The sequence below is a fragment of the Streptomyces olivochromogenes genome, from assembly GCF_021538895.1.
In the GTDB taxonomy this organism is placed as follows: Bacteria; Actinomycetota; Actinomycetes; order Streptomycetales; family Streptomycetaceae; genus Streptomyces; species Streptomyces olivochromogenes_A.
In genome coordinates, this window is sequence record NZ_JADDRL010000058.1 from 1 (window position 1) to 57,114 (window position 57,114).

47 protein-coding genes and 1 riboswitch (1 of these 48 only partly in view) are annotated in these 57,114 nt (G+C 72.8%); of the genes, 19 read left to right on the plus strand and 28 right to left on the minus strand.

Going from position 1 to position 57,114, the window contains the following annotated elements; translation table 11 throughout:
* Positions 1-7 precede the first annotated feature (7 nt).
* Both IPZ69_RS26775 and IPZ69_RS26780 read right to left on the minus strand, forming a co-directional pair.
* Positions 8-1,528, minus strand: coding sequence for an aldehyde dehydrogenase family protein (locus IPZ69_RS26775; RefSeq protein WP_235457069.1), 1,521 nt, complete (start codon positions 1,526-1,528; stop codon positions 8-10).
* Positions 1,529-1,701: 173 nt separating this feature from the next.
* A complete protein-coding gene (locus tag IPZ69_RS26780; protein WP_235457070.1) occupies positions 1,702-2,277 on the minus strand; it encodes a mycothiol transferase in 576 nt (191 codons plus the stop codon).
* 58 nt (positions 2,278-2,335) lie between these two features.
* Between IPZ69_RS26780 and IPZ69_RS26785 the strand changes: the two genes are divergently transcribed.
* Together IPZ69_RS26785 and IPZ69_RS26790 are read left to right on the plus strand one after the other, a co-directional pair.
* Positions 2,336-3,325, plus strand: coding sequence for a helix-turn-helix transcriptional regulator (locus tag IPZ69_RS26785; RefSeq protein ID WP_235457071.1), 990 nt, complete (start codon positions 2,336-2,338; stop codon positions 3,323-3,325).
* A 12-nt stretch (positions 3,326-3,337) separates the two neighbouring features.
* Positions 3,338-4,273, plus strand: a complete 936-nt coding sequence (locus tag IPZ69_RS26790; RefSeq protein ID WP_235457072.1) for a bifunctional helix-turn-helix transcriptional regulator/GNAT family N-acetyltransferase — start codon at positions 3,338-3,340, stop codon at positions 4,271-4,273.
* Here IPZ69_RS26790 and IPZ69_RS26795 read toward each other — a convergent pair.
* Entirely contained in the window at positions 4,270-5,214 is a 945-nt protein-coding gene (locus tag IPZ69_RS26795) for a LysR family transcriptional regulator (protein ID WP_235457073.1), read from the minus strand. The genes IPZ69_RS26790 and IPZ69_RS26795 overlap by 4 nt on opposite strands.
* A gap of 96 nt (positions 5,215-5,310) precedes the next feature.
* Here IPZ69_RS26795 and IPZ69_RS26800 point away from each other — a divergent pair, with 96 nt between their 5' ends.
* Positions 5,311-6,723, plus strand: a complete 1,413-nt coding sequence (locus IPZ69_RS26800) for an MFS transporter (RefSeq protein WP_235457074.1) — start codon at positions 5,311-5,313, stop codon at positions 6,721-6,723.
* Positions 6,724-6,736: 13 nt separating this feature from the next.
* Here IPZ69_RS26800 and IPZ69_RS26805 read toward each other — a convergent pair whose 3' ends face one another.
* The 6 genes from IPZ69_RS26805 to IPZ69_RS26830 all read right to left on the minus strand — a co-directional run bounded on the left by IPZ69_RS26805 (position 6,737) and on the right by IPZ69_RS26830 (position 13,221).
* The gene (locus tag IPZ69_RS26805) at positions 6,737-7,843 is read right to left on the minus strand and encodes a hypothetical protein (protein WP_235457075.1); all 1,107 of its coding nucleotides are present in this window, start codon (positions 7,841-7,843) and stop codon (positions 6,737-6,739) included.
* A gap of 144 nt (positions 7,844-7,987) precedes the next feature.
* Complete coding sequence (locus tag IPZ69_RS26810; protein WP_235457076.1) at positions 7,988-8,977, minus strand: malate dehydrogenase; 990 nt, start codon at positions 8,975-8,977, stop codon at positions 7,988-7,990.
* A gap of 372 nt (positions 8,978-9,349) precedes the next feature.
* Positions 9,350-10,639 (minus strand): helix-turn-helix domain-containing protein, encoded by a 1,290-nt coding sequence (locus tag IPZ69_RS26815; RefSeq protein ID WP_235457077.1) that lies wholly within the window; start codon positions 10,637-10,639, stop codon positions 9,350-9,352.
* Positions 10,640-10,992: 353 nt separating this feature from the next.
* Positions 10,993-11,463, minus strand: coding sequence for a helix-turn-helix domain-containing protein (locus tag IPZ69_RS26820; RefSeq protein ID WP_235457078.1), 471 nt, complete (start codon positions 11,461-11,463; stop codon positions 10,993-10,995).
* 278 nt (positions 11,464-11,741) lie between these two features.
* The gene (locus tag IPZ69_RS26825) at positions 11,742-12,179 is read right to left on the minus strand and encodes a DUF3017 domain-containing protein (RefSeq protein ID WP_308407546.1); all 438 of its coding nucleotides are present in this window, start codon (positions 12,177-12,179) and stop codon (positions 11,742-11,744) included.
* 187 nt (positions 12,180-12,366) lie between these two features.
* Positions 12,367-13,221, minus strand: coding sequence for a bifunctional methylenetetrahydrofolate dehydrogenase/methenyltetrahydrofolate cyclohydrolase (locus IPZ69_RS26830; RefSeq protein ID WP_235457080.1), 855 nt, complete (start codon positions 13,219-13,221; stop codon positions 12,367-12,369).
* 269 nt (positions 13,222-13,490) lie between these two features.
* On the opposite strand from IPZ69_RS26830, the gene IPZ69_RS26835 reads away from it, so the two are divergent.
* Positions 13,491-14,099: a hypothetical protein gene (locus IPZ69_RS26835; protein WP_235457081.1), complete on the plus strand. Its 609-nt coding sequence runs from the start codon at positions 13,491-13,493 to the stop codon at positions 14,097-14,099.
* Between the two features lie 109 nt (positions 14,100-14,208).
* Here the strand turns inward: IPZ69_RS26835 and purH are convergent, their stop codons facing one another.
* Together purH and purN are read right to left on the minus strand one after the other, a co-directional pair.
* Complete coding sequence (gene purH / locus IPZ69_RS26840; RefSeq protein ID WP_235457082.1) at positions 14,209-15,780, minus strand: bifunctional phosphoribosylaminoimidazolecarboxamide formyltransferase/IMP cyclohydrolase; 1,572 nt, start codon at positions 15,778-15,780, stop codon at positions 14,209-14,211.
* On the minus strand, positions 15,777-16,406 hold the full coding sequence (gene purN / locus IPZ69_RS26845; protein WP_235457083.1) for a phosphoribosylglycinamide formyltransferase: 630 nt from the start codon (positions 16,404-16,406) through the stop codon (positions 15,777-15,779). The genes purH and purN overlap by 4 nt, the downstream gene beginning before the upstream one ends.
* 293 nt (positions 16,407-16,699) lie before the next feature.
* On the opposite strand from purN, the gene IPZ69_RS26850 reads away from it, so the two are divergent.
* Positions 16,700-17,533, plus strand: a complete 834-nt coding sequence (locus tag IPZ69_RS26850; RefSeq protein WP_235457084.1) for a hypothetical protein — start codon at positions 16,700-16,702, stop codon at positions 17,531-17,533.
* Positions 17,534-17,586: 53 nt separating this feature from the next.
* On the opposite strand, the gene IPZ69_RS26855 is transcribed toward IPZ69_RS26850, so the two are convergent.
* The gene (locus IPZ69_RS26855; protein WP_235457086.1) at positions 17,587-19,338 is read right to left on the minus strand and encodes a cell division protein PerM; all 1,752 of its coding nucleotides are present in this window, start codon (positions 19,336-19,338) and stop codon (positions 17,587-17,589) included.
* 45 nt (positions 19,339-19,383) lie between these two features.
* Between IPZ69_RS26855 and IPZ69_RS26860 the strand changes: the two genes are divergently transcribed.
* Complete coding sequence (locus IPZ69_RS26860) at positions 19,384-20,262, plus strand: sigma factor-like helix-turn-helix DNA-binding protein (RefSeq protein ID WP_235457087.1); 879 nt, start codon at positions 19,384-19,386, stop codon at positions 20,260-20,262.
* A 70-nt stretch (positions 20,263-20,332) separates the two neighbouring features.
* On the opposite strand, the gene sucD is transcribed toward IPZ69_RS26860, so the two are convergent.
* From sucD to IPZ69_RS26895, 7 genes are all read right to left on the minus strand, one after another.
* Positions 20,333-21,217, minus strand: a complete 885-nt coding sequence (gene sucD, locus IPZ69_RS26865; RefSeq protein ID WP_235457088.1) for a succinate--CoA ligase subunit alpha — start codon at positions 21,215-21,217, stop codon at positions 20,333-20,335.
* A gap of 27 nt (positions 21,218-21,244) precedes the next feature.
* On the minus strand, positions 21,245-22,423 hold the full coding sequence (gene sucC, locus IPZ69_RS26870) for an ADP-forming succinate--CoA ligase subunit beta (RefSeq protein WP_235457089.1): 1,179 nt from the start codon (positions 22,421-22,423) through the stop codon (positions 21,245-21,247).
* A 417-nt stretch (positions 22,424-22,840) separates the two neighbouring features.
* On the minus strand, positions 22,841-24,643 hold the full coding sequence (locus IPZ69_RS26875) for a hypothetical protein (RefSeq protein WP_235457090.1): 1,803 nt from the start codon (positions 24,641-24,643) through the stop codon (positions 22,841-22,843).
* A gap of 193 nt (positions 24,644-24,836) precedes the next feature.
* Entirely contained in the window at positions 24,837-25,760 is a 924-nt protein-coding gene (locus IPZ69_RS26880; protein ID WP_235457091.1) for a hypothetical protein, read from the minus strand.
* Positions 25,761-25,900: 140 nt separating this feature from the next.
* A complete protein-coding gene (locus IPZ69_RS26885) occupies positions 25,901-27,094 on the minus strand; it encodes a VWA domain-containing protein (protein ID WP_235457092.1) in 1,194 nt (397 codons plus the stop codon).
* Positions 27,091-29,586 (minus strand): DUF5682 family protein, encoded by a 2,496-nt coding sequence (locus IPZ69_RS26890; RefSeq protein ID WP_235457093.1) that lies wholly within the window; start codon positions 29,584-29,586, stop codon positions 27,091-27,093. The genes IPZ69_RS26885 and IPZ69_RS26890 overlap by 4 nt, the downstream gene beginning before the upstream one ends.
* A complete protein-coding gene (locus tag IPZ69_RS26895; RefSeq protein WP_235457094.1) occupies positions 29,583-30,752 on the minus strand; it encodes an ATP-binding protein in 1,170 nt (389 codons plus the stop codon). Before IPZ69_RS26895 ends, IPZ69_RS26890 begins: the two co-directional genes overlap by 4 nt.
* A gap of 132 nt (positions 30,753-30,884) precedes the next feature.
* On the opposite strand from IPZ69_RS26895, the gene IPZ69_RS26900 reads away from it, so the two are divergent.
* On the plus strand, positions 30,885-32,240 hold the full coding sequence (locus IPZ69_RS26900; protein WP_235457095.1) for an SWIM zinc finger family protein: 1,356 nt from the start codon (positions 30,885-30,887) through the stop codon (positions 32,238-32,240).
* Positions 32,241-32,373: 133 nt separating this feature from the next.
* Positions 32,374-34,056, plus strand: coding sequence for a DUF5691 domain-containing protein (locus IPZ69_RS26905; RefSeq protein WP_235457096.1), 1,683 nt, complete (start codon positions 32,374-32,376; stop codon positions 34,054-34,056).
* A gap of 68 nt (positions 34,057-34,124) precedes the next feature.
* Here the strand turns inward: IPZ69_RS26905 and IPZ69_RS26910 are convergent, their stop codons facing one another.
* Complete coding sequence (locus tag IPZ69_RS26910) at positions 34,125-34,541, minus strand: cobalamin B12-binding domain-containing protein (RefSeq protein ID WP_235457097.1); 417 nt, start codon at positions 34,539-34,541, stop codon at positions 34,125-34,127.
* Between the two features lie 302 nt (positions 34,542-34,843).
* Here IPZ69_RS26910 and IPZ69_RS26915 point away from each other — a divergent pair, with 302 nt between their 5' ends.
* Both IPZ69_RS26915 and IPZ69_RS26920 read left to right on the plus strand, forming a co-directional pair.
* The gene (locus IPZ69_RS26915; protein ID WP_235457098.1) at positions 34,844-35,710 is read left to right on the plus strand and encodes an esterase/lipase family protein; all 867 of its coding nucleotides are present in this window, start codon (positions 34,844-34,846) and stop codon (positions 35,708-35,710) included.
* A 317-nt stretch (positions 35,711-36,027) separates the two neighbouring features.
* Positions 36,028-37,557, plus strand: coding sequence for a M23 family metallopeptidase (locus IPZ69_RS26920; RefSeq protein ID WP_235457099.1), 1,530 nt, complete (start codon positions 36,028-36,030; stop codon positions 37,555-37,557).
* Positions 37,558-37,610: 53 nt separating this feature from the next.
* Here IPZ69_RS26920 and pcrA read toward each other — a convergent pair whose 3' ends face one another.
* Positions 37,611-40,118: a DNA helicase PcrA gene (pcrA, locus tag IPZ69_RS26925; RefSeq protein WP_235457100.1), complete on the minus strand. Its 2,508-nt coding sequence runs from the start codon at positions 40,116-40,118 to the stop codon at positions 37,611-37,613.
* Between the two features lie 381 nt (positions 40,119-40,499).
* A riboswitch (cyclic di-AMP (ydaO/yuaA leader) is annotated at positions 40,500-40,669 on the plus strand.
* Positions 40,670-40,677: 8 nt separating this feature from the next.
* On the opposite strand from pcrA, the gene IPZ69_RS26930 reads away from it, so the two are divergent.
* Both IPZ69_RS26930 and IPZ69_RS26935 read left to right on the plus strand, forming a co-directional pair.
* Positions 40,678-41,910 carry a C40 family peptidase gene (locus IPZ69_RS26930; protein ID WP_235457101.1) on the plus strand — a complete coding sequence of 411 codons (1,233 nt, stop codon included), beginning with the start codon at positions 40,678-40,680 and terminating at the stop codon, positions 41,908-41,910.
* A 175-nt stretch (positions 41,911-42,085) separates the two neighbouring features.
* A complete protein-coding gene (locus tag IPZ69_RS26935) occupies positions 42,086-43,054 on the plus strand; it encodes a tellurite resistance/C4-dicarboxylate transporter family protein (protein WP_235457102.1) in 969 nt (322 codons plus the stop codon).
* Between the two features lie 27 nt (positions 43,055-43,081).
* Here IPZ69_RS26935 and IPZ69_RS26940 read toward each other — a convergent pair whose 3' ends face one another.
* Positions 43,082-43,444: a hypothetical protein gene (locus IPZ69_RS26940; protein WP_235457103.1), complete on the minus strand. Its 363-nt coding sequence runs from the start codon at positions 43,442-43,444 to the stop codon at positions 43,082-43,084.
* Between the two features lie 397 nt (positions 43,445-43,841).
* On the opposite strand from IPZ69_RS26940, the gene IPZ69_RS26945 reads away from it, so the two are divergent.
* Positions 43,842-44,933: a C40 family peptidase gene (locus tag IPZ69_RS26945; protein ID WP_235457104.1), complete on the plus strand. Its 1,092-nt coding sequence runs from the start codon at positions 43,842-43,844 to the stop codon at positions 44,931-44,933.
* A gap of 16 nt (positions 44,934-44,949) precedes the next feature.
* On the opposite strand, the gene IPZ69_RS26950 is transcribed toward IPZ69_RS26945, so the two are convergent.
* A complete protein-coding gene (locus IPZ69_RS26950; RefSeq protein WP_235457105.1) occupies positions 44,950-45,681 on the minus strand; it encodes a LuxR C-terminal-related transcriptional regulator in 732 nt (243 codons plus the stop codon).
* On the minus strand, positions 45,678-47,006 hold the full coding sequence (locus IPZ69_RS26955; protein ID WP_235457107.1) for an ATP-binding protein: 1,329 nt from the start codon (positions 47,004-47,006) through the stop codon (positions 45,678-45,680). The genes IPZ69_RS26950 and IPZ69_RS26955 overlap by 4 nt, the downstream gene beginning before the upstream one ends.
* Positions 47,007-47,149: 143 nt before the next feature.
* On the opposite strand from IPZ69_RS26955, the gene IPZ69_RS26960 reads away from it, so the two are divergent.
* Positions 47,150-48,556 carry a PspC domain-containing protein gene (locus tag IPZ69_RS26960; protein WP_235457111.1) on the plus strand — a complete coding sequence of 469 codons (1,407 nt, stop codon included), beginning with the start codon at positions 47,150-47,152 and terminating at the stop codon, positions 48,554-48,556.
* Positions 48,543-48,788, plus strand: coding sequence for a hypothetical protein (locus tag IPZ69_RS26965; RefSeq protein WP_235457112.1), 246 nt, complete (start codon positions 48,543-48,545; stop codon positions 48,786-48,788). Before IPZ69_RS26960 ends, IPZ69_RS26965 begins: the two co-directional genes overlap by 14 nt.
* Positions 48,789-48,814: 26 nt before the next feature.
* Here the strand turns inward: IPZ69_RS26965 and IPZ69_RS26970 are convergent, their stop codons facing one another.
* Both IPZ69_RS26970 and IPZ69_RS26975 read right to left on the minus strand, forming a co-directional pair.
* Positions 48,815-49,345: a DoxX family protein gene (locus IPZ69_RS26970; RefSeq protein WP_235457113.1), complete on the minus strand. Its 531-nt coding sequence runs from the start codon at positions 49,343-49,345 to the stop codon at positions 48,815-48,817.
* Positions 49,346-49,853: 508 nt separating this feature from the next.
* Positions 49,854-51,143, minus strand: coding sequence for a hypothetical protein (locus IPZ69_RS26975; protein WP_235457114.1), 1,290 nt, complete (start codon positions 51,141-51,143; stop codon positions 49,854-49,856).
* Positions 51,144-51,339: 196 nt separating this feature from the next.
* Between IPZ69_RS26975 and IPZ69_RS26980 the strand changes: the two genes are divergently transcribed.
* On the plus strand, positions 51,340-52,224 hold the full coding sequence (locus tag IPZ69_RS26980) for a DUF4429 domain-containing protein (protein WP_235457115.1): 885 nt from the start codon (positions 51,340-51,342) through the stop codon (positions 52,222-52,224).
* Positions 52,225-52,243: 19 nt separating this feature from the next.
* On the opposite strand, the gene IPZ69_RS26985 is transcribed toward IPZ69_RS26980, so the two are convergent.
* Complete coding sequence (locus IPZ69_RS26985; protein ID WP_235457116.1) at positions 52,244-53,038, minus strand: class II aldolase/adducin family protein; 795 nt, start codon at positions 53,036-53,038, stop codon at positions 52,244-52,246.
* A 164-nt stretch (positions 53,039-53,202) separates the two neighbouring features.
* On the opposite strand from IPZ69_RS26985, the gene IPZ69_RS26990 reads away from it, so the two are divergent.
* The gene (locus IPZ69_RS26990; protein WP_235457118.1) at positions 53,203-53,670 is read left to right on the plus strand and encodes a pyridoxamine 5'-phosphate oxidase family protein; all 468 of its coding nucleotides are present in this window, start codon (positions 53,203-53,205) and stop codon (positions 53,668-53,670) included.
* 18 nt (positions 53,671-53,688) lie between these two features.
* Here the strand turns inward: IPZ69_RS26990 and guaA are convergent, their stop codons facing one another.
* Entirely contained in the window at positions 53,689-55,269 is a 1,581-nt protein-coding gene (gene guaA, locus IPZ69_RS26995) for a glutamine-hydrolyzing GMP synthase (RefSeq protein WP_235457120.1), read from the minus strand.
* Between the two features lie 345 nt (positions 55,270-55,614).
* On the opposite strand from guaA, the gene IPZ69_RS27000 reads away from it, so the two are divergent.
* A complete protein-coding gene (locus IPZ69_RS27000) occupies positions 55,615-55,902 on the plus strand; it encodes a chorismate mutase (protein WP_235457122.1) in 288 nt (95 codons plus the stop codon).
* A 690-nt stretch (positions 55,903-56,592) separates the two neighbouring features.
* Positions 56,593-57,114 carry the 5' portion of an LAETG motif-containing sortase-dependent surface protein gene (locus IPZ69_RS27005; protein WP_235457123.1) on the plus strand. The gene runs 507 nt beyond the window's last position, so only the first 522 of its 1,029 coding nucleotides appear in the window; the start codon lies at positions 56,593-56,595; the stop codon falls past the right edge of the window.

The window sequence follows — 57,114 nt, forward strand, 5'->3', positions numbered from 1 at the left end:
GGCGGTCTCAGCCCGCGAACCAGCGCACCGGCCTGGGCGCCAGGTTCTGGTAGACGTGCTTGGTCTCGCGGTACTCGGCGAGCCCGGTGGGTCCCAGCTCGCGGCCGACGCCGCTCTTGCCGAAGCCGCCCCACTCCGCCTGCGGAAGGTAGGGGTGGAAGTCGTTGATCCAGACGGTGCCGTGCCGCAGCCGTCCCGCGACGCGCCGGGCGCGGCCCGCGTCGGTGGTCCAGACGGCGCCGGCGAGGCCGTACTCCGTGTCGTTGGCGAGGAAGACCGCCTCGTCCTCGGTGCGGAAGGTCTCGACGGTGAGGACCGGCCCGAAGACCTCCTCCCGGACGACCTTCATCTCCCGGTGGCAGTGGTCGAGGACGGTCGGCTCGTAGAAGTAGCCGGTGGCGGGCCGCTCGGCGGACGGCTCGGGACGCTTGCCGCCGCTGCGCAGCACGGCGCCCTCGGCGAGGGCCGAGGCGACGTACGCCTCGACCTTGGCGCGCTGCTGCTCGGAGACGAGCGGGCCGCACTCCACGCCCTGCTCGGTGCCCCGGCCGAGGCGGATGCGCTGGGCCCGGCGGGCGAGTTCGGCGACGAAGCGGTCCCGGACGGACTCCTCGACGATGAGACGGCCGCCCGCCGAGCAGACCTGGCCGCTGTGGATGAAGGCGGCGTTGAGGGCCTGGTCGACGGCGGTGTCGAAGCCCTCGTCGGTGGCGCAGGCGTCGGCGAAGACGACGTTGGGGTTCTTGCCGCCGAGTTCGAGGGCGACCTTCTTGACGCTCGGGGCGGCGGCCTGGGCGACCTTGACGCCGCTGACCAGGCCTCCGGTGAAGGAGACCAGGTCGACGTCGGGGTGCTCGGCGAGCCGGGCGCCGACCGAGTGGCCGGGCCCGGTGACGAGGTTCGCGGCCCCGGCGGGCAGCCCGGCCTCGGCGAGCAGGTCGATCAGGGCGATCGTGGTCAGCGGGGTGATCTCGCTGGGCTTGATCACGAAGGTGTTCCCGGCGGCGAGCGCGGGCGCGATCTTCCAACTGGCCTGGAGGAGCGGGTAGTTCCAGGGGGTGATCAGCGCGCAGACGCCGACCGGCTCGTGGACGACCACGCTGTGGATGTCGGCCGAGCCCGCGTCGACGACCCGGCCCGGGGCCTCGGCGGCGACGAGGTCGGCGAAGTAGCGGAAGGCGTCGGCGACGCAGTCGATGTCGACGCGGCCCTCTTCGAGGGTCTTGCCCGCGTCCCGGCTCTCCAGCAGCCCGAGTTCCTCGCGGTCGCGCACCAACAGGTCGGCCACCTTGCGCAGCAGCGCGGCCCGTGCGGCGACGGGCGTGCGCGGCCACTCGCCGGCGTCGAAGGCGCGGCGGGCGGCGGCCACCGCGAGCTCCGCGTCCTTCTCGTCGCCCTCGGCGACCACGGCGAACGGCCGGGCGTCCGCGGGGTCGAGGATCTCGCGCGTCGCGCCGGAGACCGCTTCCTGCCACACCCCTCCCGCGTGAATGGTCGCCCCGGCCTGTCGTTCCGCTCTGTCCGCCATGATCGGTATTGCCTTCCGTTCCTGTTCAGTGCCCCTGTGTCACACACGTGTCACTCTCGGGGACCGCCACCGCCTGCCCCGGACCTCGGATTGCATGCGCAATCGGTGGGGGAAAGTGCGCGGCGTCACTGAGGATTCGAACACAGTTCGGACATGGAGGGACAAAAACCGTCTCAGAAGTCGGTCGGCGGGTCCTCTCCCACCCGGCCGTCGATCGACTCCCGGATCAGGTCGGCGTGGCCGGTGTGGCGGCCGTACTCCTCGATGAGGTCGATCAGCAGCAGGCGCAGCCTGGGGTTTCGGCCGTCGCGGGTGGTGAAGGCCGCGCGGAAGTCGGCCCCGGCCCGCGCGGCCGCCTGCCGCACCTGGGCCCGGGAGCGGGCCACGGCCTCGTGCCACAGGCCGTACAGCCGCTCGGGGCTGTCGGAGGCGGCCGAGCGCCACTCCCAGTCGGGCTCGGCGTCCCAGTCCACCGCGTCCCACGGCGGCGGCAGCGTCCGCCCGGTGAGCCGTCGGGTGAGGTACTCGTCCTCCACCAGCGCCAGATGCTTCAGCAGCCCGCCCAGGGTGAGCGCGGAGGACGGGATCCGGTGGGCGAGGCCGGCCGCGTCCAGGCCCTCGCACTTCCAGGCGAACGTCCGGCGCTGCCGTTCCAGGGAGCCGATCAGGGTGTCGATCTCGCTTCCCTCGACGGGCGGCTCGCGCAGGACGGATTCCGTGCTCTCGGTCATGCCGGGGTGCTCGCTCATGACGGGCACGCTACGGTCCGTTCCGGACGATCGGCTGCCGGAATGTACGGGGACTTCGATGACGCACGACGAGAGCCCCACCGCCCGCGCCCTGCTGCTCCTGGAGCTGCTGCAGAACAGCCCCGGGATCACCGCCGAGCGGCTGTCCGGCCGGCTCGGCGTCTCCGAGCGGGCCGTGCGCCGGTACGTGGGGATCCTGCGCGAGGCCGGGATCCCGGTGGAGTCGACGCGCGGTCCGTACGGCGGCTACCGGGTGGGCCGGGGGCTGCGGCTGCCGCCGCTGACGTTCACGGCGGCGGAGGCCCTCGGGCTGGTGATGGCGGTCCTGGACGGCCATCACGACGCGGCCGACCCGGCGGGACCGGTGGGCGCCGCGCTCGGCAAGATCCTGCGGGTGCTCCCGGAGCCGGTGGCGCGCCCGGCCGCGGCCGTCCGCGCGGTCAGCACGCGCGGCGGCGACCCGTACGCCACGACACCCGACGCCGCCACCACGGCCGACCTCGTCCAGTCCTGCGCCGAGGGCCGCCGGCTGCGCGTCGGCTACCGGCTCGGGGCGAAGGGCGTACGGGAGATGGAGGTCGACCCGTGGGCCGTCGTCGTCCACCACGGCCGCTGGTACCTGCTGTGCTGGTCGCACACCCGGGACGCCCGGCGGGTCCTCAGGGTGGACCGGATCACCGGGGTCGCACCGCTCGACGCGACCTTCACCCCGCCCGAGGACCTCGACCCGCTGGCCACCGTGGAGGAGCACCTCTCCGAGGGCTGGACGCACGAGGTCGAGGTCCTGATCGACGCGCCCGCCGAGCGGGTCGCGCGGTGGCTGCCGCGCAGCCTGGGCCGCCCCGAGCCGGTCGACGAGCACACCACCCGGCTGCGGGCCACCACCGACGAGCCCGACTGGTACGTCCGGCAGCTCGCCGAGCTCCGGGTCCCGTTCCGGATCGTCCGGCCCGAGGAGCTGCGGGCGGCCGCCCGTGACCTGGGACGGCGGCTCCTGGCCGCGGCGGAGGAGGACTCGGACCTGGACCCCTCGGACTTCTTTGACTAAGGTCAAAGATTCATGGAGACGGAATCGGAGCAGGCCCCCGAGCCGGTGTCGACGGAGCACGTCGCCGCCTTCCGCCGGTTCAACCGCTACTTCACACGCCGCATCGGCGCCCTCGACGACCACTACCTCGGCCAGGACCGCCCGCTCGGCGAGGCCCGTCTGCTGTTCGAGATCGGCGACGGGGCCTCCCTGCGCGACCTGCGCGGCCGGCTCGGCCTGGATGCCGGGTACCTCAGCCGGATGGCGCGGGCGCTTCAGGCGCAGGGCCTGGTCCGCGTCCGCGTCCCGGCGCACGACAACCGGCTCAGGATCCTCGAACCGACCCCGGCCGGACGCACCGAGCTCAAGGAGCAGAACCGGCGCGCCGAGGCGCTGGCGGCCGGACTGCTGTCGGGCCTCACCGCCGGTCAGCGCGCCGAGCTGACCGGGGCCATGGCCACCACCCGGCGCCTGCTGCGCCTCGCGGGCATCGCCGTCGAACTGGTCGACGGCGCCTCAGTGGACGCCCGGGCCTGCCTGGCCGCGTACGCCGCCGACATCGACGCGCGGTTCCCGGAGGGCTTCGAGGCGACCGACCTGGTGCGGCCCGAGGAGGTGTCCGGGGACGCCGGTGCCGTCCTGGTCGCGTACGAGGAGGGGCGGCCGGTGGGCTGCGGGGCGCTGCGGCGACTGGCGGACGGCGTGGGCGAGATCCGGCACGTGTGGGTGCACGCGGACGCGCGCCGGCTGGGCCTCGCCCGACGGCTCCTCGACGGGCTGGAGCGGGAGGCACGGACCCGGGGGCTCCAGGTCGTACGACTGGACACGCACGCGGTGCTCACGGAGGCACAGGCGATGTACCGGGCGTGCGGCTACACCGAGATCCCCCGCTACGACGACAACATCCATGCCAGCCACTGGTTCGAGAAGCGACTGGCCGCTGGCGACCGGGACGAGGACGGCGTCTAGGGGGCGGTGCCGCCGGTCGGCCGCCGGGTCACCAGGTCCCGTACGCAGGAGCGCAGCCAGGCGTGGGCCGGGTCGGCGTCGTGGCGGGGGTGCCAGGCCATCCCCAGCCGGAGCGTGGGGAGTCGGAGCGGCACCTCGAAGGTGGCCAGCCCCAGCGCGGCGGCCAGCGGCAGCGCCCAGGAGCTGATCAGGCCGATCAGGTCGGTGTCGCGCAGCACGAAGAGCGAGGCCGGGAAGGTGCCGACGGTGCCCACGACCCGGCGTTCCAGGCCGAGTTCGGCGAGGGCGGCGTCGACCGGTCCGTGCAGCCTGCCGCGCCGCGAGACGTTCAGGTGATCGGCCGCCACGGCGAACCGCTCCGGCGTCAACTCGCCGGTGAGCAGCGGGTGTCCGGCCCGTACGGCGCCGAGCATCCGGTCCTCGCCCAAGGGCTCCACGTGCACCTCGGGCGCGGTCGTGTCGACCACCCCGACCTCCAGGTCGGCGGTGCCCTGGCGCAGATACGGCGCGTCGACGTGGCTCTCGGCCAGGAAGCGGATGCGGATGCCGGGGGCCTGATCGGCGGCGCGGGCGTAGAGGGCCGCGGCGTGCGCGGCGGCGAGCGCGTCGGGGCCGATGATCGTGAAGGTCCGGGAGACCGTGCGCAGGTCGGTGTCCCGGCCGGGCGTGAACAGGGCGCGGGCCCGCTCCACCACCGCGCTCACCTCGGCGCGCACGGCCAGCGCGTGCGGGGTGGGCACCATCTGACGCCCGGCACGCACCAGCACCGGATCGCCGAGCGCCTTGCGGATCCGGCCGAGGGTGCGGCTCATCGCCGGTTCGGACAGGTGGAGGCGGCGGGCGGCGCCCTGGACGCTCTGCTCCTCCAGGAGCACGTCCAGGGCGACCAGCAGATTCAGATCGAGGCCGGTCGACGGCCCATTGGATTGCGTCACGCGCAACCGTCCCTTGCAAAGGTTGCACTGGAAAGCAGGTCGACGCCGAGCCTACGGTGACAGGGCACCCCACACCACACCACCAAGCTCCCGGGAGGAGCCGTGCCCTCGCACGCCCTGAAACGCTCGACACTCCTCGCCCTGTGCGCCTGCGTGCTGGTCGCGCAGAGCATGGTCGCCGCCATCAACCTGCTGATCCCCGAACTGGGTTCGTCGTCCCTGCACCCCTCGCACACCGAGATCCTGTGGACGGTCGACGCGTACGTCATCGCCTTCGCCGGACTGCTCATCCCGGCCGGCGCGCTCGGCGACCGGTACGGCCGCAAGGCCGCCCTGCTCGCCGGGCTGGCCCTGTTCGCGGCGGGCGCCGCCACCAGCGCGCTCGCGCCCGGTCCCGCCGTACTGATCGCGGGCCGGGGCCTGTCCGGCGCCGGGGCCGCGCTGATCACGCCCGCCACGATGTCGATCCTGGTCCACCTGTCCGCCCCGGAGCACCGCGCCCGCGTCATGGCCTCCTGGACGCTGGCGATCGGCGTCGGCGGCGCGCTGGGCAACCTGGGCGGCGGCCTGGTCGGCCAGTACCTGTCCTGGCGGGTGCTGTTCGCGGCGATGGTGCCGCTGGCCGCGCTCCTCGCCGTGGCGGTCATGGTCACCACCCCGCGCACGGAACGCTCCGCGCACAGCAACCTCGACCCCCTCGGCACGCTGCTGCTGACGGCGGGCCTGGTCGCCGTCCTCTTCGGCATCATCGAGGGCCCGGCGTACGGTTGGAGCTCCCCGCGCATCCTGGGCTCGTTCGCGGCGGGCGCCCTGCTGGTCACGCTCTTCACCGTGCACGCCCTGCGCTCGCCCCGGCCGCTGTTCGACCCGCGCGTCTTCGCCTCCGCCCGGCTGCGCGCCGCCACCCTCGGCACGGCCACCGGCTTCTTCGGCCTGTTCTCGCTCTTCTTCGTCAACTCCCAGTACCTGCAAGGCGTCAAGGGCTTCGGCCCCGCCGTCACCGGCGTCGCGATCATGCCCGTCACGGTCGGCATGGCGCTCGTGCCGAGGTTCGCCGCGCGCTGGGCGAACCGCCCGCGTCCGGTGGTCGGCGCCGGGCTCGCCCTGATCGGCCTCGGCCTGCTCGGCGTGTCCACCGCCGACGCGGGCACGCCCTACGGGATGTACGTCGTCTGGCTGCTCGTCATCTCGGCCGGCACCGGACTGTCCATGCCGGCCCTGACCCTCGGCGTCGTCAGTTCCCTGCCGCCCCACCAGGCGGGCCTCGGCTCCGGGCTCGCCACCACGGCCCGCGAGACCGGCGCGGCCCTGGGCGTCGCCGTCACCGGCACGATCCTGGCCGCCCACTCCGACCTCACCGACGGCATGGGCCCGGCCCTGCGCACGGTCGCCCTGCTGGTGCTGGCCGCGACGGCACTCGTGATCGTCGAGTACGGCGGCCGGACGCGCTCACGCACGGCCGCCTCCGGCCGCGACCGGGTCCTGTCGGGTTCGGCCGGGTCGGGACGCGGCTAGGTTCGGGACGCGGTCAACGGCACGAGGCGCCCGTGGGGCAGAACGAGGCGACCGCGGCGTCGAGGGGGGTGCGGACCCGGGTGGCCGGCAGGTCCTCGGGACCGCTGGAGCGGATCGCGTAGAGGGTGCCGTCGGCCGCCTGGAAGCGGTGGTCGATGACCTGGCGGGCGCCCTTGTCCCGGTCGTCGTAGCGGTACGACAGCTCGGCCCAGGAGTCGCCCGAGGTGCGGTCGAGAGACTGGTAGCCGGGCTGGTGCGAGTAGCCGTAGTCGGCGTTCTCGGCCAGGTCCAGGGACTCGGCCGGAGTCGACTCCGAGAGCTCGAAGATCTGCAGCTGGCGGCCGTCGGACGGGGCGTCGTAGAAGACCACCTCGGCCTTCTCCCCCTGCTTCTGCCTGCGCTTCCAGCCGTCGGGGACGTTGAGGGTGTAGCCGACCGGGTCCCGCCGGACGCGGTAGCCCGACGGGGGCGAGGAGCCGAGCGTCGAGGCCGACGGGCCGTCCGACGACCCGCTCGCCGAGACGCCGGCACCGCCGCCCGCCGACCCTCGCGCCGCGGGTCCGGTGTCGTCGCCGCGGCCGACGTACCAGACCCCGAGCGCGGTGCCCACGGCGACGACCAGCACGGCGATGACCGCGAGCGCCCGCCCGGCCCCTCGCGGGCCCGCCGTACTCCCGGTGCCCACCCCGTACGAGGGGGTCTGCGGAGGCGGCGTCCAGCCCGGCTGCCCTAACGGGGTGGGCCCCGAAGTCCCCCCGTCGATCGGGGGCACGGGCACGCTCACGTACGTCTCGGCGGACGCCCAGGGCGACGCGGACGGCGCGGGCGGCGGAGGCGTCGTGGGAGCGTCATGGCGCCGGTCGGACCGCGGCGGTGGCGGATCACCGGCGCGCCGGTCCGCCCCGGGTGTCGTGGGCGTCGTCGACGGCGGGGGCGTCGTGGGAGCGTCGTGGCGCCGGTCCGCCCGGGGCCGCGGGGGATCGTCCGCGCGGCGATCGGCCCACGGCTGCGCCGGCGTCGACTCCTGGGTGGACCAGGACGCCTGGCCTCTGTCCTCGCCGGGCTCGTGCCGTGGCCCGGAGTCGTGCCCGTCCTGACCGGTGCTGTCCCATTCACTCATCGCGAACCCCCCGAATCACCGCGCGTAGTACCGCTCTTGACGGTAGCGGTGAAAACGGGCGCGGGCCCCGTTCCGGCAGAAAACCGGAACGGGGCCCGTGCGGGTTCGTCATGGAAACCGTCCGCCGGACGGCTGCCGCTTCGCTCAGATGAGGCCGAGGGCGCGGACCGCGTCGCGCTCCTCCTCCAGCTCCTTCACCGACGCCTCGATGCGGGTGCGGGAGAACTCGTTGATGTCCAGGCCCTGGACGATCTCGTACGCGCCGTCCTTGGTGGTGACGGGGAAGGAGGAGATCAGGCCCTCCGGGACGCCGTAGGAGCCGTCCGACGGGATGCCCATGGAGGTCCAGTCGCCCTCGGCGGTGCCGTTGACCCAGGTGTGGACGTGGTCGATGGCGGCGTTGGCGGCGGAGGCGGCCGACGAGGCGCCACGGGCCTCGATGATCGCGGCACCGCGCTTGGCGACGGTCGGGATGAACTCCTCGGCCAGCCACTTCTCGTCGTTCACGACCTCGGCGGCGTTCTTGCCGGCGACCGAGGCGTGGAAGATGTCGGGGTACTGGGTGGCGGAGTGGTTGCCCCAGATGGTCAGGCGCTTGATGTCGGCGACCGTGGAGCCCGTCTTCTTCGCGAGCTGGGTCAGCGCGCGGTTGTGGTCCAGGCGGGTCATCGCGGTGAAGCGCTCGGCCGGCACGTCCGGGGCGGCGGCCTGGGCGATCAGGGCGTTGGTGTTGGCCGGGTTGCCGACGACCAGGACCTTGATGTCGTCCGCGGCGTGGTCGTTGATGGCCTTGCCCTGCGGCTTGAAGATGCCGCCGTTGGCGGAGAGCAGGTCGCCGCGCTCCATGCCCTTGGTGCGCGGGCGGGCGCCCACGAGGAGGGCGACGTTGGCGCCGTCGAAGGCCACGTTCGGGTCGTCCGTGATGTCGATGCCCTGCAGGAGCGGGAACGCGCAGTCGTCCAGCTCCATGGCCGTGCCCTCGGCGGCCTTCAGCGCCGGGGTGATCTCCAGGAGGCGCAGCTTGACCGGCACGTCCGCGCCGAGCAGCTGGCCGGAGGCGATGCGGAAGAGCAGGGCGTAACCGATCTGGCCGGCCGCGCCGGTGACGGTGACGTTCACGGGAGTGCGGGTCATGGCGTTCTCCGTATGACAGCTGGCGGTGGGGCGTCCCTGCCCCGGGGGTCCGGGATCCCGCGCCCCGGCTCGTGACCGGTGCCGCTGCGATGATCGATCACGGGTACGGATGATCGATCTCTTGGCGTCAAGAGAGATCCAGCGGTCAGGCTATCGCGCCCGTGGGATCCCCGACGTCCGGGCTCGTGTGGCCCGTCCCACAGGGCGGCGAAAAAAGGCGGCCGCCCGTCCGGGAGAGGTGGAACGGAAACGGCCGCCGGTCGGGGGTACCGACTTTCCGGACTCCCGTGGGGGTACGGTTCGCGTGCCCACGATTCCGGCGGCCATGCCTGCTCACCGCGGTTTCTTTTTCTTTTTCCGGGTGCCGCCGCCCTACTGCGTGCACCCCGTCCGTCCCGAGGCCAGCGTCGCGCACGCCTTCACCTCGGCCGCGTCCTTCACGGACACCATCGGCGTGTACGCGATGGTGTCGCCGGCGGTGGTGATGTCGCCCTTCTGCTTGACCTTGCCCAGGGTGACCTCGACCCGGTCGCCCTGCGCGGCCCCGGTGATCCGCCCCCATGCCGCACCGCAGGTCTTGCTGTAGCGGACTTCGAGGACGGTCGTGCCGACGGTGGCGCTCTTGGCGGTGGTCACCAGGTCGCCGCTGCACCCCATGCTCTCCGCGTCCTTGCCGGTGCAGCCGGCGCCGGCGCACTTGACGCCGGGGGGCAGGTCGGGGTTGGCGGTGGCGGACGGGGACGGTGACTTGGCCGCCCCCTCGTGCTTCTTGCCGTCGCCGGGGCGGAAGAGGAAGAAGACGGCGGCGATGACGACGAGCACGCCGACGGCGCCCGCGAGGAACATCGTCACCCGCCGCCCGCCCCCGCCCGCGCCGGTGGCGGAGCCGCCCGGCCGCGGACCCTGCGGAGGCTCGCCGTACGGGCCCGGCGCGCCCGGAGTCCAGCCGGCCCCCGGCGCGGAGGACGGCGCCGCGGGAGCCGCCGAGGACGCCGAAGGCATCGACGACGCCGGGCCGGAGGCACGGCGGCTCGCCTGTGACGGACCCTCGTACCCGGCCAGTTTCCAGGAGTTGGCGCCGCCCGCCGGGGACGCGTTGCCGCCGCCCGCCTGTGACGTGCGCGCCGCCTCCTCCCGGGCGTCGGCGTCGGGTGCCGTCGGCTGCGGCGGGATGGTGGGCGACACGCCCGCGGGACCGGCGATGCCGGGGGTCGCGGTCGTACTGCCGCCCTTGCGGCTCGACTTGGTCCCGGTGGTCCCGGTGGTCCCGGTGGTCCCGGTGGTGCCGGTGGTCCCGGTGGTGCCGGCCGCCGGCCCGCCGAGGCCCGCCGCGGAACCGCCGAAGTCCCCGAGCGCGGCGCGCGCCTGGGAGATCCGGATCGCTTCCATGGTCATGTCGTGGCGCATCTCCGAACGGCTCCAGGCGCGCTCGGCGAGCTCCCACATGGTCGTGAGGTGGATGGGATTGGTGCCGGTGACCTCGGCGAGCGCGACGATCGCGCCCTTGGGCGCGAGGAGCCGGCCGCCCAGGTAACGCTCCCAGGACGTCTTGCTGTAGCCCGTGCGGTCGGCCAGCGCCGCGATGCCCAGACCGCTGCGGTCCACGAGCCGCCGCAGCTGACTCGTGAACTCCTTGACCTGCGGATCGAGTTCATCAGGCAAGGCTTTCCAACGAGGCATTGTCGCCCCCCTCTTTTCCCCCGGTCGGTGCTGTTGTGTTCCCGCGCTTGTCCCCGTGTGCCGCGCGCGTTGGGCCCTGTACCAGTCCCCGTTCTGGCTACCCACAGGGATGTGCTCCCCGAGGGTCGTAGTTCCCGGGATGGGGGCGCACGGGAGCAGAAGGGCCCATTGGGCATGCACCGTTGCACGCCGACCGCTCCTCGGTCCACCGGACCGTCCCGATTGGACACGTTAGCCCGTTTGTGCGAAGCCCTCCGCGCCCGTACCCGAATCTGTCAACACATCGGCACAGGGGCTGCATATCCGTGACCTCGCACGTCACAGGGGGGTTCAGGTCACCCCAGGACCACAGCGCCGCCCACCGCGACGAGGAGCAGGACGAGCAGCAGCAGGACCGCGTAGAGCAGTAATCGGCCGGTCGGACGGGACGGGGACCGCTCCTCGGGCCGGTCCCACCACGGCAGGGTGGGGTCGTCCTCGTACCCCTCGTCGCCGTCGGGCCGTTCGGTCCCTTCGGGCGGCGTCGCGGGGCGGGGCCAGGCCTGGACGGCCAGTTCCCAGCGGACGGCGTGCCGTTCGGCGTCCGCGTCCTCCAGGCCGGCGACCCGGCACAGGGCGACGACGGCCTGCCGGGGCGGCGGCTGGACGGCGTTGAGATAGCGCTGCCAGGAGGACTTGCTGTACGCGGTGCGCGCGCCCAGTGCGACCAGGCTGAGGCCGGTGCGGTCCTTGAGGGTCCGCAGCTGCTCGACGAAGTTCCGTACCTCCGACGGGAGTTCCTGCGGCAGCGGCTGCCAGCCGCCCATCGTGCACCTCCACGGCTCTTGCCCCGCGTCCTGCCTCGCGTTGCCGGCTCTGAGCAGGTGACGATGCCGGACGGCCGATCGGTTCCCGGGTCGGTGACAGGGCGTGGACCCCGTACCGGAACGGTCACCTCCGTGCCACAGCGCGCTGACAGGAGTTGAACGGGCTGTCGCCGGTGCAGGAGTGTGGATCGCGGCGGCGGTCCGTCCCCGCTCGGGGGAGAGGGCGGGCCGCCGCCGTGTGCCGGACGCCGAGCCGGACATGTCCGGCCCGGCGGGCCCTAGTTGTTGTCCAGCGTGAAGTGCAGGGTGTCCTTCAGGAACGGGATCTCCAGCCACGGCTTCGGCTGAGCCATCAGGGCCAGCAGGACGATCGCCAGGCCCAGGACGCCGTACGTGACGATGTCGGTGAAGCGGGAGCGCACGGCGAGCATGCCGACGCCGGGCAGCACCCAGCGCAGGACGGCGCCGGCGAGCAGCGCCGAGCCGACCACCAGCATCCCGAACCGGAACATGTCGAACGCGGTCAGCAGCAGGCCGATGCCGACCACGGACAGCACGAGCAGCATCGGCCACTGCCGCGCGGGCGCCGGGGCGGCGCCGGAGGCGGCCCGGCCGCCGCCCTCGGGCCGCGCGGTGTCACGGGTGAACAGCGGGAATCGGCGCGTGGTGCGCCGCGGGTGTCCCTCGGCATCGGGCGCGCTGATCGCGTCACGCACGGTCGGCTCCGCCGGCTCCTCGCGGACGGTCCCCGCGGCCCGCTCCTCACGGACGGTCGACTCCGCCTTCTGCTCGCGCACGCTCGGCTCCGTCCGTTCCTCGCGGGCGGTCGGCTCCGTCCGTTCCTCGCGGGCCGCCGCCTCCGCCTTCTGCTCGCGGACGGTTCCCTCCGACTTCCGCTTGTCCTCAGCCGGCACTGCGCTCCGCCGCCTCGACCACGTTGACGAGCAGCTGCGCGCGGGTCATCGGACCCACGCCGCCCGGGTTCGGGGAGATCCAGCCGGCCACCTCGGCGACACCGGGGTGGACATCGCCGACGATCTTGCCCTCGGCGTTGCGCGAGACGCCGACGTCGAGGACGGCCGCGCCCGGCTTGACGTCCTCGGGCCGGATCAGGTGCGCGGAACCGGCGGCCGCGATGATGATGTCGGCCCGCTTGAGGTGGGCGGACAGATCGCGGGTGCCGGTGTGGCACTGGGTCACGGTGGCGTTCTCGCTGCGCCGCGTCAGCAGCAGCGGCATCGGACGGCCGATGGTCACGCCGCGGCCGACGACCACGACCTCGGCGCCCTTGATCTCGACGCCGTAGCGGCGCAGCAGGGTGAGCACGCCGTTGGGGGTGCAGGGCAGCGGGGCCGGCTCGTTCAGGACCAGCCGCCCGAGGTTCATCGGGTGCAGGCCGTCGGCGTCCTTGTCCGGGTCCATCAGTTCGAGGATGCGGTTCTCGTCGATGCCCTTGGGCAGCGGCAGCTGGACGATGTAACCGGTGCAGGCCGGGTCCTCGTTCAGCTCGCGGACGACCGCCTCGATCTCCTCCTGCGTCGCCGTGCCCGGCAGCTCGCGCTGGATGGAGGCGATGCCGACCTCCGCGCAGTCGCGGTGCTTGCCGGCCACGTACTTCTGGCTGCCGGGGTCGTCCCCGACCAGGATCGTGCCGAGGCCGGGCGTGACGCCCTTCTCCTTCAGCGCCGCCACGCGGGCGGTCAGATCGGACTTGATCGCGGCTGCGGTGGCCTTGCCATCGAGAATCTGGGCGGTCATGCCCCCATCCTCGCGGATGACGGGGGCCTGGTTCCAATCCGGGTCCCGATCATGAGCGCCTCATGAGCGCCTCATGAGCACCTCTTGATCAACGATGTTGCACTTGCACAACACATAGCGAATGCGGCTGGACAAGTAATAGTCGGCTAAAGAACGATGAGCACACAGTGCCGCGGGCAGTACCGGGGGGACGGACCGCATCTGTAGAACTCTCCTCCGAACAGTGCCGCGCGTCGTCCCCGCACTTCAGCGACGGAGGAAAGACCGCCATGAGTTTTGGCGACCCGAACAACCCGTACGGCCCGCCCCAGGGCCAACAGCCCGGTTACCCGCCTCAGCCGCCGCAGGGCCAGCCCGGTTACGGCTACCCCGCCGCCCCTCCCCCGCAGCAGCCCGGCTACGGCTACCCCGCCGCCCCGCCGGTCCAGCAGTACGGCTACGGCATGCCGATGGAGATGCCGGGCCTGATGAAGACCTCGCGCGTGCTCCTGTTCGTGCTCGCCGGCTTCCAGATCCTGTTCGGTCTCCTCGCCGGCGTCGCCGTCGGTGCCGCGCAGGACGTCTCCAACGGTGTCGGCTCGGGCGACAGCACGGACAGCCTGGCCGGTCTGGGCTTCCTGATCGCGGGTCTGCTGCTGGCCATGGGCGCCCTCTCGATCTTCCTGGGCGTCAAGTTCAAGACCGGCGGCAGCGGTATCCGCGTCACCACGATCGTCTACGCGTCGCTGATGATCCTCGGCGGCATCGGCAACATCGTGAACGGCGCCAACGGCTCCGCCACCTTCGGTGGCCTGATCTCCCTGGCCATCGCCGGCATCATCCTCGCCTCGATGGTCAACAGCGCGGCCTCGGCCTGGTTCAACCGTCCGCGGTACTGAGCCGGATCGACCGCCGCACGCACTCAGGGCCGTGTCCCACCCCGGTGAAGGGGGGACACGGCCCTGATGCGTTGCCTGTGATCAGTTGCCGGTGATCAGCTGCCGGTGATCAGTGGAAGAAGTGCCGCGTGCCCGTGAAGTACATCGTGACGCCCGCCTTCTTCGCGGCCTCCACTACCAGTTCGTCGCGGACCGAGCCGCCCGGCTGGACGACGGCCTTGACGCCGGCCGCGGTCAGGATCTCCAGCCCGTCCGGGAAGGGGAAGAACGCGTCGGAGGCGGCGTACGAGCCCTGGGCGCGCTCGGCGCCGGCCCGCTCGACGGCCAGCTTCGCGGAGTCGACCCGGTTGACCTGGCCCATGCCGACGCCGACCGAGGCGCCGTCCTTGGCGAGCAGGATGGCGTTGGACTTCACGGCCCGGCAGGCCTTCCAGGCGAAGGCGAGCTCGGCCAGCTCCGCGGGGGACAGCGCCTCGCCGGTCGCCAGCGTCCAGTGGGCCGGGTCGTCGCCGTCGGCCTGCAGCCGGTCGGTCTCCTGGAGCAGCACGCCGCCGTCGACGGCCTTGACCTCGACCGGGTTGGCGGGGGCGCCGGAGGCCTTGAGGACCCGGATGTTCTTCTTCTTGGCGAGGGCCTCCACGGCCCCCTCCTCGTAGTCGGGCGCGACGATGACCTCGGTGAAGATCTCGGCGACCTGCTCGGCCATCTCCTTCGACACCGGGCGGTTGACCGCGATCACGCCGCCGAACGCGGACAGCGGGTCGCAGGCGTGGGCCTTGCGGTGCGCCTCGGCGACGTCCGCGCCGACCGCGATGCCGCAGGGGTTGGCGTGCTTGATGATCGCGACGCACGGCTCGTCGTGGTCGTACGCGGCACGGCGCGCGGCGTCCGTGTCCGTGTAGTTGTTGTACGACATCTCCTTGCCGTGCAGCTGCTCGGCCTGGGCGAGGCCGGTGCCACTGCCGTCGACGTAGAGCGCGGCGGGCTGGTGCGGGTTCTCGCCGTAGCGCAGGGTGTTCTCGCGCTCCCAGGTGGCACCGAGGAAGTCGGGGAACGGCGACTCGTCGACGGGTGCGTACGAGGAGGCGAACCAGGAGGCGACCGCCACGTCGTACGACGCCGTGTGCTGGAATGCCTCGGCGGCGAGCCGCTTGCGGGTGGCCAGGTCGAAGCCGCCGTCCTTGACCGCGGCGAGGACGTCGGCGTACCGGGCGGGGCTGGTGACGACGGCCACGGACGGGTGGTTCTTGGCGGCGGCGCGGACCATCGACGGCCCGCCGATGTCGATCTGCTCGACGCACTCGTCGGGGGAGGCGCCGGAGGCGACGGTCTCGCGGAACGGGTAGAGGTTGACCACGACGAGGTCGAACGGCTCGACACCGAGCTCGGCCAGCTGCCGCTGGTGGTCCTCCAGGCGCAGGTCGGCGAGGATGCCCGCGTGCACCTTCGGGTGCAGGGTCTTGACCCGGCCGTCCAGGCACTCGGGGAAGCCGGTGAGCTCCTCGACCTTGGTGACGGGGACGCCGGCGGCGGCGATGCGGGAGGCGGTGGAGCCGGTGGAGACGAGTTCGACACCGGCCTCGTGCAGCCCGCGGGCGAGCTCTTCGAGCCCGGTCTTGTCGTAGACGCTGACGAGCGCGCGCCGGATGGGCCGCTTGTTGCTCTCGGCGGTGGCGGTCACTGGATAACTACCTTTCGTCCCTCAATGCGATAGCCGTTGCGGGCGATCCGCCCCACGACCTCGACGAGCAGCCTTCGCTCGACTTCCTTGATGCGCTCGTGCAGAGCGCCCTCGTCGTCCTCGTCCCGGACCTCCACCACGCCCTGAGCGATGATCGGCCCGGTGTCGACGCCGTCGTCGACGAAGTGGACGGTGCAGCCGGTGACCTTGACGCCGTACGCGAGCGCGTCCCGTGCGCCGTGGGTCCCGGGAAAACTGGGGAGGAGGGCGGGATGCGTGTTGACGAGCCGCCCGCCGAACCGCGCGAGGAACTCCTTCCCCACGATCTTCATGAACCCGGCGGACACGACGAGGTCGGGCTCGTAGGAGGAGACGGCCTCGGTGAGGGCGAGGTCCCACTCCTCGCGTGTCCCGTAGTCCTTGACCTTCCGCACGAAGGTCGGCAGCCCGGCGCGCTCGGCCCGCGCGAGCCCCTCGATGCCCTCGCGGTCGGCACCGACGGCGACGATCTCGGCGCCGTATGCCTCGGCTCCGGCGCGGGCGATCTCGTCGAGCAGCGCCTGCAGATTGGTGCCTGATCCGGAGACCAGCACGACGAGGCGCTTGGCCACGGGCTTGGCGGCCACAGTGGGGCCCTTTCTCGGGGGAGCGTTGTACGGCGGCCGGTCTCGTACAGCTCTTGTACATTCGTACGAGGGCTTCGCGCCCCGGGATACGGGGAAGTCTACGAAGCGGTCGACCGTCAGCAACGATACCGGCACTCCGAGCGGCCCCCACGGGACGGGGGCGTGGCCGGAAGGTAGCGTCTGGGAGGGAGCGGGCTCGGGAACGCGGTCGCCGTGCGGCGCGTTCATCCATTGACAGCTCACGCCAGACAGGTCGTACCAGCCGTATTCACCTAGGGGAAGACGCTCACTTGATGCCGGACCGCAGCCTGCGACTTCTCACGTTCCCCCCGCAGTCGGTGCAGGGAGGGGAGCGCGGCGGCCTGCTGCTCCGGGAGCGGCCGGCCTCGCCGCCGGACGCTCCCTCGGGCCGGCAGGGCGGCGAGGAGCAGGCCGGAGCGCCGCAGGACGACAACCCGTTCGCGCCGCCCCCGGAGGGCACGCCGGACCAGCCGTGGCAGCCCCGGCGCCCGGCGGGCGGTCGGGACAGCTCCTCGGGTCCGTCCGGTTCCCCGGGCCCCTCAGGTCACGGTCCTTCGGGCGAGAACCACTCCCCCTGGGGCAATCAGTGGAGCGACCGCCAGCCGGGCCGCTCCTCCGGCGGCTTCGGCGAGCGTCCCGGCGGCGGCCCCGGCGGCCCCGGCGGCCCGGAGGGACAGGGCGGCGGCCCCGGCCCCGGTATGCGCTGGGACCCCACGGACCCGGTCCAGCGCCGCGCCCGCTACGCGCTGCTGAGCGGCATGTGGGCCTTCTTCTTCGCCCTCTTCAGCTGGCCGTACGTGGCGCTGCTGCTCGGCGCCCTGGCCGTCTACTGGGGCGTCAGCGCGCTGCGCGCCAAGCCCCGCACGCCCGACCCCGACACCCCCGCCGCCGCCGAGCGGACCGGGCGCCCGCAGACCACGGCGGCCGTCAGCGGCATCGTCACCGCGTGCCTGGCCCTGGCCCTGGTCGCCGCGACCTTCACGGCCCAGCTGGTCTACCGCGACTACTACACGTGCGTGAACGACGCCCTGACCAACCAGGCGAAGCAGTCCTGCAAGCAGCTGCTGCCGCAGGAGCTGCGGGGCGTGCTGGGCGTCAACGGCTGAGCGACGGCCGACGGCGCACGGCGGGGGCGGAGGCGGAGGCGGAGGCGCGGGCATCACAGCTCCGTGGGGGGCGTCGGAGTGTTCGGGGGTTCCAGGAAATCCGGGAGTGCCGAGAAGTCCGGGAGCTCCGGGAACTCCGGGAAGTCCGGGAGTGCCGGACCGTCCGCGAGTGCCGGACCGTCCAGGGGTTCCTGAGCGTCCGCGGGTCGCGGCGAGTCCGGGGCATCCGGGGCATCCAGCGGTTCCGGCGGGATCGAGGCCTCCCTGAGGGCCGCCCAGCGCGCCTCGCGTGCGACCTCGTCGTGCCAGGGGAACCCGGCCGGTTCGTCGGCGGGAAGGACGTCGTACGCGTCGAGGGCCTCGTCGGAGCCGTACGCCACGTAGGCCGCCGCCGATGCCGGCGCGGGCGTGGGGGCCGCTTCCGTGCCCCCGGACCGGTCGCCGGTCGAGCGGCTCCCCGTCGACGGCGCGGGCACGTCCGTCCCGGGCTTCCGGACCCCCGGGGCCACCTTCCGTCTCCGCCCGCGCAGCCGCCATGCCCGCACCAGCAGGGCCACCGGTACGCCCACCACGGCGATCCAGACCCCCGTCGCGGCGCCCGTCCACCACCACACGGGTCCCAAGCGCGCGAGCGTGGCCACCCCGAGCGGGCCGCCCGCCAGCTCGGCGAGCACCGCGAGCAGGACCGCGCACACCGCCGCCGCCAGCACGACCACTCCGGCGGTGCGCCGCGCCGTCCAGCTCGACCGTCCCCCGCCCGCCGTCAGCCAGGCGACCGTCATCCCGGCGGCCACCGGCACCACCCCGGCCTCCCAGTTCAGCGGACCGCCGCTGCCCGCGTCCGGCACCGCCGCCAGCAGCGGGAACGGCGGCAGCAGCGGTGCGGGATCCGAGCCGAGCGGGTACACCAGATGCCCGGCGCCGAGCACGAAGCCGGGCCCGAGGGCGTAGGACGCCGACCACACGGCCGCGTTCGGCACCAGGGTCGCGCACAGCAGCAGCACGGCGACCCGCCCCGTCCAGCCCTCCGTCAGCTGGAGCAACGAGGCGCGCGCCGCCCCGCCGTGTCCCACCAGCGACACCCCCAGCAGCAGGGCCCCGCCCCCGCAGAGCACCGCCGCCCCGGCACCGGCCGCCCGCACGGCCGTACCGAGACGTGTCCGGCCGTCCGTCCCGGGGTGCGGCCGGCGCAGCCTCCTGGGCAGCAGCGCCGACACTCCGGACAGCGGCTCGCGCGGGCGGCCGTACGCCGTCCACACCCCGGCCCCGGCCGCCCCGGCGGCGAGGAGCGGGAGACACACCGCCACCCAGGTCCAGTCGGGCCGCAGTTCACCGCCGGAGGTGTAGAGCGTGACACCGGCGCCGACGGCGAGGTAGCCGAGGACGACGCCCGCCCACGCCGTCCACGCGCCGATCGGTGGCGGACCGTCGGCGTCGACGGGCGCGTCCACCGCGTCCCGCGCCGACCGGTACAGCAGCACGACCGGCACCGCGAGGAGCAGCAGCGGGGTGATGCCGAGGGGCGCGGGGACGCCGGAGAGCGTGTCGGTGCGCATCAGCTCCACCCCGTGCGCCAGCAGCCACAGCGCACCGGCGACGTGCAGCGCGTTGCCCGGCCCGCTGTCGGGATACGGCGAGCTGATCCACATCACCATCACGAGGACGGCGAACGAGCCGAGCCCGAGCCCGGCGGCGAGTGCGCCGCTCACGAGGCTGGCGCCCAGTCCTGGCGAGCGGTCGCGCATCCGGTTGAGCAAGGGGGCCGCCGACGGTCGGCGAGCGGTCATCGGGATCACGACGGCCATGCTCCCAACGACACGCGCTTTCCCGGCGTAACAGGCAAACCCCCGATGTGTCGCTCAATATATGTTTATGTTCTTTTTCGTCCAAAGGGGTGCCCTGTGAAACAGAGCAACGAGGCCACACAGGGGGAACTGACGCCCGCTCAAGCCTTCGACGCCCTGTACGCGTTCTGCGCCCCCGCCCTCGTGCGGCAGACGTATCTGCTCACCGGGCGGCGCGAGCTGGCGCGCGAGGCCGTGGAGCGCGCCTTCCAACAGGCCTGGCAGCACTGGCCGGAGGTGGCCCGGGACCGCGATCCTGCGGGCTGGGTGCGGGCGACGGCGTACGACTACGCGCTCTCCCCCTGGCACCGCTTCCGCCTGCGCAACCCGGAGCCCGACCCACCCCCCGCCGACACCGCCGACCGCGCGCTGCTGAACGCGCTCCTGAAACTCCCGCCGTCCTACCGCCGCACCCTCGTGCTGTACGACGGTGTCGGCCTCGGCCTGCCGGAGACGGCCGCGGAGACCGAGGCGAGCACTCCGGCGGCGGCCAGCCGCCTGACCCACGCGCGCGCCGCGGTGGCCGCCCGCGTGCCCGAGCTCGCCGACCCGGCCGCGCTCCACCGGCGGCTCGCCGAACTGGCCTCCACGGAGCGTCCGCATGCCACGAAACCGACCACGGTCCGCACCTGCGGGGAGCGCAGGACCCGCTTCTGGACGCGGGCCGCCATCGCCTTCACGGTCGCCATCATCGGCTCGACGGCCCTGACCCTGCGCACCGCGCCCACCCGTTACGAGCCCCCGCTCGCGCCGCCGCAGGCGGTGCGGGGGGTGCCCCCGAAGGCCGCCCTCGGTCCGCTGTCGCACGCGGAGCTGGACCTGCGCGCGAAGCTGCGGAAGGAGGCGGGCCATGGCCCGGAGAGGCTGATGCCGGACATCCGGTGAGCCGCCCCGGCCATGCGGAAGGGCCCGCACCCCCCGTGAGGGTGCGGGCCCTTGCGTGCCTGATCCGGCGTCAGCCGTGCAGGATCTCCCGGGCCAGCTTGGCCGTCTCGGTCGGCGTCTTGCCGACCTTGACGCCCGCGGCCTCCAGGGCCTCCTTCTTCGCCTGAGCGGTGCCCGACGAACCGGAGACGATGGCACCCGCGTGGCCCATGGTCTTGCCCTCGGGGGCAGTGAAGCCCGCGACGTAGCCGACGACCGGCTTGGTCACGTTCTCCTTGATGAAGGCCGCGGCCCGCTCCTCGGCGTCGCCGCCGATCTCGCCGATCATGACGATCAGGTCGGTGTCGGGGTCGTCCTGGAAGGCGGCCAGGGCGTCGATGTGCGTGGTGCCGATGATCGGGTCGCCACCGATGCCGACGGCCGTGGAGAAGCCGATGTCACGGAGCTCGTACATCATCTGGTACGTCAGCGTGCCGGACTTCGAGACCAGGCCGATGCGGCCCGGCTTCGTGATGTCGCCCGGGATGATGCCGACGTTCGACTGGCCCGGGGTGATGATGCCGGGGCAGTTCGGGCCGATGACGCGGGTCTTGTTGCCCTTCTTGCCGGCGTACGCCCAGGCGGCGGCCGTGTCGTGCACGGCGATGCCCTCGGTGATCACGACGGCCAGCGGGATCTCGGCGTCGATGGCCTCGACGACCGCGTCCTTGGTGAACTTCTCCGGCACGAAGATGACGGAGACGTTGGCGCCGGTGGCCTCGATGGCCTCCTTGACGGTACCGAAGACCGGTACCTCGGTGCCGTCGAAGTCGACCTTCTGACCGGCCTTGCGCGGGTTCACGCCGCCCACGACGTTGGTGCCGTCACCGAGCATGAGCTTGGTGTGCTTCATGCCCGTGGCGCCGGTCATGCCCTGGACGATGACCTTGCTGTCCTTGTTGAGCCAGATAGCCATGGTGTGTTGTGTCCTCGTCCTGAGTGCTTACTTGGCGGCGTGGGCCAGCTCAGCGGCCTTGTCGGCCGCGCCGTCCATGGTGTCGACGCGCTGCACCAGCGGGTGGGCGGCGTCGGTGAGGATCTTGCGGCCGAGCTCGGCGTTGTTGCCGTCGAGACGGACGACGAGCGGCTTGGTGACTTCCTCGCCGCGGTCCTCCAGGAGCTTCAGGGCCTGCACGATGCCGTTGGCGACCTCGTCGCAGGCGGTGATGCCACCGAAGACGTTGACGAACACGGACTTGACGTCCGGGTCGCCGAGGATGATCTCCAGGCCGTTCGCCATGACCTGGGCGGAGGCGCCACCGCCGATGTCCAGGAAGTTGGCGGGCTTGACGTTGCCGTGGTTCTCACCGGCGTACGCGACGACGTCCAGGGTGCTCATGACGAGACCGGCGCCGTTGCCGATGATGCCGACCTCGCCCTCCAGCTTGACGTAGTTGAGGCCCTTCTCCTTGGCGGCGGCCTCCAGCGGGTTGGCCGCTGCCTTGTCGTGCAGCTCGTCCCAGTCGTGGCGGAACTCGGCGTTGTCGTCGAGCGACACCTTGCCGTCCAGGGCGAGGACCTCGCCGGAGGCGACCTTCGCCAGCGGGTTGACCTCGACGAGGAGGGCGTCCGACTTGATGAACGTGTCCCACAGCTTGACGAGGACGTTCGCGACCTGGTCGGCGACCTCGGCCGGGAACTTGGCCGCCGCGACGATCTCGCGGGCCTTGGCCTCGTCGACACCGTCGATGGGGTTGATCGGCGTCTGGGCGACGGCGTCCGGACGGGTGGCCGCCACCTCCTCAATCTCCATGCCGCCCTCGACGGAGGCGATGGAGAGGAAGGTCCGGTTGGCACGGTCGAGGAGGAAGGAGACGTAGTACTCCTCGACGATCTCCGGGGCGGTCTCGGCGATCATGACCTTGTGGACCGTGTGGCCCTTGATGTCCATGCCGAGAATGTCCGTCGCCCGGGCGACGGCCTCGTCCGCGGAGGCGGCCAGCTTGACGCCACCGGCCTTACCGCGACCACCGACCTTCACCTGCGCCTTGACGACAGACTTGCCGCCCAGCCGCTCGGTGATCGCGCGCGCCGCCTCAGGCGTATCGATGACTTCACCGGCCAGCACCGGTACATCGTGCTTGGCGAAGAGGTCCCTCGCCTGGTACTCGAACAGGTCCACGCGCTTCCGTCCCTATCAGTGATCTCGCGGTTCGTTGGATGCGTGGGCGTGCCGCGAAGGGCAACGTGACGTCCGCTGTGTCACAAGGGAAGCGCACACGGTGTCCGAGCGCGCGGCATGTCCGTCTCGCAGGTTATCGCCGCTTGCCGGGGGTCCCTAAATCGAGGGTCACACCTGAGCGGTGATACCTGTCACATGATGCCGGGTTCCCTGGCACGGCGTGCCGCGAAGGCGAGGCCTCACCGGGCTGGGGTTGACCCGGTGAGGCCTCTGGTTTGGCCCCGAACGGGGCCGGGGCGGCTGATCCCCACCCCAATGGGGACCAGCTCACCCGGACCGTGGGGTGTCGGCCGGACGGTCCGACGGCATTCGGCCGTCCGGTGTCCGCCGCCCCACGGAGTCGTCGCGACGGGCGGCTCAGACGCGGTAGGTCTGCCCGTCGTGCGCGGTGTACGTGTGCGGGCCGTACGCGTGCGGGCTGTGCGCGGACGTCGCGTCCCGGACGTGGTCCGGGGTCACCGCCTCGGCGACGCCGGCCACGCCGGTGACCGCGTGCCCGGCGAGCGGGGCGGCGGTGGCGCGGACGGTCCCGGTCAGGTCCCGCGCGAAGGGCGCGGCCTGCCCTGCGACGCCCTGGGCGAACGGGGCGGCCTCGCCGGCCACACCGCCCGCGAACGGGGCGACGTCACCCGTCACGCCGTACGCCAGGCCGGTGGCTCCGTCGGCCACCGGACGCACGGTCCGCACGGCCGTGTCCACGACCGGCCGGACCGCACCGGTGACCCCGTCGGCGAACGGCGGCACCTCGCCCGCCACGCCCTGCGCGAAGGCCCCCGCCTGCCCGGTCACACCGTGCGCGAGCGGCGGTACGGCACCGAAGACACCGCCCGCGAAGGGCCGCGCGTCCCCGCCCACGCCGTACGCGAGCGTGCCCGCGTCCGCCACGGCCTGCCCGGCGACCGGCACGACCCCGTGCACGGCGGCACCGGCGACGGGCGGCAGAACGGCCCCCGTGGCGTCGTGCGCGACCTGCCCGGCCAGCCCGGTGGCGTAGGGCGGCACGTCGGCGACGACGCCGCCCGCGACCGGCTGGACGTCAAAGACGGCGCCCGTGGCGACGCCCCGCACGCCGGTGACCGCGCGGCCGGCGACGGCCGTGACGCCGTCCACCGCGTCGGTCGCGGTGGGCGCGACACCGGCCACCGCGTGCTGGGCGACGGGCGCCACGCCCGCCGCCGTCCGGCCGACGACCGGCACCGCTCCGTGCACGGCGGCCGTGGCCACCGGCGGGACGGCCGCGGCGGCCGTCTCGTCGACCACCGGGGTGACGGTGCCGGGAACGGCCGCCACGGTGCCGACGGCCCGCTGCCGGACTCCGTCGGCGGTGCCGGTGATGTGGCCGGGGACGGAGGCGACGGAGGCCTCGGCGGCGGCCGTCACGTGCCCGGCCCCGGCCCGGGCGGTGTCCGTCGCGGCCTGCGCGCCGACGGCGGTGCGGCCCGCGCCGACGACCGTCTGCCGGGCGGTCGTCCGGACGGCGCCGTCGACGCCCTGGGCGCGGGAGCGGGCGGACGCCTGGGTGGACTGGAGCTTGGTCTGGGCGGCGGCCAGGGCCTCCTCCACTTCGGGGGCGAAGGCGGAGAGCGGGCCGAAGAGGTAGTCGATCTCGCCCTGCGGGGTGGTCGCGTCGGAGACGGTGCCGGTCGCCTTGGCGGTGGCCCGGTAGGTCAGATGGGTGACACCCGCGTGCGCGGCGCGGGCCGCGTGGGCGCCCTTGATGGCCTGGGCGCCCCGGACCTGCGTCCGCGCGGCGGCCGGGACCTCGGCGTCGGCGGAGCGGCGGGCGCGGTCGGCGGTGCCGGTGGCGGCGCCGGCCGTCCGGTGGGCCTTGGCCGTCGTGCCCGGGGTGTCGGAGGCGGCGGACGTGGCCCGGTGGGCGGTGTCCGAGACGGTCGCGGTCGCGTCGCCGGTGATGCCGGAGACGGTGTCCCGCACCTCGGTCACGAGACCGTCGACCGTGCCGGTGACCGAACCGACCGTGCCCGTACCGGTGGCGTCGGCGGCCGTGTCCGGGACGGTCGCGGTCGTGTCCGCGGTCGGGTCCGTCACGGACAGGGACGAGGCGGGCAGTTCGTCGGCGTTGGCCGCGGCCGAGCCGAGCGCCCACGCGCCGGTGACACCGGCGGCTATGACGATGGAGCGGCGGATGTTCTTGTTCATGCGTGCGTCAGATCCTTCGGATTCCGCGACGCCGGAGCCGTGTGGGCTGCCAGGGCGTCGGAAGCGCGACTGGGGACTTGGCCGTCCGGGGATTCGAACCGGGGGAACCAGGGGTTCGGGGGGCCCGGACGGTCGGGCAGACCTGTTCCGCCCCCGCTCGACAGGTCTGTGGCGGGGAGGAGGCCGTGGGTCCCTAGCCGGGGAAGACGGGGATGTCCCGGTACCTGTCGCGGGTCCCGGCCGCGTCGACGCACGCGGCGGCACCGGGCACGAGCCGCAGCGGCGCCCGGCAGTTCAGCGTGACGGCATACACGTCACCGTGCCGCGAACCCCCGCCGTCCACCGCCGCCTTGCCCGGCGCGCCGTCCAGGCCACCGGTGGGCGCGGGGTAGGTCGGGGCGTCGGCGGAGTGCGCGGCGCCCCGCCCGTCGGTGTGTGCCACCGGTCGCGGTGCGGGGGCGAAAGCGGTGCGGGCGAGGTCCGGTCCGTACGTTCCGGTCGTCGTCGCGGGTCGCGCCGTACGGGCCTTCGCGCCCGGGGTGCCTTGCGTGGCCGACGCCCGCGGTGCGCCGGGCCACTCGGTCCCGGGTGCCGCGGTGACCGGCGCCGGCAGCAACCGGTCCGGCAGGTCGGACAGTCCGGGGACGTCGGGCAGGGCGGGCACCGGCAACGCGGGCGACGCGGGCAGCGACGGAAGCTTCGTCTCGGCCTGGTCGATGTCCTGGGCCACCGTCCCGACCAGGTGCCCGACCGGGCGTACGACGCGGTGGGCGACGGTTCGGACGACGTGCCGGGTCACGGGAGTCACCACACGCTGATCGACGTGCACGGCGTGCACGACGGGAGCGGCGTCATCGGCGTGCTCGACGGGAGCGGCGTGCTCGACGGGAGCGGTGACCACTCCGTCGACGACTCCGCGCACCGCGTTCCCGGCCGACGGCCCGGACAGGGCCGAGGTCGCCGAGGGTGTCCCCTCCGCCGCCTGTGCCTGCTCCCCGGTGAGGAGGCCGAGCGCGAACAGACCGCCCACCAGCAGCGCCAGGTGCAGCGCACGCCGTCCGGCCGCTGTGCGCAGAACGCGCACAGCGGTACCGGGCAGGGCTGCTGTCCAGGTCAAGAGGGGGTGGGTCCTCCCGTGCGGCGGAACAAGTGGCGAGGGGGCACGACGCGGGTGCCATCGATCCTTGCACGGCACGCCCGCGGTTGCGCAAGCCCCCTGTTACCGATGGGTAGTCATGTCCCTTTTACCGACCGGCGTCACGTGGTGTCCGGTATCGGAAGCGGGCGCTTCTCGATCGCCGCCGCCATCACGTCCGGGAACAGATCGGGCGTACAGGCGAAGGCGGGCGCTCCCAGGGCGGCGAGCGCGGCCGCGTGTTCGCGGTCGTAGGCGGGCGCGCCCTCGTCGGACAGCGCGAGCAGCGCCACGAACTGCACCCCCGACGCCTTCATCGCCGCCACCCGCTTCAGCATCTCGTCCCGTATGCCTCCCTCGTAGAGGTCGCTGATGAGCACCACCACCGTCTCGGCGGGCCGGGTGATCTGCGACTGGCAGTAGGCGAGCGCCCGGTTGATGTCCGTACCGCCGCCGAGCTGCGTCCCGAACAGCACGTCGACGGGGTCGTCGAGCTGGTCCGTGAGGTCGACGACCGCGGTGTCGAAGACCACGAGCCGGGTGTTGATGGACCGCATCGACGCGAGCACCGCCCCGAACACGGACGCGTAGACCACCGAGGCCGCCATCGACCCGGACTGGTCGATGCACAGGACGACTTCCTTCTTCACGGACTGCGCGGCGCGCCCGTACCCGATGAGCCGCTCCGGCACGATCGTGCGGTACTCCGGCAGGTAATGCTTGAGGTTGGCCGCGATCGTGCGGTTCCAGTCGATGTCGTGGTGGCGCGGGCGGTTGATCCGGGCGCTGCGGTCGAGGGCGCCGGTGAGGGTGGCCCGGGTGCGCGTGGCGAGCTTCTTCTCCAGGTCCTCGACGACCTTGCGCACGACCGCCCGCGCCGTTTCCTTCGTGGTCTCCGGCATCGCCTTGTTGAGCGAGAGCAGCGTGCCGACGAGGTGCACGTCGGCCTCCACCGCCTCCAGCATCTCCGGCTCCAGGAGCAGGGAGGCCAGGCCGAGCCGGTCGATGGCGTCGCGCTGCATGACCTGGACGACGGAGGAGGGGAAGTAGGTCCGGATGTCCCCGAGCCAGCGCGCCACGGACGGCGCCGAGGCCCCGAGCCCCGCCGAACGGTCCCGCCCCGTCTGCGGCCGGTCCCCTTTCCCATAGAGCGCGGTGAGCGCCCCGTCCATCGCCGCGTCCCGCCCGCTCAGCGCGCAGCCGGTGCCGTCGGCGGACTCGCCGCCGAGCACCAGCCGCCAGCGCCGCAGCCGCTCCCGGGCGGGGTCGCCGAACCCGGACGGCTCGGTCCCGGTCGGCTCGGTCCCGGTCGTCATGTGCCCACCCCCACGAGGCCGTTGTCGTCCGTCTTGTCGTCTGTCTTGGCAGCCGTCTTGTCGGCCGTCTTGTCGGTGTTCTTGTCCGCGGTCCTGTCGGCCGTCCTGTCCTCCTCGGCATCCAGGCCGAGCAGCAGCCGCAGCACCGGCAGCACGGCGTCCGCGCGCCCGGTGTCCGGCCCCGGGTCGAAGCCGGGCAGGCCCGGCCCCCTCCCCTGCGGGGCACTCCCCCGCTGCCCGGGTCCCCGCCGCACCAACTCGCCCAGGGTTCTGCGCACACCCGGCTCGTACGCCGAGAACGTGCGCCGCAGCAGCGGCAGTACGTCCGTGAACGCCTCCGCCGGCACCCCGGTCAGCCAGGCGTCGACCAGACCGAGCAGCCGCTCGTCGTGCACGAGCAGCATCCCGCCGCCGGATCCGCCGCCCACGAACCCCTCGATCCAGGCCGCCCCGTCCGCCGGTGCCGTCCCCGGCGACAGCACGAGCCCCATCAGCCGGGCCGCCTCGTCCTGCGCCAACTCGCCCTCGTCCAGGAGCAGTCGCACGGCCCGCCCGCGAATCACACCGGGCACGGTGCCCCGCCGGGACAGGGTGCCCAGGACGGAGCGCCAGCGGGTGCGCAGGTCGCCGTGGCCGACGGTGGCCGCCTCCCCCAGCAGCCCCACCGCCCCGTGGACCTCGTCCACATGGCCTCGCATCTCCTCGGCCGCGTCCGCGTCGAGGGCGGTGCAGGCCGGGGGCAGGCCGACGAAGACGCGTTCGGCGAGACCCGCGGCGACCTCGGCCAGGGCCCCGGTGTCGGTGCCGCGCACGTCGCCGTAGCGCAGGGAGCGGACCAGGGCGGGCAGGGCCTCGGCGAGCCGGCCGACGTCCGTGTCGAGGGCCGCCCGGTCGGCGAGCGTCCGCATCACGACGGGCAGCGCGTCCGGCAGTTCGGCGAGCAGACAGCGCTCGGCGAGCGCGGTGACGTCGGCGAGGGACTGCGCGGCCGTGGCGTCCGCCTCGGCCCTGGCGGTGGCGGCGGCCACCACCGTCGTGCCCCACACCCCGGCCTCGGCGACCCGCACCGACAGCTCCGGCTCCCAGCGCAGCCGCCAGGTCTCCCGGAACGTGCCCGTGCTGCCCCGGGACTCGGCGGGCTCGCCCCAGGCGATGCCCAACAGCCGCAGCCGGTGGAGCAGTCTGCTGCGCCCGGCGTCGGTCTCCTTGCGCAGGTCGAGCTCCAGGTCCCGTTCCAGCGCCTCCGGCTTGAGCCGCAACCGGCGCTGCGCCAGGGTGAGGTCGCGCTGCAACGGCACGGCGGGCGCCGTCTCGGGCACCTCGCCCAGCACGTCGCCGACTACCAGCCGGTCGTGCACCAGCGCCAGCGGCACGTCGGAGCCGTCGCACATCACCGCCCGCACGGCGTCGGTCGTCTCGGTCAGTCCGGGCAGCGGGCGACCGCGCATCGCGGCGAGCGTCTCCGCCAGCCGCACCGCCTCGATGACATGCGCGGAGGAGACGATCCGGTCCTCCTCCCGCAGCAGCCCGGCCACCTTGGTCAGCCACCGCTCGACCGGCCGGTCCGGGGCGCCGAACAGATGCCCGTACCAGCCCGGCGAGTCGATGCCCGCCCCGTATCCGCTGAGCCGTGCGAGCCTGCGGTGCGTCCACGGCACCCACGTCATGTCCACCTTGGCCTTGGGCAGCCCCTTCAGCAGCGCCCGGTCGGCGGACACGGCGGCCTTCCGCCGCAGGGCCGGCACGTGCCACGCCCCGCAGACCACGGCCGTGGCGTCCCCGAACTCGCGCTGCGCCGCCCGCAGTTGCAGCCGCATGTACGCCTCGCGCACGAGATCCCGGTCGTGCCCGCCCACGCCGTACGTCTCCCGCAGCGCCGCCATGGCCTCCTCCAAGGCGACGAAGGGCGCGAAGGCGTCCCGCGGGCCCGGACCCCGGTGCTCGACGACGTCCTCCCACCAGCGTTCGGGATCGTCGTAACCGGCGGTCTCGGCGAGCACGGCCAGCGGATCGACACGGACGTCGGGCAGGGCGGCGGGGGCGGGCGCTCCAGTACCCGCGGCCTCGGCGTCGGCCCCGGCCTCGCCCTCGTCGTCGGCTCCTGCCGGAGTCTCCTCCTCCCTCCCCCACGCCAGCGTGTGCGTGGCCGGCAGGTCGATGAAGCGGGCCGGGATCCCGTGTTCGAGGGCCCAGCGGATGGCCACCCACTCGGGGGAGAACTCGGCCAGCGGCCAGAACGCGGAACGGCCGGGCTCGTCCACGGCGTGGGCGAGGAGCGCCACCGGGGGCCGCATGCCCTCGTCGGCGGCGAGCGGGATCAGGGCGTCGGCCTCGGGCGGGCCCTCGACGAGGACCACCGCGGGCCGGGCCGCGTCCAGTGCGGCCCGCACCGCCCGCGCGGACCCCGGGCCGTGGTGGCGCACCCCGAGCAGCAACGGCCCGGAGTCGAAGGCCCCCTCCACGGCCGCGCTCCCATAGGAGGAGTCGTTCACGCGCTCACCTCCCGGCAGGCGCGGTAGAAGTCCTTCCAGCCGTCCCGCTCGCGGACGACCGTCTCCAGGTACTCCTGCCAGATCACGCGGTCGGCCGCCGGGTCGCGCACCACGGCACCCAGGATGCCCGCGGCGATGTCGCCCGGCCGCAGCACGCCGTCACCGAAGTGGGCGGCCAGCGCGAGTCCGTTGGTCACGACGGAGATCGCCTCGGCCGTGGACAGCGTGCCGCTGGGCGACTTCAGCTTCGTACGGCCGTCGGCCGTGACGCCGTCGCGCAGCTCGCGGAAGACGGTCACGACGCGGCGGATCTCGTCGATGCCGTCAGGCGCGGCGGGCAGGTCCAGGGAGCGGCCGATCTGGTCGACGCGCCGCGAGACGATCTCTACCTCGGCGTCGGGGCTCTCCGGCAGCGGCAGCACCACCGTGTTGAAGCGGCGGCGCAGGGCGCTGGACAGGTCGTTGACCCCGCGGTCGCGGTCGTTGGCCGTGGCGATGAGATTGAAGCCGCGGACCGCCTGCGCCTCCTGCCCGAGCTCCGGAATCGGCAGCGTCTTCTCGGACAGGATCGTGATCAGCGTGTCCTGCACATCGGCCGGGATACGGGTGAGCTCCTCCACCCGCGCCGTCATGCCCTCGGCCATGGCCCGCATGACGGGGCTGGGCACGAGGGCGTCGCGGCTGGGGCCGTGCGCGAGCAGCTGCGCGTAGTTCCAGCCGTACCGGATCGCCTCCTCCGGCGTGCCCGCCGTGCCCTGCACCAGCAGGGTGGAGTCGCCGCTGACGGCGGCCGCCAGGTGTTCCGACACCCAGGTCTTGGCCGTGCCGGGCACGCCGAGCAGGAGCAGCGCGCGGTCGGTGGCGAGCGTGGTGACGGCGACCTCGACGATGCGGCGCGGGCCCACGTACTTCGGTGTGATCACCGTGCCGTCCGGCAGCGCGCCGCCGAGCAGATACGTGGCCACCGCCCATGGCGACAGCTTCCAGCGGGCCGGGCGCGGACGGTCGTCCTGCGCGGCCAGCGCGGCGAGTTCGGCGGCGAAGGCGTCCTCGGCGTGCGGCCGCAGCGCCTCGGCCGCACCGGTTCCACCAGTTCCACCGGTTGCTTCGCCTGTTGCGGCTGCTGCGGCTGCTTCTTCGGTGGTCGTTTCCACGGACACAGACATGGCTGAGGCCCCCTCCAGCTCGGCCGGTTCGGTCTGGCATCCACCGTGCACCACCCCACTGACAATGCGCGCTGACCTGCACAAACGCGCTCGCGAGGCCGATTGTCAGTGGCGGGATCTACCTTCGATGGCATGACTCAGCAGGGGGTGCGCTGGAGTGCGGACCAGGTGCTGGCACTGGCGCCTGACGCCGCCTCACGCAAAGCGGGAAGCAAACTCGCCGCGGCGGGGCCGTGGTCGGAGGCGGGAAGTTCTGACGAGGGGACGGTGTGGGGCCTGTGCAAGGGCAGTGGCAGCAAGCCGTATCAGACGGTCGTCGACATCGCGGACGCGGCCGGGCCCGCGTACAAGTGCACGTGTCCGAGCCGCAAGTTCCCGTGCAAGCACGCGCTCGGGCTGCTTCTGCTGTGGGCGGGCGAGGACGGCGCGGTGCCGACGGGGAAGGCGCCGGACTGGGCCGAGGAATGGCTGGCGGGCAGACGCAAGCGCGCGCAGGAGAAACGGGCGGCGGGCGGCGCGGGTTCCCCCTCCGGGGGCGCTGACCCCGAGGCGGCGCGGCGCCGGGCGGAACGCCGGGCCGAGCGGGTCGGCGCGGGCGCCACGGAATTGGAGCGGCGCCTGACCGACCTGCTGCGCGGCGGCCTCGCCTCGGCGGAGCAGGCGGGGTACGGGCTGTGGGAGGAGACGGCCGCCCGCATGGTCGACGCACAGGCGCCCGGACTGGCCGCACGGGTGCGGGAGTTGGGGGCGATCCCCGGCTCCGGGCCCGGCTGGCCGGTGCGGCTGCTGGAGGAGTGCGCGCTGCTGCACCTCCTCGACCAGGGCTGGCTGCGCCGCGACGGGCTCCCGGAGGGGCTCGCGGCGACGGTCCGTTCCCGCGTCGGCCTGCCCGTGTCGGCGGACGGCCCGCCGGTGCGGGACCGCTGGCTGGTCCTCGCCCAGTACGACACGGCGGACGCGAAACTGACGACGCGCCGGATCTGGCTGCACGGCGCCGAGTCGGACCGCACCTGCCTGCTCCTCTCCTACGGCGCCGCAGGCCGGGCACCCGAGCTGGCGCTGCCGGTCGGGCTGGCCCTGGAGGCGGAGGTGTCCGCCTATCCCGGCTCCGGTCAGCCGCGCGTGGCCCTGGGCGAGCAGTTCGCCCCGCCCGCGCCCGCCGCGATCCGGCCCCCGGGAGTGACGACGTCCCGGGCGGCCGCCCGGTACGGCGAGGCGCTGCGGGACGACCCGTGGCTGGACGCGGTCCCCATGACGCTGGACCGGGTGATACCGACCCCGGACGGCGAGTCCTGGCAGCTGGCCGACGCCGACGAGGACGCGGCGCTGCCGCTGACCCCGTCCGCCCGCTCCCGCCCGGGCCTGTGGCGGCTCGTGGCCCTGTCCGGCGGCGCCCCCGTCAAGGTCTTCGGCGAGTGCGGCCACCGCGGCTTCACCCCGCTGACGGCGTGGCCGGAGGGGCCGGGACAGGCGGTGCCGCTGTGCTGAGCCACGTCTGCGCACCACCGCGCCGATCCCCCGGCACGGGAGACCGTCCGACCGGCCCACCCACCCGCGTCCGACCGCACCCTGTCCAACCGCATCCTGTCCAACCGAGGCGCCCGTACCGGAAAGGAACCCCATGAACAGGACCTCCGCCCCCTCAGAGACGTCCGCGTCCGGCGTCTGGGAGGACCTCGTCACCACCGCGTTGCTCGGCACGGACCGACGCCCGGCGGCGAGCGCGGGCGGGAGCGCGGGCGCGGGGCCGGCCCGGGAGGCGCCGGTGGCGCTACTGGACGCGGCGGCCGTGGAGACCGTACGGCGGCGGGCCGGGCTGCGTCCGGCGCGGGCGGCGCGGCGTCCCGACCGGGCCCCCGCGGACCCGCGCCCGGCGCTGCCCGCCGCCGCGGGGCGCCGCCTCGCCCTGCTGCTGGCCGACCGCCCAGGCACCGGCGGCGGCCGGCGGGGCACCTCGCCGGACCTGATGGAACTGCTGCCCCAGTGGCTGGCCGCGGCCAACGCGCACGGCTTCGCCGCGCCCCCGGAGTCACTGCCCGCGCTGCTGGACGCGGCCCGGGGGCGTACGGACCTGCGCCCCGCGGCGCTGGCGTTCGCGGGGCCGCGGGCGCTGTGGCTGGCCCGGCTGAATCCGGACTGGCGGTTCGCCCTGCGCGCGGCACCGGGCGGCGGCGCGACACTGCCGGATCCCGACGACGCCGGCGAGGTGGAGCGTCTGTGGCAGGAGGGGCTGTTCGCCGAGCGGGTCGCCCTCCTCACCGCGATCCGCACGCACCGCCCGGCGGCCGCGCGCGAGTTGCTCGCGGGGACCTGGGCGACGGAGCGGGCGGAGGACCGGCTGATGTTCCTCGACTCGCTGCGCACGGGCCTGGGCATCGAGGACGAGCCGTTCCTGGAGCTGACGTTGGCGGACCGCAGCCGCAACGTACGGGCGACGGCGGCGGAGTTGCTGTCGGCGCTGCCGGACTCGGCGCTGGCCGCGCGGATGGCGGTCCGGGCCGGGGCCTGCGTGGCGCTCGACCGCACGCGCGACGCGCCGACGATCGTCGTGGAGGCGCCCCTTGAGTGCGACACCAGGATGGAGAGAGATGGTGTCGCGGCCAAACCTCCTGCGGGTAGAGGGGAACGGTCATGGTGGTTGGGCCAGTTGGTGGAGGCGGCACCGCTCGGGACGTGGCCGGGGCGGCTCGGCGGGCGCACGCCCCAGGACATCGTGGCGCTGCCGGTGGCGGACGACTGGCAGGCCGAGTTGCACGCGGCCTGGTGCCGGGCCGCGGTGCGGCAGCGGGACCCCGTGTGGGCGCGGGCCCTGCTGGGAGCGCCGTCGGCGCCCGAGGCGGGCGGGCCGGGGGCGGTCTCGCTGGCCGAGCGGGCGAAGCTGCTGGGCACGCTGTGCGCCGCCGAACGGGCCGAGTGGGTGGCCGGTTTCATCGCGACGCACGGCTTGTCGGAGGCGTTCCAGCTGCTCGGGGTGTGTGCGGTGCCGTGGGCCGCGCCGCTCGGACGGGCGGTGGTGGACGCCCTGAACATCGCTCGGGACGCGGGCAGTTATCCCTGGAGCTTCAGTGGAGTGATGGGGCTGGCCGAGCGCTGTCTGGACCCCGTGGAGGCCGGCCGCCTGGACGGGTTGCTGGCGGTGCCGGACGAGCGGGAGGACGCGTCGCCGGGGGCCGGGGGGTACTGGGCGGAGGCGTTCCAGCGGCTCATGACGACCTTGCGGTTGCGTGCCGTGATGGCCGACGAGTTGGACGCGGCACGGCACGGCCGGGCTCCGGCGGCGACGGCTGCCGGCCCCGGGGGCTGAGCCCCCGGACGCCGCTGCGGTCGGACCGGTCCCGTCCTCCGTCCCCGCGCGGGGCGGAGGGGGCCGGGCTACGCCTCGGCGGGCTGGCGGACGTTCGCCCGCACCCAGTCCACGATCGACGTCGTCGTCGCGCCGGGCGTGAAGATCTCCGCGACGCCCTTGTCCTTGAGGGGCGCGATGTCCGCCTCGGGGATGATGCCGCCGCCGAAGACCAGGATGTCCGCGGCGTCGCGCTCCTTGAGCAGGTCGATGACGGCCGCGAACAGGGTGTTGTGGGCGCCGGAGAGGATGGACAGGCCGATCGCGTCGGCGTCCTCCTGGATCGCCGTGTCGACGATCTGCTCCGGCGTCTGGTGCAGACCGGTGTAGATGACCTCCATACCGGCGTCGCGCAGCGCACGCGCGATGACCTTGGCCCCGCGATCGTGGCCGTCGAGCCCCGGCTTGGCCACCACCACGCGGATCGGTCCGGCTGCCACACCCATCACTGCCTCCATGAAGCGACTACATCCATCCGTACCGACAAGTACCGCACATTCCGCGCGCCCCGTCACCCGCCGAGAAGTGAACGAACGTTATCTCCAGCATCCCTCAAGCGGCAGTTTCGCGGTGCGGACCGAGGGGGAAATCACACGATGGGACACGTTCGGGAGCCGCAGCGTGGTCCGCGGGAACGCGAAGGGCACGTGGGGCGGGCCCACGTGCCTCCAACCACCGCGGGCCCGGCTTCCCACGAGGGCACACGGGGGACGGAGTCGTCCTCCAGTGTGCCGACAGGAGGTCGGCCATGAAGGTCACCCGGGCCCTGGAGCCCCTCGTTCCGTTCTGCCAGCGCCTCCTGCCGACCAGACTGACGGGCCTTTCGCTGGCCCTCCTCAAGGCGACCGCCCTGGAGATCGCGATCCTCGCCGGACACCTCGTCCTGTATCCGACGGGCATCACCCAGGAGCGCCGCTCCCCCGCCCGCCCGCTGCCCTCGCCGGACGGCACGGCACAGTTGCCGGGCCCGGACGGGCTCCCGGTCGTGCTGCTGCACGGCTTCATCGACAACCGCTCGGTCTTCGTCCTGCTGCGCCGCAATCTCGCCCAGCACGGCGGACAGCACGTCGAGTCCCTCAACTACTCGCCGCTGACCTGCGACATCCGCACCGCGGCCGAGCTGCTGGGCCGGCACATCGAGGAAATCTGCGAGCGCACCGGCAGCCCGCGGGTCGACATCGTGGGGCACAGCCTGGGCGGGCTGATCGCGCGCTATTACATTCAGCGGCTCGGCGGTGATCTGCGCGTGCGCACCCTGGTGACGCTCGGCACCCCGCACTCCGGCACCCGGGTCGCCCCGCTGGCCAACGCCCACCCGATCGTGCGCCAGATGCGGCCCGACTCGGAGGTGATCGAGGAGCTGACCCGGCCCGCGCCCGGGTGCCGTACGCGGTTCGTCAGCTTCTGGAGCGACCTCGACCACCTCATGGACCCGCTGGAGACCGCCTGCATCGTCCATCCCGACCTCACCGTGCAGAACGTGCAGGTGACAGGAATCGGGCATCTCGCCCTTCCCGTGCATCCCGCCGTCGCGACCGGGATACGGCAAGCGCTCGACCGGGAGCAGCCGCAGCCGCAGGCCGGCGCGACCGCCGACGGCCTGACCGTGGCGTAGCGCAAGGGCGGGAACCGGGACATTCAGGGGCGAGTCCGGGCGGCACAACAGCCGCCCGGACTCGCCGACTTAGCCGGGGGATGGCCGCTCGACAGCCGCCGGACAGCCGCCGGACATCGAACGTTCTTCGAACACAAAGCCAAAGCCGCGTCCAAGGTCCGCCGAAACACGGCCGAATGCCCGTTTCCTTCGAGCACGAAACCTGTCGAAGATTGTCGCGCCCACGTACCGCCGGGTACAGTCGCCGCACTGCTCTGGCAGCCCCTGTTGTCGAGGCGAAAGAGAAGTTGGTGAACGACCGTCACCCGTCGGGGAGCATGACCACCCCGGCTCCGGCTTCCGATGCCGCCTCGACGCACTACGCGTCGTACGGCGGGCAGGAAGCCTCGTACGGCGACTTCACCACGTACGGCGGCTACGACGCGAGCGGTTTCGCGACCGGCGCCCACGCCACGACGACCTTCGAGAGCGACCCCCTCTTCGGCAACCTCCCGGGCGAGGGCCAGGCGACCGGCGCGTACGACACCACGCACTGGCAGACCGGCGGCCACCAGACGGCGCACCACGACCCGTACGCGGCCCAGCACCACGCCGCCTACGACAGCGGCACCTACGACGCGACCGCGTGGACGATCCCCGCGCAGGCCACCGGCAACGACATCAGCGGCCAGTGGGACGCGAACGCCTGGCTCCAGCCCGAGCAGCCCGCCGCCGGCCCCACCCAGCAGTGGGAATGGGGCACGCAGAGCTTCGACACCGGCGCGTACGACGCCACGCAGTGGAACGCCGACGGCGCCGCCGTGTCCGCCGAGCCCGAGCACCACCGGGCCGAGCACCACCCGTACGAGGAAGCCGCGTACGAAGAAGCCGGGTACGAGGAGACTCCGTACGAGGAGACCTCCTACGAGGACGGCACGTACGACGCAACCTCCTACGAGGACGCCGGCTACGAGGACGGCCCGTACGACGACGACTCCTTTGAGGAAACGTCTCAGGAGAACGGCGACCTGGCCTCCACCGGTGAGCTGCCCGCCGTGGCGCCCCTCCTCGACGACCAGGAGGAGTTCACTCCGGCTCCGGCCACCCGCGCGGGCTCGCGCGGCGCGGCGCGTTCCCGCCGCCGTACGCCCGCCAGGCGCTCCGCGCTGATGACCGTGGCCGTGCCCTCCGCCTGTGTGATGGGGGTCGCCGGGATCGCCGCCGCCTCCGTGGCCGGCCTGACCGGGGGCGACAAGGGCACCACCACCACCGCGGCCGCGGAGACGAAGTCGGTGAAACCGTCCGCCGCCAACAACAAGCTGGACACCCAGCTGGAGAACCTCTCCGCCGGTGCCGACGACTTCGCCGACCGCGCGAGCCGTACGCAGGAGCGCATCGACCTCAAGGCCCAGCAGGTGGCCGAGAAGAAGAAGGCGGCGGCGGAGGCGGCGCTCAAGGAGCGGCTGCGTCCCAAGTTCGTGCTTCCGGTTCTACAGAAAGGGCTCAGCGCCTATTTCGGCCAGGCCGGCGTGAACTGGATGTCCGTGCACACGGGCATCGACTTCCCCGTCTCGTACGGCACGACCGTGATGTCCGCGACCGACGGCGTCGTTTCCACCAAGTGGAACAGCGCCTACGGCAACATGATGATCGTGACGGCGAAGGACGGCACGGAGACCTGGTACTGCCACCTCTCCAGCTACCGCGTCGCCTCCGGTACGAGCGTCAAGGCCGGTGACCCGATCGCGTACTCCGGCAACTCGGGCAACTCGACCGGCCCGCACCTGCACTTCGAGGTGCGCCCAGCCGGTGGCGCGGCCATAGACCCGCTCCCGTGGCTGCGCAGCCACGGCCTCGACCCGACATAGAGCCGGGCCCCCGCCACCTGCGGGCCCACCACATGCGGGCCCGCTCCTGGGTCCTACAGCTTCTCCACCGGCGCGTACCGCAGCACCAGCCGCTTGGGCTTGGCGTCGCCGAAGTCGATCGTCGCCTGCGCGTTGTCCCCCTCGCCCGTCACCGCGAGGACCGTGCCGAGTCCGAACTGGTCGTGAGTGACGCGGTCCCCGATGGACAGGGACACCACCGGCTTCGACGAGACCCTCTTCGTGGCGAACCCGGACGCACCCGCCGCCGACGAGCGCGAGCGGGACGAGGACAGCGAGGCCGCCACACCGGACGCCGGTCCCGAGGACACGGGCGCGGCCGCTCCCGTCCGCTTCCACTCGACGTGGGCGGGCGGGATCTCCTCCAGGAAGCGGGAGGGCGGGTTGTACGACGGCTGTCCCCAGGCGCTGCGCAGAGCGGAGCGGGTGAGGTAGAGCCGCTCCCGCGCGCGCGTGATGCCGACGTAGGCCAGGCGCCGCTCCTCCTCCAGCTCCTTGGTCTGGCCGAGGGCGCGCATGTGCGGGAAGACGCCGTCCTCCATGCCGGTCAGGAAGACGACCGGGAACTCCAGGCCCTTGGCGGTGTGCAGGGTCATCAGGGTGATGACCCCGGAGCCGTCCTCGTCCTCGTCCGGGATCTGGTCGGAGTCGGCGACCAGTGCGACCCGCTCCAGGAAGTCGGCCAGCGTGCTCCCCGGGGCGGTGGCCCCTGATGTATCTGCGTCCTCGCCGCGCTCCTGCTCGAACTCCAGGGCCACGGCGGCGAGTTCCTGGAGGTTCTCGATCCGGGTCTCGTCCTGCGGGTCGGTGGAGGCCTGCAACTCGGCGAGGTAGCCGGTGCGTTCGAGTATGGCCTCCAGGACCGTGGCCGGTCCGGCGCCGGACTCGGCGATCGTACGGAGCTCCTCCATCATCACGTTGAAGCGCTTGACGGCGTTCGTGGAGCGCGCGGCCATGCCGTACGCCTCGTCGACGCGGCGCAGCGCCTGCGGGAAGCTGATCTTCTCGCGCTGGGCCAGCGCGTCGATCATCGCCTCGGCGCGCTCGCCGATGCCCCGCTTGGGCACGTTGAGGATCCGGCGCAGCGGGACCGAGTCCTCCGGGTTGGCCAGCACCCGCAGGTAGGCCAGGACGTCCCGGACCTCCTTGCGCTCGTAGAAGCGGACACCGCCGACGACCTTGTAGGGCAGGCCGACGCGGATGAAGACCTCTTCGAAGACACGGGACTGGGCGTTGGTGCGGTAGAAGACGGCGACGTCGCCGGACTTCGCCTCGCCCGCGTCCGTGAGACGGTCTATCTCGTCGGCGACGAACTGCGCCTCGTCGTGCTCGGTGTCGGCGACATAGCCGGTGATCCGCGCGCCCGCGCCCGCGTTGGTCCACAGGTTCTTGGGGCGGCGGGACTCGTTGCGCTCGATGACCGCGTTGGCGGCGGACAGGATCGTCTGCGTGGAGCGGTAGTTCTGCTCCAGGAGGATCGTCGTCGCGTTCGGGTAGTCCTCCTCGAACTGGAGGATGTTGCGGATCGTCGCGCCGCGGAAGGCGTAGATCGACTGGTCGGCGTCACCCACGACGCACAGCTCCGCGGGCGGCAGGTCGCCCTCGCCCGGGGGGACGTCCACCGGGTGCTCGGCGGTGCCGACGAGCTCGCGCACGAGGGCGTACTGCGCGTGGTTGGTGTCCTGGTACTCGTCGACGAGGACGTGCCGGAAGCGGCGGCGGTAGTGCTCGGCGACGTCCGGGAAGGCGCGCAGCAGGTTGACCGTCGTCATGATCAGGTCGTCGAAGTCGAGGGCGTTCGCCTCGCGCAGCCGCGACTGGTACATGGCGTAGGCCTGGGCGAGGGTCTTCTCGAAGCCGTCGGACGCCTGGCCGGCGAAGTCCTCCTCGTCGATCAGCTCGTTCTTCAGGTTGCTGATCTTGGCGCTGAAGGACTTGGGCGGGAAGCGCTTGGGGTCGAGGTCCAGGTCGCGGCAGACCAGGGCCATCAGGCGCTTGCTGTCGGCGGCGTCGTAGATCGAGAACGACGACGTGAAGCCGAGCTTCTTGCTCTCGCGGCGCAGGATGCGCACGCACGCGCTGTGGAAGGTCATCACCCACATCGCGTTCGCGCGCGGGCCGACGAGCTGCTCGACGCGCTCCTTCATCTCGCCCGCGGCCTTGTTGGTGAAGGTAATCGCGAGGATCTGGCCCGGGTGGACGTGCCGCTCGGCCAGCAGGTGGGCGATGCGGTGGGTGAGCACGCGGGTCTTGCCGGAGCCGGCGCCGGCCACGATGAGCAGCGGGGAGCCGGCGTGCGAGACGGCCGCACGCTGGTTCTCGTTCAGCCCCTCCAGGAGCGCGGCCGCGTCGAGCACCGGGCGCGGGGCGCCGTCGCGGTAGTGGGAGTCCCGGTCCGGAGGCACGTCGAACTTCCCGCCGAACAGATCGTCCGGAATCGGCTCCGGAGCGTGATCGTCCTCGGGCGGTGGCGGGGGCTCCTCCGCGTGCCCGCGGGGGGCCTGGAGATCCGCCAGGAAGCTTTCGTCAAAGAGGCTGCTCATCGCTCTCCGAGTCTAGGGCGCCGCACTGACAACCCGCGGCCACCCCGGAAATCAGCGGCCACGGATCTTCCAGATCCGGCCATCGGACACCTTCCCGCCCTCCGGAGTCGTTCCGTCACACCAGGTGAACGGCCGACCTTCCACGCCGCCACGGCGCCCGAACCATGACCAGCGAGCCGGTAACGCTACGAAGCGGACGGGCGTCGCGGCTCCGGACAAGTCGCCGCATGTCACTCCGGATTGACCACGGTGCGCGAAATCCATGGTCAAGGTCACGAAAATGTATCGGGCATATCGCACATCAACCTTCACAGGGACCACACGAGTTGGCTAGCGTTCCGGGCAGGCCGTACGACCCCCACCGGCGAACGTCGCCGGGCCGCACGGCCTCCGCCGAGTCCGGCGCCTCCTCGCGGCAGCCGGAGCCGGGGACCCACCGACCTTGGGGTGAATCGGTCCGACTTCCCTTCGGGGACCGGCCGTAGGGCAACCCTTCCGAACCACCCGCCCGAACCCGACAGCTAACTCGGTAGGCGGAACATGGAAGGAGTCGCCTCTCTTGGCGTCGCACCGCAAGTCGCGCCCCGCGAGCCCCCTCGTAGCAGGCATACGCACCCCCGCCCTCGCCACCGCCGCCCTCACCTCGGTGGCCCTGCTGTCCCAGACGGCCAACGCCACCCCCTCCACCGACGGCAAGCCGAGCATCGAGGAGGTCGAGAAGAAGGTCGACGACCTCTACCGCCAGGCGGAGTCGGCGACCGAGAAGTACAACTCGGCCAAGGAGAAGTCCGGCAAGCAGCGCAAGCAGGTCGACACGCTGCTGGACGACGTGGCCCGGCGCACGGACAAGCTCAACAAGGCTCGTGAGGAACTGGGCACCTTCGCCGCGGCCCAGTACCGCACCGGGAGCTCCGCCCCCGACACGGCCACCTTCCTGCTCGCGGACTCCCCGCAGGACTACTTCGACCAGACCCAGCTGATGCACCGGCTGACCTCGCGTCAGAAGGAAGCGGTCGACGACTACGTCACGCAGCAGTCCGCGACCATGAAGAAGCGGCAGGAGGCCGCCAAGAGCCTGGAGACGCTCAACGAGTCGCAGAGCGAGCTGAAGACCGCCAAGGCCACCGTGCAGACGAAGCTCTCCACCGCGCGGGAGATGCTGTCCAAGCTGACGGCGGAGGAGAAGGCGCGGCTCGCCGCGATCGAGAAGCGCAAGCAGGAGGAGGCCGCGCGGAAGGCGGCCGAGCTCGCGAAGCAGCAGGCCGCGCAACAGGCCGCCGAGGAAGCGGCCCAGCGCAAGAAGGACGCGGCGGCGAGCGCGTCCCCCTCGCCGTCGCCGTCCACCGGCTCGTCGACCGGCACCTCCACCGGCTCGGGCTCGTCGACGCCCAGCTCCACCGGCTCGGGCTCGTCGACGCCCAGCTCCACGTCCACCGACAAGGCCGACAAGGCGCTCGCCTTCGCCCGCGCCCAGATCGGCAAGCCGTACGTCTGGGGCGCCACCGGCCCCGGCTCCTACGACTGCTCCGGCCTCACCCAGGCCGCCTGGAAGGCCGCCGGCGTCAGCCTCCCGCGCACCACCTGGGACCAGGTCAACGCCGGCACCACGGTCTCCCTCGCGGACGCCCGGCCCGGCGATCTGATCTTCTTCTACGACGACATCAGCCACGTCGGCATCTACATCGGCGGCGGCATGATGATCCACGCCCCGAAGCCGGGCGCCTACGTCCGCGAGGAGTCGATCTACTACGCCGGCTCGTCGATCATCCACAGCGTGGTGCGGCCCGCCTGAGCGGCGGACGCGCACGCCTGCGTGTGCCGCTGGGCCCCGGCGCTCAGGACTGACTGGGCGCCGGGCACCCGCTTCGCGCGACTGCGCCCGCGCGCGTGGTCCACTCGCACGCTTTTCGCGGCGCACGCGCGCGTGGAGCGCTCGTCACACGCCCGGCGCTCCCTAGCATCGGGCCATGCCCGGCACCCCATCCCTGCGCGCCTGGTGGGCGCGGCGTCCGCCGGCGGCCGGGGCTGCCGTGATGGCGACCGGCATCGTGTCGACGGGACTGCGTCTGACGGGGCACGAGCCGCTGTCGCGGATCGCCCTCGCGCTGGCCTGCGTGGGCTGGCTGGTGCTGGCCGCGGACTTCGTCGTACGACTGCTGCGCGAGCGCGAGGGCTGGCTGGCCGAGGCGCGGACGCCGGTCGCGCTCACCGCGGTCGCCGCCACCGCCGTGCTGGGCACCTGTTTCGCCACGCTGGGCCGGCCGGTCCTGGCCGAGGCGCTCCTCGCCCTCGCCGCGGTGCTGTGGCCGGTGCTGCACGTCCTCGGCATGCGGCACTGTCGGCGGCGCATGCCGGGCGCGGTGTTCCTGTGCTGCGTGGCCGCGCAGGGCACCGCCGTACTCGCCGCCACCCTGGCCGGGACCGAGGCGACGGCCTGGCTCGCGCACGCGGCGCTGGTGCTGTTCTGGCTGGGGCTCGTGCTCTACGGGGTCGCCCTGGCCCACTTCGACCTGCGGCAGGTGGTCGAGGGCGCCGGGGACCACTGGATCGCGGGCGGCGCACTGGCGATCTCGGCGCTGGCGGCGGCGAAACTGCTCTCCGCCGACAGCGCGCGCCTGTACCTGTGGAACGACGACGACCGGGGCGTCCTGCGCGAGGTGAGCCTGACGCTGATCGTCCTCGACCTGTCCTGGTACGTCGTCCTGCTCTCCGCCGAGCTGGCCCGGCCCCGGCTCGGCTACGACGAGCGCCGCTGGGCGACGGTGTTCCCGATGGGAATGTCGTCGGTGGCCCTGCTCTCCGTCTCGGCCGCCGTGGGGATCTCGTGGCTGCGCTGGCCCGGACGGGTGCTGCTGTGGCTTGCGGTGGCCGTCTGGCTCGCGGTCGCCGCCGGCGCGGTCGCCTCGGCCCGCGCCGGGATCAGGGCCGCGCGCTGAGGCGGCTCGCGCCCGCGCCGGGGAGGCTCACGTCCAGAGCACGGCGATGAAGATGTTCGCCATGGTCAGCAGGCCCACCAGGCCGAAGAGGCCCTTGTCCACCTTTTCGCCGTTCTCGTCGTCGCGCTTCACGTAGACGAGCCCGAGGATCACGATCAGCAGGGCCAGCTTCACGCCGATCTTGACGGTGTTGAGGTGGTGGTCGTCGGCCTGGTTGAGGCCGACCAGGATCACGCCGGTGACCAGCATGGTCAGCGCGCCGTGCAGCATCGCGGGGACGAAGCGTGCGGTGCCCTGGCCCATCGCCTTCGTCTGGGTGAGGAAGCCGCCGAGGAGCGCGGCGATGCCGATGATGTGCAGGCCGACGAAGAGATGGATGAGTACGTCCATGAGGCCGGAGCCTAATCAAGGGCCCGGGCCCCGCCGCCACCGCCCCCGCGCTCGCATATATGCGCTCCATAGCACCCCGCCGCCCCCGCGCGCCCCGGAACCGCCGCTTCGGTCATCGCGCTGCGTGAAGGCGGCGGCGCCGGACCCGGATCACGGTCACATACGGTCACCCGCCGGTCGGCCGCCGCCACTTCCGTACATGCGTTACCGAGCCGACACAGTCAGGTTTAGCGTCCTCCTCCAGGTGACCGGCTCCCCACCGCCGCCCGGGCCAGGGGCGGCCGTCGGTCACCACCGCCGAGAAAGAGTCCGGCGGCGGCCCGCTCCCCCTGTGCGGGCCGCCGCCGGACGTGTGAACCGCAGTCCCCGCGGTCGACGAAAGGACGTGACGGTCCAGGTGGCAGCGCACCGCAAGCCCCGACAGCGCCCGCTCAGCGGCACCGGCGCCCGCGCGGCCGTGACCTTGGCCCTGGCGGGCGCGGCCACCACGACGGCCTTCGACGGCATCGGCCAGGCGGCGCCGCAGCTGACGCCGACGCAGGTCAAGGCCAAGGTGGACAAGCTGTACCAGGAGGCGGAGGTCGCCACCGAGAAGTACAACGGGGCCAAGGAGAAGGCGGACGCGGCGGAGCGACGGCTGAAGTCGCTGCAGGACCAGGCGGCCCGCAAGGAGGAGAAGCTCAGCTCGGCCCGGGACGCGCTCGGTTCGATCGCGGCGGCGCAGTACCGCAGCGGCGGGCTCGACCCGGCCGTCCAACTGGCGCTCTCGGACGACCCGGACCAGTACCTGGACGGGGCGGCGTTCGCCGAGCGGGCGGGCGACCGGCAGTCGCAGGCCGTGTCGCGGGTGCGCAAGCAGCTCCGGGAGATCGAGCAGCTGCGCGGGGCCGCGCACATGGAGCTCGGCTCGCTCAGGTCCAAGCAGGCGGAACTGAAGCGCCACAAGAAGACGATCAGCGCAAAGCTGGGCGAGGCACGGGAGCTGCTGTCCCGCCTGACGCCGCGGGAGCGGTCGCGGGTCACCGCGGACGGGGCGTACGCCGCCGGGGCGGGACACGCCTCACGGTCGGCCGCCGACAGCCGCGACGCCCTCACGCCGCCCGGTTCCGCCCCGGCCTCCGGTTTTGTCGACGCCCCCGACTCCCGGGCCGCCGCGGCCGTCGCGTACGCCCACCAGAAGCTCGGCAGCCCCTACGTGTGGGGCGCCACGGGCCCCGACGCCTTCGACTGCTCGGGCCTCGTCCAGGCCGCCTACCGCTCCGCCGGGGTCTCCCTCCCCCGCACGACCTACGCCCAGATCGACGCGGGCCGCCGCGTCTCCCGCTCCGAACTGCGCCCCGGCGACCTGGTGTTCTTCTACTCCGGGATCAGCCACGTCGGCCTCTACATCGGCAACGGCCAGATGATCCACGCCCCGAACCCGTCGGCACCGGTCCGCGTGGCCCCGCTCGACGAGATGCCGTTCGCGGGGGCGACGCGGGTCGTGTGAGGCCGGGTGGCGCGCGTCAGACCAGCCGTCGCGCCGTGGCCCAGCGGGTCAGTTCGTGCCGGTTGGACAGCTGGAGCTTGCGCAGGACCGCCGAGACATGGGACTCGACCGTCTTCACCGAGATGAAGAGCTGCTTGGCGATCTCCTTGTACGCGTAGCCGCGGGCGATCAGCCGCAGGACCTCGCGTTCGCGCTGGGTGAGGCGGTCGAGGTCCTCGTCGACCGGCGGGGCATCGGTGGAGGCGAAGGCGTCCAGGACGAAGCCGGCCAGGCGCGGGGAGAAGACGGCGTCGCCCTCCTGGACACGGAAGATCGAGTCGACCAGGTCCGTGCCGGTGATGGTCTTGGTGACGTAGCCGCGGGCGCCGCCGCGGATCACGCCGATCACGTCCTCCGCCGCGTCCGAGACGGACAGCGCGAGGAAGCGGACCGGCCGCTCGGCGTCGGCCATCAACGGGGCGCAACGGCGCAGCACTTCGACCCCGCCGCCGCCCGGGAGGTGGACGTCCAGGAGGACCACCTCGGGCCGGGTCGCGGTGATCACGGAGACCGCCTGGTCGACGTCCGCGGCCTCGCCGACCACCTCGACGCCGGTCTCCTCGGTCCGGCCGATCTCGGCCTGCACCCCCGTACGGAACATCCGGTGGTCGTCGACGAGGACAACGCGGACCTGACGGCCGCCCGCGCCGCCGGACCCGGCCGTCTCCGGTGCTCCCGCCGTACCGTTCGCCTCGGTCGCGTCGCTCATGACGTCTTCTCCGCCCTCTCCATCTCCAGCTCGACCTCCGTGCCGCCGTCCGGCACCGCGCGCAGCCGCGCCGTGCCGCCGTTGCGCTCCATGCGGCCGATGATCGATTCTCTAACGCCCATGCGGTCGGCGGGTATCGAGTCGAGGTCGAAGCCGGGACCACGGTCGCGGACGGACACGAAGACCGTCCTGCCCTCGACTTCGGCGTAGACCTGCACGGCGCCGCCCTCGCCACCGTACTTGGCTGCGTTCACCATCGCTTCGCGCGCGGCCTGCATCTGAGCGGCGATCCTCTCGTCGAGCGGGCAGTCGCCGACCACCACGACCTCGATGGGGACGCCGTGCTTGTCCTCCACCTCGGCGGCGTTGCGCCGGACCGCGTCGGCGAGGGTGGTGGGCTCGTCGGCCTCGTCCTTGCCGGTGCCCTCGGGCTTGTACAGCCAGGTGCGCAGGTCGCGCTCCTGGGCACGGGCGAGCCTGCGCACCTCGTTCGCGTTCTCCGCGTTGCGCTGGATCAGGGTCAGGGTGTGCAGCACGGAGTCGTGGACATGGGCCGCGACCTCGGCGCGCTCCTGGGCCCGGATGCGCATCAGGCGCTCCTCGGAGAGGTCCTGGGTCATCCGGACCAGATACGGGCCGGCGAGGAGGGTGATGCCGACGAGGACCGCGAGGGCGGCCTGGAGGACCGAGCCGAGGTGGGCCGCGGAGCCCTGCAGCACGAAGATGCCGGAGACGCCGGCCGTGACGAGCAGGACGCCGCCGCCCGCGCGCAGGAGCGTGAGGGTGCGGCGACGCCGGCCGACCTCGACCCAGCGGGCCCGGCGGGCGTTGTCCGCCTGCCGCCAGACCAGGGCGACGCCCGCGCCGACGAGGACGGCGGGCAGGAGATACGCCTTGGCTCCGTTGCCGAGATTGACGTTGCTCACGAAGACCATGGCCACCACGACCATGAGGAGCAGCGCGACGATCTGGCCCTTGTCCGGCTTGCGGGCGATGAGTCTGCGGCGGCCGTCCGGGGAGGTCTCGGTGCCGACCAGGGACGGCGGCTTCTGCCCGCCGACGCCGCCGACGCCGAGCGGCACGAAGAACCAGAACGCGGCGTACAGCAGCGCGCCGAGGCCGTCGGCCATGAGCAGGCCGACGAAGACGAGCCGCACCCAGATCACGGGCAGCCCGAGGTGCCCGGCGAGGCCCCGCGCCACGCCACCGAGCCAGCGGCCGTCGCTGCTGCGGTAGAGCTTGCGCGGTGGCCGCGGATCGTCGAGGGGCGCTGCTGCGGCTTCCGGCATGCCATTGATGGTCACACGGCCCGAGTTGCGAAGCATCAGGGTGCACCCCCGAGACTCCCCTGATCTTCGAACGGGCAGGTCCTCGAACGCTTCACCGGCGGCGTCTCAGGGCCGATATCAGGGTTCGGCCAGGGTCGTACCGGCTGCCGTCGCGGCGGCCGGGCCGTCACCATGGACGCATGACAGATCACGACCACGCCGCGACGGGTCCGGGACCCGGCTCCGGCCCGCGCCCGGATCCGGGCCGTGGGCCGACGGATGCCGCGCCCGCCGCGACCGGGGAAGCGGACGCGCCGGACGGCGCGGACGCCGCCGCGCCGCACAAGTTCCGCCGCGACCGCCGCCACAAGATGGTCGCGGGCGTGTGCGCCGGGCTCGGGCGGCACACGGACATGGACCCGGTGATCTACCGGATCACCCTCGCCGTGCTGGCCGCGAGCGGCGGCATCGGGCTGATCTTCTACGGGTTCGCCTGGCTCTTCGTGCCGTACGACGACGAGGAGGAGAACGAGGTCCGCAAGCTGCTGACCGGCCGGGTCGACGGCCAGGCGCTGGCGGCGGTGCTGTTCGCGCTGGTCGGCTGCGGTGTGTTCCTGACGATGCTGAAGAACGGCGGGGTGCTCACCTTCGCCGTCGTCGTCTCCCTCCTCCTCGCGGGCGCCGGGTACTGGTCGCAGCGGCGCGGCGCGCCCGACCCCGACCCGCTGGCCGCCCAGGCGGTGGCCGACGCGCCGCCGGAGGCCAAGGCACCGCCGGTCGCCACCGCCTACCCCTCGTGGTGGCGCGACCCCATCGTCAAGGACGGCACGCACGTCGGCGGCACCGGCTATCTGTGGGGCCCGGGCGACTCGTACGACCGGGACATCGCGGCCGCCGTCAACATCGGCCTCGGCACCCCCCGCGGCGGCCGCGAGGACATACGTGCCCCGCGCACCGAGCCCCCGAGACCCCGCGGCCCGCGCTGGATCGGCGGCTGGGTCTTCCTGTTCGCCCTGCTGGCCGGCGGCGCGGGCACCGCCTCGACGTGGGACACGCATCCGCTGGGCACCAGCCTGCAGACCGGGCTGTCCTGGGCGCTCCTGGTCTTCGGGCTCGGGATCGCGGTCAGCGCGTTCCTCGGGCGTACGGGCGCGGGATCGGTGTTCCTGGCGATCGTCACGGCGGCCCTGCTCGCCGGGGCGTCGAGCCTGCCCAAGGACATCACCAGCCACTGGACGCACACGTCGTGGCAGCCCGCCACCGCCGCGGAGGTGCGGAGCTCCTACGACCTCGGGACGGGCGTCGGCACCCTGGACCTGAGCCGGGTGCGCGTCGCCCCGGGGCAGACGGTGTCGACGGGGGCCGACGTGGGCGCGGGGAAACTGCGGGTGATCGTGCCGCCGGACGTGACCTTGAAGCTGAGCATCGATGTGGGGGTCGGCGACATCCAGTTGCCGGGTGAGGACAAGCGGGACGTGGACGTGGAGCCGGGCAAGCACAAGAACGTGACGCTGTCACCGACGGCGGACGGCAAGAAGGCGGGCACGCTCGACCTCGATCTCCAGGTCGGCGTCGGACAGGCGGAGGTGAGCCGTGCTGCGTCATGAGTTCCAGCCCGGGAAGCTGGTCGCCGGAGTCTTTCTCGCTCTCGCGGGCGTCGCCTACGCCGGTGACGCGGACGGGCTGTGGGAGACCCCCTGGTTCGCGATCATTCCGCTCGTGGTGGGCGGGCTGTGCCTCGCGGGCGCCACGGCGGCCCTGGCCCAGGGCATACGCAGAAGGCGGCGGCCCGGCCGTACGCACACGACCGAGGCCGCCGGGACCGACGGACCGGGCTGACCCGGCTCGCCGGTCCTACCGGTTGCTCAGCGATAGCCCCCCGACCGCAGCCGGCGCCGGGTGCGCAGGGCCGAGTCCAGGGACAGGTAGGGAGTGCCGGCCAGGACGAGGGGCAGCCAGGCCATCATGTAGGCGAGGTCGTTGCCGTAGTAGTACGGGGTCGAGGCCCAGCTCACCGTCATCCACAGGCTGAACGAGATCAGCGCGCCGCCGAGTGCGGCGAGGCGGCCCAGCAGGCCGACCAGGACGCCGAGTCCGACGGCCAGCTCGCCGAAGGCGATGGCGTAGCCGAAGCCGACGGGGTTCTTCAGGGCCAGGTCGACCAGGGCGGGGATGGCCGCGGAGTCGCGGACCGCGCGCATCGTGTCCCCGATCGACCCGGAGCCGCCGGACTTCATGAAGGCGCTGTCGGTCAGCTTGTCGAGGCCGGCGTAGATGAAGGTGACGCCGAGGAAGACGCGTAGAGGAAGGAGGGCGTAGCGGGTGGCGGTGTCCCGCCAGTCCCGGTCGCCGCGGAGATGGGGAGTGTGCGTATCCGTTCGAATGCTGTGAGTCATCGCTCCTAGCCGCCTCTCGCCCGCCTGCCGAGACCCCTCAACAGACCTTACGTACGTCGAGCGGCGTCCGCTCAACCCCCGTGCGGACGTTTTTTGAAGATTGGACGATCAGTGGTGCGTCCGTATCTGCCGCACCGGGTGTCCCAGGACCTGGCCCACGGCGCTCAGCTGATCGTCGGAGAACCAGCGGCGCTCCGGGTTCCGGACGGCGATCTCGAAGCGCGCGAAACCACAGTGGCCATCGTATTCCAGCAGGTCGAGGGAGGTTCTGGTGTGACAGCAGGGGACCGTCACGGTGAGGCCGGGGAAGCCGTCCTCATGGGCGTCGAGCAGATCGTCGTGCCACGAGCGGTCGATCGCGGCGCCACAGTGCGGGCAGCCGATGCGCCGCAGATCGGCTCCGCAGTCGACGAAGGTGAGGGCGTCGTACCAGTCGATTTCGATCTCGGCTTCGACGCCGTCCGGGTGACCGGGCGTCGCTCATCGGCTCGCCGTCAGTTCGCTCCGGTCAGTCCGTCACCTCGACCACGCAGCGGTTCGTGGCGACTCCGGCGGCCGTCACCACCTGCACCTCCACCGAGCCGGGCTCCACGTCCGCCGGTACGGGAACCGTCAGGACCGTGTCCGAGGGGTTGCTGAAGCCGCCGCTGACCGGGACCAGCGGGACGTGGACGTGGACGGCGCCGATGCGGACGACCATGCGGGAGAGGTGGTCGGCGGACCGGGCGCCGGGCGGTACGAAGCCGGCGCCGCGGATCTCGATGTCGTCGCCGGTGCGGATCGGACCGTCCAGGTCGCCGGCCTCGCGGGCGCGGACCACGGAGAGGACCACCGGGCGGCCGCCCTCCGCGTACTTGCCGGCCACATAGGTGGCGCAGGAGACGAGGACCACCACCGCCAGGCCCCAGGGCAGGTCGGGCAGTTGGTCGGGGCGGCGAGCGAGCCGTACGGCGGCGAACAGCAGGGCCACGGCGCTGATCACGACGTACTGGATGTCGGCGAAGGCGCCCCGGCCGGAGTCGTCGGTGAGCAGGTCGGCCGCGCGGGGCCGGTGCGCGCGCACCTTCTGGAGCCGCTGGCCGAGGATGCGCAGACCGACCACCCGGCGGACGAGCACCGCGATGCCGCAGACCACGGCCAGCACGGTCACCACACCCGCCCCGCGGGCGAGTTCGAGCCCGGAGATCAGCGCGTCGCGTTCGGTGTGGTCGGAGGCGGCGGCGAGACGGGCCGCCAGGAACAGCACCGCGTAGGCCACGAGCAGCACCCAGGCCACGGCCACGGTACGGGAGGTGGACATGCGGTTGTCCTCGCCGATGACGGGGGCCAGCGCCCCGCCGCGCGCCCGGTGGAACCAGGAGGCCGCGGTCAGCGTGCCGGCCACCACCAGCGCGGCGAGCAGTCCGGCGGTGCGCGCGCTCGTCCAGCCCGCGCCGATCGCGGTCAGGGACTGCCCCAGAAGCAGCAGGAACACGGCCGCCCACAGGACGTACAGCGTGCGCAGCCACAGGCGGCCCAGCCACGCCTCGCCCTCCGCGCGCCCGCGTTCGGCGACGACCTCGGCGGACTGGGTGAGTTCCTCGGAGACCCACTGCCGGGAGGCGGAGGCGGAGTGGGCCACCGCCGCGGGCAGACCCTGCCCGGCCGCGAACTCGTCCCGCATGAGCAGGAATTCGGCGACAGCCCGCCGGTGCCCCTCCCGCACGCCGTGCGGGCAGTCCCCGCAGGCGCAGCCGCCTCCGTGGGCACCCCCGTGGACGCCCCTGTCGGCGCCCTGCCTCGCCTCCTGCACCGCCACGCCCGACGCCCGCCTTCCCCATGACCCACGACCCGGGGCACGACCGGTGGCAGCCTCCGCAAAGACCCACCGCCGTCGTGCAACTCCCATGCGACGACAGCGAATTGTGCCCTACGCCACGCCGCGCGCGTCCGGCAGGTGGTCACCTCGGGTGAAGCATGGCCCACTGTGTTGACCCGGCTGCGAGAATTTCGGTATGGCCGAGATCATCCAGCGCGACGGGAGCTGGGCCTTCGACGGCACCACGGTCCGGATCACCCCGGGACTCCACCGTTCCGTGCCGCTCCTGCGGCAGACGTACGGGGAGATCTCCGTGCCCCTGGAGGCCGTCTCGGGCGTGGTCTACGAGCCCGAACGCAAGCGCGGCCGACTGCGGATGCGGCTGCGCGAGGGCGCCGACCCGCTGTTGCACGCCACGGGCGGCCGGTTGCCGGAGGCGGCCGATCCCTACCGGCTGACGGTGGACATGGACCGGTCCGGGGTCGCCGAGTACGTCGCCGAGGAGATCCGGCACTCCCTGCTGCTGGACCAGATCCCCACGGAGCCCACGAAGGCGTATCTGCTGCCCGGGCCGCCGGTGCCGGTCTCGGTCCGGTCCTCCGACGGCACGGTCTCCTTCGACGGCAGCCAGGTGCGCATCGACTGGGCGGACACCTCGGAGCGGGTCAAGCGGGCCACCGGGCCGCGGATCATCAACGTCGGCGACCTGGTGCAGGTCGAGTGGCTGCCCAACTCCGGCTACGAGGACGGTTTTCTGCGCTTCGTGACGCGCGAGACGGTGTTCTCCAAGCTGCCGCCCGAGCGGGACCCGTTCGCCCTGGACCTGTGGGGAAGCGTCCGCCGCGACCTGCTCACCGCGCTGGTGGCAGCCGCGGTCACCGCACGGCTGCCGCATCCGTCGACCCGGGCGGGCGGCGAGTTCGCCGACCGGCAGCGGCCGACGGGCGCGGTGCCGCCGCCGGCCGACCATCACGACGTACTGCTGCGGCGGCTGCGGGAGTTGGGCGAGCTGCACCGGGACGGGGTGCTCACGGACGAGGAGTTCGCGATGACCAAGGCCGTGGTGCTCAGGGGGTTCTAGCCCTGGTGCTCAGGGGTTTCTAGCTGAGCAGGTCCGGCTCGCTGCGGCTGATGTCCTGCCACAGCGGCTGGTAGTTGATCCAGGCCACCAGGTCGCCGCCGAGCTGTTCGCGGGTCGCGACCGCGAGTTTGTGGTCGATGAGGAGCGGGCGCCCCGCGGCCTTCGCCATCAGCTGCACCTGTGAGGATCTCTCCATCGACAGGAACCACCAGGCCGCCGCGTCGATCGAGTCGCCGACCGTGAGCAGGCCGTGGTTGCGCAGCACGAGGGCCTTGCGGCTGCCGAGGGCGGTCGCGATGCGGCGGCCCTCGTCGCTGTCGACGGCGACGCCGGTGTAGGCGTCGTACAGGGCGTGGTCCTCGTAGAAGGCGCAGCTCTCCTGGGTGATCGGGTCGAGGAGGTCGCCGAGCGCGGACAGGGCGCGGCCGTGCACCGAGTGGCAGTGGGCGACGGCCACGACGTCCGGGCGGGCGGCGTGGACCTGGGCGTGCACGGTGAACGCCGCCTGGTTGACGTGGTAGCGGCCCTCGATCACCTGCCCGTCCTGGTTGGCCAGGACGAGGTCGCTGACGGTGACGTGCTTGAAGGGCATCCCGAACGGATTGACCCAGAAGCAGTCGGTGTACTCGGGGTCGCGTGCGGTGATGTGTCCCGACACCCCGTCCTCGAACCCGGACCGCCCGAAGATCCGCAGCGCGCCGGCGAGTCGTTCCTTGCGGTGCCGGCGCTCGTCGTCGAGCGAGTCGTACATCGGCGGCATCGCGAACTGCAGCTGATCGGTGGGCAGCGGCAGAGGCGGGGTCGGCCCGTGCATAGGTCCTCCAGCACTGGGTTTGCTTTACGGGGCGGAAGTTACCGTCGGTCAGCGCAGGAAAACAGAGCTGTTTTGTAAAGATGACGCAGCGGTCGATGCGGCCCGTCCACACCCAAACACATACCCGACAGAAGATGTCGGGTGTTGCCGTAACAGTGGCTCGTATGAACTGGGCAGACTTCACCTCCGCCGCTCCCGGCCTCGCGAAGACCGTCGAGGAGCGCTTCGGCGCGTTCCGCCATCACGTCCTCGCCACCCTGCGCCGGGACGGTTCCCCGCGCACCACCGGCCTGGAGGTGCGTTTCCTGCGCGGCGAACTGTGGCTGGGCATGATGCCGGGCTCGCTCAAGGCCCTCGACCTGCGCCGGGATCCCCGGTTCGCGCTGCAGGCGAATCCGGGGCCGGACTCCGCGATGGGCGGCGGGGACGTGCGGATCAGCGGGCGGGCCGTCGAGGTCGTCGATACGGCACTGAAGGCGGCGTACGTCGAAGAGGTGGAACCGCCGCAGCCGTTCCACCTCTTCCGCACCGAGTTGACGGAGGTCGTACGGACCTACGTCGAGGACGACACGTATCTGGTCGTCGAGGTCTGGCGGCCCGGAGCGCCGGTGCGCACTCTCAGGCGGACGTGACCTTCAAGAACGGGAGGACTACTCCCACTCGATGGTGCCCGGCGGCTTCGAGGTCACGTCGAGGACGACGCGGTTGACGTCGCGGACCTCGTTGGTGATCCGGGTCGAGATGCGCGCGAGGACCTCGTAGGGCAGGCGCGACCAGTCGGCGGTCATCGCGTCCTCGGAGGAGACCGGGCGCAGCACGATCGGGTGGCCGTAGGTGCGGCCGTCGCCCTGGACGCCGACGGAGCGGACGTCCGCGAGCAGGACCACCGGGCACTGCCAGATGTCGCGGTCCAGGCCGGCCGCGGTCAGCTCCTCGCGGGCGATGGCGTCGGCGTCCCGGAGCAGGTCCAGACGGTCCTTGGTGACCTCGCCGACGATGCGGATGCCGAGGCCGGGGCCCGGGAAGGGCTGGCGCTGGACGATCTCCTCCGGCAGGCCGAGCTCCTGGCCGACCATGCGGACCTCGTCCTTGAAGAGCTTGCGGAGCGGCTCGATGAGCTTGAACTCCAGGTCCTCGGGCAGGCCGCCGACGTTGTGGTGCGACTTGATGTTGGCGGTGCCGGTGCCGCCGCCGGACTCGACGACGTCCGGGTACAGGGTGCCCTGGACCAGGAACTCCACGGCCGGGCCCGCGTCGGCGATGATCTCGGCCTGCGCCTGCTCGAAGACGCGGATGAACTCGCGGCCGATGATCTTCCGCTTCTCCTCGGGGTCGGAGACGCCCTTGAGCGCGGTCAGGAAGCGCTCCTCGGCGTCCACAACGACCAGCTTGACGCCGGTCGCGGCCACGAAGTCCTTCTCGACCTGCTCGGTCTCGCCCTTGCGCATCAGGCCGTGGTCGACGTACACGCAGGTCAGCTGGTCGCCGATGGCGCGGGCGACGAGGGCTGCGGCGACGGCGGAGTCCACGCCGCCGGACAGACCGCAGATCGCGCGCTTGTCGCCGACCTGCTCGCGGATCGCGGTGACCTGCTCCTCGATCACGTTGCCCGTGGTCCAGGAGGGGGTCAGGCCGGCGCCGCGGTAGAGGAAGTGCTCCAGGACCAGCTGGCCGTGCGTGGAGTGCATGACCTCGGGGTGGTACTGGACGCCGTAGAGCTTCTTCTCGTCGTTCTCGAAGGCGGCGACCGGGACGACGTCCGTGGACGCGGTCACGGTGAAGCCCTCGGGAGCGGCGGAGCAGGCGTCGCCGTGCGACATCCACACGTGCTGCTCGGCCGGAGTGCCCTCGAAGAGGGTGGAGGACGTCCGGGAGACGTGCAGGTCGGTGCGGCCGTACTCGCGGGCGCCGGTGTTGTCGACGGTGCCGCCGAGGACCTCCGCCATCAGCTGGAAGCCGTAGCACATGCCGAAGACGGGGACGCCGGCCTCGAAGAGCTCGCGGCCGAGGCGGGGGGCGCCCTCCTCGTACACGGACGAGGGGCCGCCGGAGAGGATGATCGCCGCGGGGTTCTTGGCGAGCATCTCGGCGACCGGCGTGGTGCTCGGCACGATCTCGCTGTAGACCCGCGCCTCGCGGACGCGACGGGCGATGAGCTGGGCGTACTGCGCGCCGAAGTCGACGACCAGAACGGTGTCGGGGGTGGCGGCAGCGGGAGTCGCTGATGACACGGGGTGCCTTCCGGCGGTTTGGGCGGGGGTCTGTGGTGTCGATTCTAACGGGGTGGGCGTGGGACACCGTCCCGCTTGCCGGGGGCCGCCGCCCCCAGACCCCCGCGGGCCGGCGTTGCCGACCGGTGCCCGACCGTTCCGTGGCATACTGGCCTCATGCTCGCGCAGACGACCTTCCTCTTTACCTATGGCAACCGGCCCGCCGGCTGCCATGGTCGTGCTGCTTGAGCCAACCGCCAAGCGACTTCCCAGGCGCCCCGGGCCGACAAGGCCCGGGGCGCCTGTCGTTGTCCGGGGTCTTTCGTTCCGGGGGCGCCGCGTCCCGTCCGATGAGGAGCCCCAGCCATGACCGTCACCCCCGCAGAGAAGACCGGCGCCCGCACCGCCGAGGCCGCCGATGTGATCACCGGTGCCCGTGAGCGCATCGACTCGCTCGACGACCGGATCATCGGCCTGATCCAGGAACGGATGGCCGTGTCCGCCGTGATCCAGGAGGCCCGGATCACCTCCGGCGGGCGGCGCGTGAACCTCTCCCGGGAGATGGAGATCCTCGACCACTACAGGGTGGCCCTGGGCAAGCCGGGCACCGGCCTCGCGATGACCCTGCTGGAGCTGTGCCGCGGCCGGGTCTGAACGCACGTACGGAACCCGACTCACCCGTACGGCGCGTGACCGCCCCGCGAACCCCTTCGTTGGTCCCGGTGTCCGTGCCAGCCAGGGGCGGGCCCGAAAGAACCACGCGTGGCTCGCTGGAGCGATGAGGCGTGCGGATCGTGCCGTGCGTCGTGGGACCTCGCTCCAGACAAGTGACCGGACGGCAGGGGACAGCAGCCCGGTCACCCAAGAGAACGGCCGGCTCCGGGGACGCCCGGGGCCGACCGGCGGAAAACTGCAAATATGCACAAGGGTTGGGTCAAACGGTTGCGGAGGACCCGCTCTTCCAGCACGATGCCTAGCAAGCCCGCCAAGTCCCAAAGCAGACATACGCATTGCAATGCACTGCTCACAAGGCACAGGGCACACAGACAAGCGGCGCAACCCCCCGGCGCCGCTCCCCGGGCACCGACGCTGCCCTGACGTCGGTGCTGACGGAGAAGGGCCCCGCGGCTCCGTCCCGCGGGGCCCTTCGCATGCCCGCACACGACAGCCCAGGAGTGTGATCCAGGTCACATAAAGATTATGTGAGTGAACGTGCAACCATTTCCCGGCCTCGCGGATCAAACCAGCAGAACCAAGGGTCACCTCCCGCGCCCCACACGCGGAGCCCCGCCATCAGATGCCCCGTGCCGCGCGTCGCGGCACGCCGGATTCCCCGAGGTCATCATGAAGCTTCGCCGTGCCATGGCCGCAGCGGCCGCGACGGCTGTCATAGCACCGCTCGCGCTGCTGTCCGCGCCCGTCGCGTTCGCGGAGGAGTCGCCGTCGCCGACCCCCACCGAGACCGTGACGAGTGAGGCCCCGTCCGAGATACCGAGCGACTCGGCGACCCCGTCGGTCCCCGACGGCGGTCAGCCCTCCGACAGCGTCACCCCGAGCGACTCGACGTCCGCCTCGGCACCCGCGCCGAGCGACAGCGCGAGCCAGTCCACCGAGCCCGAGCCCTCCGAGTCGGCCGAGCCGAGCGAGGACCCGTCCGACCCGGACGTGCCCTACTGCGAGGACCTCGACGAGAACTTCGGCGACGCCAAGGTGTCCGCCGACATCAAGGGCCTGCCGGGCAAGATCGTCGCCGGTGACGGCTTCCACAACTTCAAGCTCGTCGTCACCAACGGCTCCAAGGCCGACGTCGAGGGCGTCGCCTTCTACGCCGAGGTCGAGAACTACGAGCTCGACGAGTCGAAGTTC

Excerpts from the sequence above, each read along its gene's own strand:
- IPZ69_RS26775 (WP_235457069.1), bottom strand. The coding sequence starts at position 1,528 with ATGGCGGACAGAGCGGAACGACAGGCCGGGGCGACCATTCACGCGGGA.
- IPZ69_RS26780 (WP_235457070.1), bottom strand. The coding sequence starts at position 2,277 with ATGAGCGAGCACCCCGGCATGACCGAGAGCACGGAATCCGTCCTGCGC.
- IPZ69_RS26785 (WP_235457071.1), top strand. The coding sequence starts at position 2,336 with ATGACGCACGACGAGAGCCCCACCGCCCGCGCCCTGCTGCTCCTGGAG.
- IPZ69_RS26790 (WP_235457072.1), top strand. The coding sequence starts at position 3,338 with ATGGAGACGGAATCGGAGCAGGCCCCCGAGCCGGTGTCGACGGAGCAC.
- IPZ69_RS26805 (WP_235457075.1), bottom strand. The coding sequence starts at position 7,843 with ATGAGTGAATGGGACAGCACCGGTCAGGACGGGCACGACTCCGGGCCA.
- IPZ69_RS26810 (WP_235457076.1), bottom strand. The coding sequence starts at position 8,977 with ATGACCCGCACTCCCGTGAACGTCACCGTCACCGGCGCGGCCGGCCAG.
- IPZ69_RS26820 (WP_235457078.1), bottom strand. The coding sequence starts at position 11,463 with ATGGGCGGCTGGCAGCCGCTGCCGCAGGAACTCCCGTCGGAGGTACGG.
- IPZ69_RS26830 (WP_235457080.1), bottom strand. The coding sequence starts at position 13,221 with ATGACCGCCCAGATTCTCGATGGCAAGGCCACCGCAGCCGCGATCAAG.
- IPZ69_RS26835 (WP_235457081.1), top strand. The coding sequence starts at position 13,491 with ATGAGTTTTGGCGACCCGAACAACCCGTACGGCCCGCCCCAGGGCCAA.
- IPZ69_RS26850 (WP_235457084.1), top strand. The coding sequence starts at position 16,700 with ATGCCGGACCGCAGCCTGCGACTTCTCACGTTCCCCCCGCAGTCGGTG.
- IPZ69_RS26855 (WP_235457086.1), bottom strand. The coding sequence starts at position 19,338 with ATGGCCGTCGTGATCCCGATGACCGCTCGCCGACCGTCGGCGGCCCCC.
- IPZ69_RS26860 (WP_235457087.1), top strand. The coding sequence starts at position 19,384 with ATGTGTCGCTCAATATATGTTTATGTTCTTTTTCGTCCAAAGGGGTGC.
- sucD (WP_235457088.1), bottom strand. The coding sequence starts at position 21,217 with ATGGCTATCTGGCTCAACAAGGACAGCAAGGTCATCGTCCAGGGCATG.
- IPZ69_RS26875 (WP_235457090.1), bottom strand. The coding sequence starts at position 24,643 with ATGAACAAGAACATCCGCCGCTCCATCGTCATAGCCGCCGGTGTCACC.
- IPZ69_RS26885 (WP_235457092.1), bottom strand. The coding sequence starts at position 27,094 with ATGACGACCGGGACCGAGCCGACCGGGACCGAGCCGTCCGGGTTCGGC.
- IPZ69_RS26895 (WP_235457094.1), bottom strand. The coding sequence starts at position 30,752 with ATGTCTGTGTCCGTGGAAACGACCACCGAAGAAGCAGCCGCAGCAGCC.
- IPZ69_RS26900 (WP_235457095.1), top strand. The coding sequence starts at position 30,885 with ATGACTCAGCAGGGGGTGCGCTGGAGTGCGGACCAGGTGCTGGCACTG.
- IPZ69_RS26905 (WP_235457096.1), top strand. The coding sequence starts at position 32,374 with ATGAACAGGACCTCCGCCCCCTCAGAGACGTCCGCGTCCGGCGTCTGG.
- IPZ69_RS26910 (WP_235457097.1), bottom strand. The coding sequence starts at position 34,541 with ATGGGTGTGGCAGCCGGACCGATCCGCGTGGTGGTGGCCAAGCCGGGG.
- IPZ69_RS26915 (WP_235457098.1), top strand. The coding sequence starts at position 34,844 with ATGAAGGTCACCCGGGCCCTGGAGCCCCTCGTTCCGTTCTGCCAGCGC.
- IPZ69_RS26920 (WP_235457099.1), top strand. The coding sequence starts at position 36,028 with ATGACCACCCCGGCTCCGGCTTCCGATGCCGCCTCGACGCACTACGCG.
- pcrA (WP_235457100.1), bottom strand. The coding sequence starts at position 40,118 with ATGAGCAGCCTCTTTGACGAAAGCTTCCTGGCGGATCTCCAGGCCCCC.
- IPZ69_RS26935 (WP_235457102.1), top strand. The coding sequence starts at position 42,086 with ATGCCCGGCACCCCATCCCTGCGCGCCTGGTGGGCGCGGCGTCCGCCG.
- IPZ69_RS26940 (WP_235457103.1), bottom strand. The coding sequence starts at position 43,444 with ATGGACGTACTCATCCATCTCTTCGTCGGCCTGCACATCATCGGCATC.
- IPZ69_RS26950 (WP_235457105.1), bottom strand. The coding sequence starts at position 45,681 with ATGAGCGACGCGACCGAGGCGAACGGTACGGCGGGAGCACCGGAGACG.
- IPZ69_RS26955 (WP_235457107.1), bottom strand. The coding sequence starts at position 47,006 with ATGCTTCGCAACTCGGGCCGTGTGACCATCAATGGCATGCCGGAAGCC.
- IPZ69_RS26960 (WP_235457111.1), top strand. The coding sequence starts at position 47,150 with ATGACAGATCACGACCACGCCGCGACGGGTCCGGGACCCGGCTCCGGC.
- IPZ69_RS26970 (WP_235457113.1), bottom strand. The coding sequence starts at position 49,345 with ATGACTCACAGCATTCGAACGGATACGCACACTCCCCATCTCCGCGGC.
- IPZ69_RS26980 (WP_235457115.1), top strand. The coding sequence starts at position 51,340 with ATGGCCGAGATCATCCAGCGCGACGGGAGCTGGGCCTTCGACGGCACC.
- IPZ69_RS26985 (WP_235457116.1), bottom strand. The coding sequence starts at position 53,038 with ATGCACGGGCCGACCCCGCCTCTGCCGCTGCCCACCGATCAGCTGCAG.
- IPZ69_RS26990 (WP_235457118.1), top strand. The coding sequence starts at position 53,203 with ATGAACTGGGCAGACTTCACCTCCGCCGCTCCCGGCCTCGCGAAGACC.
- IPZ69_RS27000 (WP_235457122.1), top strand. The coding sequence starts at position 55,615 with ATGACCGTCACCCCCGCAGAGAAGACCGGCGCCCGCACCGCCGAGGCC.